Below are 57671 nucleotides of genomic sequence, written 5' to 3'. Positions count from 1 at the left end.
TGCGCCCAGGAAGTGCGTGCTGTGCGGTATTCCCGACGAATATGGCCACACACCATTGATGATATAGCCGCCCTCGACCGGCAGGCACGTACCCCCCGGGGCAGCCCGGTGCGGTGACGCGAAATGTCCGGACGACCCGAAGATTTCGATCTGTGCAGCTTCCGACCAGTGCGAGGCTATGACGGGCGCATGAGATGCGGCCAACGTCAAGCACCACCCTGCGGACGGATGACCGCGCGATATCTCCACCATGACGCGAAAAAATGTTTCGTAATCGAACTCGTAGCCACCAAACATTTTGGGCTGCAAGATCCGATAGAAACCAGCATCGATGAACTTTTGCTGGATTGCGTCCGAGTAATGTCCTCGCTCATCGGTTTCGTCCTGCGATTCCCGCAGCAGCGTTCTCATCGAGGCCGCGCGGTCCACCAAATCCTGCGGAGTGAGGTGAGGTTCCGGTACCGGCAGGCTCTTGGGCATGGCCTGAACGTTCATTTCAATCTCCTGATATTTCCGTTGAGCGCGGTTTCGGCTAGCCGGCGATAGGGATTCATGCGGGCGAACTCACAATCATTCTTTTGTGGCGCTCGAGCACCCGCGGCGCGGTTTCGTCCAGCATCAGGCAAAGCAAGCCTGCACAGATACAAAGCGAAGCGGCGATCCACATCGAGCTGGACGGACCGAACACGTCGGAAGCGATCCCGGCGAGGGCCGGGCCCGCGAAGCCGCCCGCGACCTCGCCTACCCCCATGATGAAGCCAAGCGCAGTGGCAACATGGGTCCGAGGGATCGTCTCGGAAGGCACGGTGGCCATGAACAATGAGAAGCTGCCAACGGCGAGATGGCCGACGCCCATCAACAACACCAATATTGGCAACGGTCCGTCGAACATGACGATCGCCACCGGGGCTATCACGCCGACGAAGCCTGACAAGATGAGCAAAGGGCGGCGGCCAAAGCGATCCGACAGCGCCGGTACGATGATCGAAGACGCGACCGTTGCGATACCGGTCGCGGCCACGGCAACGCTCATCACGCTGGGCGACAGACCGCGAACCTGCACCAGGTAGATCGGAAGGAACGTGATCTGGATCAGGAGCCAAGACACCATCAGGCAGCTCACGATCGCGCAAACCCAGATGTTGCGATGTTTCAGCATCGTCGAAAGCGGGATCGTGTTGCGCGCAGATTTAGCCGATATCGGAGCGGCACCCGACGAAGGTTCACGGATGAATGCGACGATCAGCGCCGCCACAACGAAGCCAGGCACCGCCGCAATGTAGAAAGCACTTCTCCAGCCGTAGATCTGCCCAATCGCGACGAGCACCAGAGGGGCGGCAAAATTACTTAGAAGCGCGCTGAAGAAATTCTGCAGAACGCCCATGTTGAAGCCGCGACGGTGCTCCGACGATTCCGCAGCCATGATCGATTGCGCGATCGGAAGTACGGGTCCTTCCGCAAATCCCATAACGAGGCGCGCGGCAAGCAACGTCAGAAACGAATTGGCGAGACCGGATCCTACCGAGCAGATCGAGAAGATCACTATCGCGCAGACCAGGAGCGTTTTACGATTTTGAAAATAGTCCGAGAGAGTGCCGACCGCATAGCCGGCGATTGCCCAGGTCAGCGCCAGGCCACCCGCGAGGGCACCCAGCTGGGTGTTGTTCAGATGGAGCTCAGGCACCAGAAATGGAGAGAGAAAATTCAGCGCCAGGCGGTCGAAAAATACGAAGCCAAACGCCGCTCCCATCAAGACGACAACGAGATTCTCATAACTAAAGATGCGATTCTTGCTCATGAGCCCTCCCTAGTGTTTCCCGTTCTGGTTGTTTGCGGCCGCGTTCTATGCGCATTGCGCCGGCGCGGCTTCTGATATTTGAGGCGCGAGCCCATTGCGCCGGCTCTCATATAGCCGCCGCATTCTCGCGAACTCGACGACCTGCTCGGCCACGAATGCGAGCTGTTGCGCTATGATCGGATCACTGCACGCACCATCAGCGGAAAATGGCCTCTGCGCGGCGTTAATCACCGCTGAAAACGGAGTCGGCCAACCGCGCAGCGCGTGAACAATCGTCCGCAGAGTCCCCAGCGTCGCTCCCATGGCCTGGGTTCCGCCCGCGCATACGATGGCGCCGACCGCGCGTCCGGCAAGATAGCTGCGCGCGTCGGCGCGGAGATCCTCGGTGTAGTCTATTGCGTTCTTGACCAGGCCGGAGATCGAGCCATGATAGCTTGGGGTGGCTATGATGACGCCGTCTGCGGCGCGCAGCGCTTCGACCAGCGACGTCGCACGTTCCGTACGTTCAATGGCGTCGTAGTGAGGGAGATTCAACGATTGCCCGGCGAAGATCTGCGTTTTCGCACCGAGCCGCGCGGCTTCCGTCAAAGCCAGGCGGAGCGCCCTCTCCGAGGTTGATCCGTCGCGCAACGTGCCGCCGATCCCGACGACGAGCGGAGACCAGTCCTTCATCGCAGCGGCCCACTTTCCTGCGCAGCACGATCACCCGAGGTGGAAGGTTCCTCGAGCGAATGCTGGCCAATTCGGATATGCGAGCACCCTCGCCCGGCATCGAACAATGCCATGCGCGTCTCTCCCCATCATCGGCGCCGTGATTGCGTCTGGCGCCTCTTAGTGGGGTGAAAGTAGGACATGCCTGATAGCCAAGCCTGCACAAACCGGACCGGTTTGCAGGAAACTGACACAAACTGCCTGCTTCGTTTACGGGAAACGAGCCAGCGTTCAGATCGGAAAGGCAGATCGTGGCGTTCTTAATTCATTGCCCGTCGATAAGCGCCCGGCGACAAGCCCGTCATCCGACGGAACGTGTTCGTGAAATGTTGCTGGTGCGCAAACCCGCATTGCCGCGCCACATCCGCAAGGCCAATGTTTGTGTCCGTCAGGAGTCGTTTCGCATGATGAATTCGCACCCCCACAACGTAGCGGTGAGGAGACACGCCCAGCGAAGACTTGAACACCCGTATGAAATACTCGGGACTTACGCCGCAGATCGCAGCCAAATCGTCCAGCTTGATGCAATCGGCGATATTAGCTTCGACAAAATCACGAATCGAGCGGACGCTACGTGTACTCAGCTGGCGTTCCACAGCACCCGGCGCTTTCCGCTCCCGTGCATTGAGCACGACAAGGCGATTGGCTAATGCATGCGCAATCGAATCTGCCAGGAGGGAACACGAGGTATCGCCCTCACGCACCATTTCTTCCACCACTGCCAGGAGATTGCTGGTTAGGGGCTCCGGCTCACCCAACAAAGGCAAGAGGCCAAAATCGGAGTTCCGCACTTTACCTTCAGAGCCGGAAAACAGTTCAGGACGGAGGTACACATGGATCGAATTCAACGGCGTATTTAGCGTCACCTCACAGTCGCGGCGCGGCGGCAGGAAAAAGATCCCCTTCTCCTGCAAGTGCCTGGATACGACACGTCCATCGATCCGATAGGTCACATCGACTGGTCCACTAGCTGCAGTCACCAGCAGGGCGTTGGCATTGGCTTCGAAGCGGCCCCTGAACGGCTCTTCCCGCTGAACCGATGCGAACATAGTCGACCAGCCGAGCCCCGCACTGGATGCCTCGCGTTTCACGGCGAACTGTCGCAGCACGGAATGGACCTCGCCTCCGTCAAAAGGCCGCACGGTATGCTCATTTTGCGCTGCGGCTGGCGATGGTGGATCGCAGCGTTTCTGCATTGGCCCTGACTGCTTGTTCAGTTGACGCTGCGACGGTATCGACCGGGCGTTTGACCCGTCAGCCTGCGGAAGGCACGCGTCAAGTGTTCCTGATGGGAGAAGCCACAGCGCAGTGCTATCTCAGCGAGGCCTTCCTGGTCTTGCTCGATCAATCGCTTGGCCCGTTCGACACGTGCCGCGATCACATATTGGTATGGTGACTTGCCGGTCGTTGCCGCAAAAGCCCGAACGAACGACTTTGTGCCGATGCCGCACGCGCTGGCCATCGCAGCAAGAGTGATCTCACCCTCGAGATTTGCCTCTATGAAATCCTTGACGCGCCGGAGTTCGTTGTCCGGCAGCCCAGCGGTCTGAACCTGCCACGGTTCGCTACTCCTGCTGATCGCGGAGACCCTGCTCGCAAGCGCCCGCGCGATCGGATCGATGAAGATATCTGAATTCGAGACATTCTCGCAAAGCGCCTGCTCAACCGCCTGCGCCAGATGCTGTATAACCACATCCCGTTCCAGCAGCAGCGGTGTAACAGCGTGGACAGGAATCAAGTTTGCGCGGATATAAATATGGAGAGTATCCAGCGTCCCGTGCAATCCCACCTCGCACGCATGACCTGCCGGCAAAAAGAAGATGCTTCCTTTTGGAATGCAACGTGAAGCGACGTGCCCGCCGGATGCAAAGGTCGTCTGCACGGGGCCGCTGCGGTGCAACACAATGAGGTCGTCGGCAATCGCTTCGAACCGCCCCTCGAAGGGATTCTCCCTTTGGATCGACGCGTAAATCGAAGACCATCCGTGCCCCTCACTCGTTGCACGGATGTCCGCACCAAACCGCTGCAGAACACCGTGGGTATCGGAGCCTCTAAACTCGCGCTTGGCTTCCATCTCGTGCTCGGCGTGTAGTCAGCTGACGGGCCCGCTGCAGCGCAATATGAGCGGCGTGATGATGAACGATAGTTCACTATAACCACGATGCTGTAAGCACGCCAGCGCCTTCGTTCGTCTGACCGAGCTTCGCAGAGGTAAGGGGCTGGAGCTGATCATCGGCAGGTCGTCGATAGGGATGATGCGCTGACTTAGCGCATGGGATCTTTGGTCACGCCGATATCGAAGGTCACGACGAGATCGTTCCGTGGATCGAAGAGGAAGATCTTTCCAAAGACGGGCTAGATCAGTTTCATTCGGGCCAAACAGGATCGAGCACGAGTAAATCAGACAGGCTGGCGCAGAAACGCCGAGCTTCAACGTACAGCTTGAACCACCTGGAACGGATCGCACAGGACAGGCGGCAGCTCCTTAGATCTCAAATATTGTTCTACACGCACCTTAGTTTGGCGTCGGAAACAAACGCCTCCATCATGCGGGACGACTGTAAGTTGGCGCACATGGCGAATGCACTGTCGCAAGTTCGTGATAGACGCGTGCGTGCGCCATCGCAGTTTTCGAGACGGCGGAAGTGAAGATTTCGCCAAAGGGGATTTTCTGACCCGTCATTCCTTGCACTGACGCTGCTAGCCAGGACCGCATCGAACCTGAGGGCCGCTCTGATCTTGCTCGATGCCAAACAGATTGTAGAGGCTCGCGCTATTGCACGGTTGCCAAGCGGCATGTGGAGCTTTCCCATCTTTCGAGAATGGCAGTGGATGGCACCGAGCCAAACAGCGGAAGGCCCACGGACGGAGCCGCCTAGTCGCTTGGTAAAAGGAGATTGGGAACAAATGGTAGCGGGGGTCCGCTACACGGCTAGACCCACTATTTCGGAAGCCCTGTTTTCTTACTGGAGAGCAGCCTAACTGGGAAGGTCGGATCTCGATAGTCCGACCCAAACCGCCGTTCGTGCGCGATCCCTCGCCCGCCAAGGATCGTCGGGAGGCGCAACACCCGGTCCTTGCCGAATGGTTCCCAAAACGCGAAAGACAATTCCCTTGGGTCGCCTAAGCAGACATGCCAAGAATCGCTGGTTGCGGGGGAACGCAAAGCCCGATTTTCGCGATTGGCCGAAGGAACCATTCCGCTCTTAGCAGCCTAGAGGGGTCCACGCGGTCGTGTCGTGTCGTCTGCGCGAACTTCTCTTTGCCAAGGTTGCGGCCAAAACGTTCGACTTCCTTCACCCCGAAATGGCGCGATAACAGGCGTCTAGCGTGAACTGGCTGTCTGCAGACGTCTTCCCTGCCAGCAAATTATCACCTCCATGCCTGCTCAGAATGAAGACGCGGGCACAGAGCCAAACGCGCGGCTCCGCCGGAACCGAAAGGGGCCGCCTCACAGCGACCCCTTGCCGGTTACAATCTTGTTCGGGATGAAATGCCAGCCCCGGCGTTGTCCACTTAAAGGTATCATTATGCCGAGTGGAATTCCGGATAACTACTGTTCGGAGTGCTGACCTAATTCTCGAGTGCCATGAAGAAAACTCGTTCAACGCTACACTCAGTGAATACCCGCAAGCTCGATCCCCCTGCCGACCAAGGGCATTGTCGTCCCGGCCCGGCCCCGATGGCTCCAAGAAGTGAAGCAGGACCGCTATCGTCCGCCCGAGCGGCTGATCACGCGTGGCGGCCACATTAACTCAACCGCTATCCCTGGATCGTCGAGGCGGCAGGGTCTGCATGAGGGACCATCATGCTTGACGCCGCATCACCGGTTTCAACGCCGTTCACTCGCCCAGGCACAGGAGGAAGTGCAGTTTTGCGCTTTCGACGTTCCCGTCGAACTCGTGACGACCTTCTCATGCTTCCGTCAATGCGGAAGAGAACTTGGAGCGCTTAATGGCGCGTCGTCCTGAGGGCACTTTCTTAATCCCCTCGAACGTGGCGAGCCTGGGCCTGATAGATTTCGAGTTGCCTGCGACATGGAAGAATTGGCATCGAAATGCCGCGACCGGCCCTACGATGCTGGAAGTTGTCGTTACCGGATCAAAGTGAAGAACCGCACGCATCTGGAATGGAGCGAGCGTTTGACGCATTCGCATGATCACCCTAAGTCGGCAATCACACTGCGTTGACATCAGCGAATGCGCCATCGCAGTTTTCGAGACGGCGGAAGTGAAGATTACGCCAAAGGGATTTTATGACCCGTCATTCCTTGCACTGACGGTGCTAGCTATCCAACCTGGTCGTCGTTTCTGGTGCGCCGCATGGCGCCCGCAATGCGAACCTGCGCGACCGTAGGGGATCGTCAAGAGGCTCTGTCGGTCAAGCTCGCGCGTGCCGCCGATCTGTTGCGGATCCGTGTCGACGTCGAAATCGAACGACAACATCGTGACCTGTTGCAGGCTATCAACGAGCGCGCGAGCCAGCAAACTTCGGCTGCAATGCACGGTCGAAGGATTGTCGGTCGGGGCGACAGGATATTATGTGGTCAGCTTGTTTAGAGGTCATTCAGTTCTCGTGGTCGTATTGGTTGCAGGAAAACAGCAAATCAACCTGCCAGCCAAATTCGTACCGCTGTGTCGGTTCGAAATAAGCGACCGGAGGAAGGTGATTTCTTTCGCGGCAGCGATCCCTCAGAAGGGCGCGATCAAAGCTACTATCTCATGTACCGGTATTCGACCACGCGCGGCAACATCCTGAAATCGTTCAGCGTCATTCAAAAGCCGAGAGGCCAGGGGCACACTTATACTTTCAATCACTTTGTTTGGCCGCGCGAAGAAGCCAAGATAAAGAGCTTTCGCGAATGCGAGGGTTTTGTGCTTAAATTCGACAAGGCTTTTTACTTCATCGGCTACAATTACGAAGTGAACGAGATTAAGCGGCTCTATCTGGGTGAATATCTCAAAAAGAGATCATCCTCCAAGCTCAATCCGAATGGTCTTGGCCTGATCACCATCGAATACGATAGCCGGATCGAAAAGCGCGGATAGCTCAACTCTGTCGGACCTTTTCAGCGCGGCTGTCGGGTCCGTGGGTTCGAATGGCGAATTGCCCTACCTTCCTCTCAGCGATGGCGATGATGGGCGCTAAGGACGGTGAGCGCGGCAGCTATCCCGAGATGGTCGACGCGCTCGCGCAGCATAGCGCGCAGGGAAAGACAGACGCCCATGCTCTCTATCGGCGCGCCGTCTTCAACGTGCTGATCTCGAATGTCGAGGACCACCTGCGCAACCACACTTCCTATGGCTCGGAAAGGCCGGCTGGTCGCTGTCTCCGACCTATGACCTCAATCCAGTGCCAAGCGATGAGCGTTTGAGCATGACGATTTTCGGCGAGCGGTGGCGCTGTAACCAGAACGTTTATTCACAGCTTTGATCCACCAACGGCGAGCCCTGTCGCCCGTTTGGCCCCGTAGGGGTTTTTCATCTGCGCAGGCCTCGCCAAGAGGAGGACATCGTTTGGTCAGGTCGCCCACAGCAAGTTAGCCTCACCCGTGCGCGGCGCTTCTTGGCAGTAAGACTTCACCGTCCCGGACGGGGCGCCACGCCTTCTTGAGGACGTCGGGGAACATGATCGCCGGCAGACCCATCGCGTTTGGATCGATTATCCTTTGGGTAGTCGAAGAAAACATCGCTTACCTGCTCGAGCGTGGCGCGTCCGGGCTTGCCGTAGCCTACTACCGATTGAGCACAAAGTCGAATTCGACATCATTATTCGTCGAGTCCTTGCCAAACTTTCGTCCGGAATTGATCACGGCCGCAGCATGAGCGGCGGAGCCATACAGGCCGGCGACGTAGCTGAAGATTGCGCTCCGGTCGTTGCGGCACTATCGAATTGATTCTTGCTGAAATGGTCGGATAGATGTCTGATCGCGGCAGCGTAACCTTGGGGAGCGAGAGTGATGGCGAACGCCCTCGACATTTATAAGGCTTATCCGACGCGATCACAGCTCGATCTGAGAGCGGCACAGTACGTGCGCATGTCGACACAACGGCAGCAATACTCGATTCAGAATCAGGCTGCAGTGATTGCATCATACGCGCACGCCCATGGCCTGACAATTGTACGGACCTATCGCGATGAGGGAGAGAGCGGTCTTCACATCAAGAACAGGGCCGGCCTTATCCAGCTCATCAAGGATGTTCAAACAGGGGAAGTCGATTTTGGTCATATTCTGGTTTATGACGTGAGCCGCTGGGGCCGCTTTCAGAACGTTGACGAAAGCGCGTACTACGAATTCGTCTGCAAACAGGAAGGCATCAATATCGCGTATTGTGCGGAGCAATTTGATAATGATGGCAGCGTGCTCTCCAGCATCATCAAGAATATCAAGCGCGTAATGGCAGCGGAGTACAGTCGTGAGCTTTCGACCAAGGTCCACGCGGCGCAATGCCGGTTCGCTCGACTTGGCTTCAAGCTCGGAGGTCTCCCTGGCTATGCTCTTCTGCGAGAGCTTGTCGATCAGAGCCATCAGTCTCGGGGCGTGCTGAAGAAGGGGGATCAGAAGTACCTCGCGACTGATCACGTCCGACTGCGGCCTGGCATCCCCGAGGAAGTAGCCGTGGTGAGGTGGATCTTCGAGCGATTTCTGCAAGTAAAGTCCGAAGTGATTATCGCGCGGGAGCTAAACCAGAAGGAGATACTCACGAGCACAGAAGGTCGGTGGACGCGTGCAGCTGTTAACACGGTGCTTAGAAACGAGAACTACATTGGGAACCTGACGTTTAACCGTCGATCGCGCAAGCTACGGCGGAAGGCTATCTGCAATCCTCCCGAGCTTTGGATTACCAGCGAGGGATGTATCGAACCGATCATTGAACGCGACACGTTCCTCAAAGTGAAGAAGATCATTGAGGAACGGCGTGTCGACCTCACTGAAGAGGAGATGCTTGCCCGACTACGCAAAACGCTGGTCAAGGAAGGACGTCTGAGCTCTGCTATCATCGCTAGCGCGGTAGGCCTTCCCTGCGCCTCCACCTATCAGACTCACTTCGGCAGTATGATGAACGTGTATCGGCTAATCGGCTACACTCCGAAGCGAAACTATGAATTCCTTGAGTCGCGCCCGCTGTGGGCCGAGCAAAAGGCCAAGCTCGGCTCGCAAATTGCCACGGTCATCCAAAAGGCCGGCGGCCGAACCGTCTCTCGGGAGGAGATGGGTTACTTGCGCGTGAATGGATCGGTCAACATCTCAATTCGAGTCGCCCTCTGGTGCGGAAGGCAAGACCGCGCGCCGTACTGGTCCATCAAGCGTGAGGCACGCTTGCCTCCCGGGTGGATTGCCGCGGCCAGGATGGCTGAGCATAACAAATCGGTGCTTGATTACGTACTGCTGCGGACTGGCCAGAAGGTAAAACGAACTATGACGTTTTCTGAAAGGGCTCGCATTCGCCGTGGAATTGCTCGGTTCGAAACGGCTAATGCTTTAGCACGAGGCATCGTCAAGCAAGTAGTTGATTCGGACCGTTCCTCCCGAGTGCCTTCCGGTAATCTATCGAGACCAAAGCAGCCCGCGGCGAAGAACCCTCATGCGCGGCGCTGATCGAACGTAAGTAAAAGACTTCCGCGAAGCAATGCTCTACAGTCTGATCAGCCTCGCCACACCACCAGCAGCACGTTCGCTTTGTCCGCGGAACTGCGATCGCGCCCGTACCGAAACTTCAGCTCCGCCATATTCGAGCGAGTAAGCAATTTGGAGAACACTCCTCTCCGCACTGCGCGCGCACAACTGTCTGCGCGGACACGCAACACCCGATTATTGCGATTGGTTGAACAGGAAATTCCCAAGCTGATGGCACGAACGACCCTAAGCTAGGAGCGCTCCTCCCGAGTATTATCTAAGCTTTTGATTCTTCTCGCTGTCCCGCGCCATCAGAGCCTCGTGTGCACCGGTCGCGCGCGGCCAGATTGCCCCTCAACCAAGTTTACCAGCCGCTCGCTGAGATCGACGTTACATAGTCGGCCGATATCCTCGCCGACATCGGACAGACGATCCAGTCCGGCTCGGTGAGTCGCAAGATGCCGCGCGGAACCATGATCGCGTTAACACCGGAGAGATTCGGCGCCCCCCCCGATCTCTTTGCGCTCAAGGACGGCCGATGACGGATCCTACCGAGCAAGCCATACCTCCTAAAATAGACAACAGGTATACTATAGTAATAGTTTGTGTTTGAATTAGCGAATACAAACAAGGAAATTGCTGGGTGAAGAATTCTAAAGTTCAGCGCGTGCCGGTAACGGCCGCGCCGCTTCGCCAACAGGTCGCAAGCAATCTGCGAACCGCAATCATCGACGGCCGTTTCCAACCCGATGAGCGGTTGAAGGAAGGCGAGCTGTGCGCGTGGACGGGTGTCAGCAGGACGGCGGTGCGCGAGGCTTTGCGGCAGCTTGAAGCCGAGGGCATCGTCGACAACATCCCCAATCAGGGCCCCGTAGTGGCGCGGGTATCGCCCGACGAGGCGCGGCAGCACTATGAGGTCAGGGCCATGCTGGAAGGCCTGACCGCGAGGACGGCCGCCGAGAAGATTTCGGAAACGGAACTCAAAGAATTGCTCCGCCTCAAGCGGGAGCTCGACCGAGCCTTCAAGTCGAGCAGCATCGCCAAGGTGCTCGAGTGCAAGAACCAGCTCGACGAATTCCTGATGAGTGTTTCAGCCAACAACGTCGTCAGAGGCTTCGTGAGCGTCATTCGCGCACGCCTGAGTTATCTGCGCCCCATCGTTCTGTCGCAGCCCGAGCGCCTCAAGGAGAATGCCGTCGAGGTCCATGCAATCATCGACGCGATCATTGCGCGGAAGCCGCAGGCGGCGTGGAACGCCGCCGTCAATCACGTCAACATGGGCACCGAGGCGACGCTCAAGGTGCTAGAGCAGCTCGAAAGCGGCTGCGGCGCATCAGGCCGCCCTGGACGCCGAAGCCGCGCTTCGCGCAAGGCGTCCGCGAGGACGGCCGCGCCGCGACGCGGCGCCGAACAATCCGGTCGGGCGCGTGACTGTGTAAGGACCGTGTCGCCGGCTGTGGTGCCCGCTCGCTATCCGCGTTCTGCCCTGAGGCCGTTTTCCCGCACAACCTGCCCCCAGATCTGGGCCTGCTCCGCGTAGAATTTTCGCATGTAGTCCGGGTCGCTCGCAGCGATCGTCAGCCCCATCGCGTTGATCCGCTCCGTGACGCTGGCTTCCTTCAGAACCGCACCCATCTCAGCGTTGAAGCGTGCGATCATCGGCTTCGGCGTCTTCCCGGGCGCGTAGAGGCCCCACCAGGGCGTCGCAACGAGATCGGGGATTCCGCTTTCGACGAGCGTCGGTACATCGGAAAGCGTCGGATGGCGCGTCGCGCCGGTCTGGGCAAGAGGACGCAGTAGCTTGGCGTCGATCTGGCTATTGAGCACGGTCGTCGCCGCGATGATCAGGTCGATATGTCCCGCGACCGCATCGTTCACAGCGGGCGCGGCTCCCTTGTAGGCCACGTGGCTCCACTGCGCACCGGAGCGCTTGGCGAGCAGCAGCATGGTGAGATGGCCAAGACTGGCCGTGCCGGCGGAAGCGAATGCGAAGCCGCCCTGCTTGGCTTTCGACGCCGCCATCAGCTCGACCAACGTCTGATATGGGCGCGACGGCTGACAGGCGATGATGTTCGGCGCCGTCCCGACGAGCATGACCGGATCGAGGTCGGTTTCGGAATTATAGGACAGGCTCGGCTGCGTCACCGGATTAGTAGCATGCGTATCGAACACGAACAGCCAGGTGCGGCCATCCGGCGACGACTTTGCCACCGCCGCCGCACCGATGCTGCCTGCCGCACCCGGGCGATTTTCGATGATGATTGTCGTTCCCGGCCGCTGCTGCAGACCCGGCTGGACCAGACGGGCGATCGCGTCCAGCGTCCCACCGGCGGGAAACGGGATGATAAATTTCATCTGACCCGCCGGCCATTCCTCAGCCTTGGCGACGGCGGACGTGGTGACAAAGGGCGCGGCGAATGCGCCCGCGATCACGGCGCGTCGAGTGAGCCTTCCCATGAGCTTCTCTCCAGGTGATGATCGAGAACAGAGGCTTTCGGACAAAACCGTTCGTGCACGGAAGGTCGAAGGCTACGACGGCGCACGAGCGCGCCGTCGCTCTATCCTTGTTATCGTTGCGCAAACGTCGCAATGGGCCCTGCGACCGGCTTCCCGCGATGCCAGATCGCCGAGATCTTGTGGACGTTGGCGATGTCAGCCGAGGGATTGGCGTCGAGCACGATGAGATCGGCAAGCTTACCCACCTGCAAGACACCGCGGTCGTCCAGCTTGAGCAACTTGGCCGCACCGCTCGTCGCAATCGTCAGCGCTTGCAGCGGTGTGAGGCCGGCCTCGACCATGAGATCGAGCTCACGATGTTCGGCAACGCCAGGAAAACGCAGGCCGACGCCGGAGTCGGATCCGAACCCGATCCCGATGCCCGCCTTGTAAAGCGTCATCAAATTCTTCTGGTTCATCGCCAGCGCCTTGCGCGCGCGCTCCGAACCGGGAGCATCATGAACCTTCTGTTGCCATGCCGGATCTTCCAATTGCGTCTTCACCGCAGGATCCAGCGCCCGGTTCACGAACGGATCGGCCGAGACCTTCGGCTTGTCCGCGAAGATGAAGTTCGAATCGTCCAGCGCCAGAGTCGGAACATACCAGGCGGCGTTCTTCTTCATGAGCTCGATCGTCGACGGATCGACCTCCTTGTCGCGGATGCCGTGCGCCAGGATGTCCGCGCCGGCCTTCAGCGCTGCCTGTGCATCTTCGAGGTCGTTGATGTGGAAGGCGACGCGAAGCTTGTACTTGGGGGCCTCGTCCACTGCGGCGGTGTAGACCTCCGGCTTCACCTTGACCGGCAACAGCTTGCCGAAATCGTCGAGCCAAATCTTGATCAGATCGGTCTTGCGTCCGGCCATCTCCCTCACCGCTTCGCGCGCGGCGTCCGGCGTATCCGGACGATAGATCTGGCTCGGGCCGACCGGGACGATCGCCGCCGGCGGCGCTCCCATTGCGACCCCGATGCCGCGGTCCGCGCCGAAGATATCAGCACCAGGCGCCTTGCCGGCATGCAGGTCCGCTCGCAAATCGTAGAATTCGGGTGCGTTCAGGCCCAGCGACGTGATCGTGGTGATGCCAAAGGCCTCCCATTGCCGAAGCTGGGACAGGATGTAGTCGCGATTATAATTGTCCGGACTTGCCTTGAGGCCCCTGACGATGCCGACATGAGAATGATCCGAAATCATGCGCCTCGACGGTCGGCAAAAACCAACCAGGACTTCTAAGCCGCAGTCCGGCATAGAAGGTATTGAAACCCTGCTCGGCTATCCCCTAGATTGTGCTACAGAGCGGCAGGACGTTCGGGTGGCACAAAATCCGAAAGTAGTACTGGAAGAAATCGAGAAGGTGCTTAACAGGGCGCCTGATGCCAAAGCTTTGCGCGAGATCCGCAAAACCCTCGATGAGCCCGCTTTTTTTGCCGTTTTGAGTGAATATCTGAGGGGGGTGAACGACCCCGACACCAAGGCGGAGATACTAAGCGCCCTCATCACGATTTCCCGGCACTGTAGCGACAAAAGCGCTGAGAGAAAAAACCAGCTTACCAACATCAGGTATGGTATTGGTAGTGGAACTGCATTAGCCGCGTCCGGATTAATCGGCTTGGCTGCTGGAGCACCAATTCTCCTGATTGCGGTCTTTGCAGGTGTCTGGATTGCTGGAATGTCGGTATCGAAAACCGGCGCCTAAGCGAGGAAGAACAAATCTACGCGGACATCGCCGGGCGAACTACGAAGATTCGGGAGAAGTTCGATGCTACGTGACTTTCAGTATTACTTCTGGGACGGGTCAGTTAAGAGCGTCCTATCGCTCTTTGCGGCTTTCCTCAGTGTAGCAGCGGCAGCGTATTCAACTCTTCTCCTCAGAAGGATGACACTCCGTAGTCACGGGCTTGAGAATGAGTTCGAGGCCCAGGTCGGCGCATGGATGCACGACGCTCGAATTAACTACGCAAAAGAGCAGTCCGGCAATTCCGATAAGAAGTCTCGTAAGTCGCCGACTCGCCCTTCCCCGACGACCTAATGGCGGTTGCTCGCCCACATCGTGTTTGCGGTGACAGTGCAGTCCAGTGCACTCAATTGAGCGCACCTCTCCCGATCAGCCGAATTTGGTGCCATCCATTGCTGATCTATTTGAGCGGAATGGAACCGGCCGCGGCCCTCGTTGCGGCCTGAGCCGGTCCGCGATCGTTCCGCCAAACTAAATATAGCCCGCACGAGGCGGGCAACCGCCCCGACCGTTGCCGAGCACCTGTTCTTGGAACTGCTCGATCGCGCATGGCGCATCGCAAACCTCTCCGTCGGCAGCCAGGTCCCCCTTCGCAAAGCCGAAAGGCGGGACCATATCGGAGCCAGAAGAGGCCTTGTCACCCCCGGGCGACATCATCCCGGAATGGTGGGCGAGATCATCTCGGAACGGTGGGCGAGATCATTCTGGAATCGTGGGCGACATCGAGCGGAATCAGCACCTTTACCCTCATTTCAACTTGGTGGCTGTTCGTGAGACGGCCTAGCCTTGGCCAAAGCCCAATAGTCATCTGCGAGGGTCCGAAGTCGCTTACCACCTTCCGTGCCACCCACGGCTTGGTTTACGGCCACACAGACGCCAAGAACGGCGTGACAAGCAAACTTCAATGTTTCGTCCAACTCTCCCGGCTCCTCGGAAGGGAAGGCGGACAGCGTGAAATCTCCCTCGCTATCCCAGGTTACGTAACGGCTCAAGCATGGGCCGATAGATGGACGGACTCGCTTGAGAGCACCTGATATAGAACATAGACATCCTGCATGGACCCGTCTTCTGCAATTTTCTTTTGGTTTAGTACGGGGGCCTTCGGATATTTCTTGTCTATCTCCGTAGCAAATTGCATGAGCCTCTTCGCAAACTCCGGCGCTTCATCTTGCTTGCTTGCCAAATCAATCATACCCTTCGCCTGCCTCTTCCGGTTGGCTGCGTCATCCAGCTCCACCGCTTTCATGAACTCGTCCGCCCTCTGCGCCAACATGGCCTCTTCAGTGAGTAGTTTTGCCAGCTTCTGATAGCGCTCGATGCTCTGGAAATTCTCCGGCAGGCGGAGCTGGCTCTTCAAAGCGGCCAATTCACTTGCCAGGAGATGCGCCAGTTCGTTGGCAAAGATGACCGGAAGCGGAATCTGAAGCTGGACGATTTTTTCGAGATAGGCCCGGCCACGATCCTCGGCCTCTGAGCCATTGGCGCCGCCTGTATGACACGTTTGGAATCGTAAGCCAGCACGTAGGAAATACCCGGAAAATCAGCGACGGACCGGACCAGCTGAGCGACGGTCCGGATCTCGTCATCTTCAACGCGGTCAAGTTCATCGATCAGAACGACGATCGGAACATCAACCGCCGCCAGCTCTTTCATGAGCCGGGATTTGAGCCCGGTGAGACTTTCATCGCTCTTGACGGCCTCCTTGATAAGACCGCTCCCGCCTTTGATGATAAGGCCCAGCAGGGGAATCCAGGTTGCCGCGGCAGGGGCGATAAGCTCACCATATTTTGCGATCGTCGCACCAATTTTCTTGAGCGCTCACTGGCTTTTGGATCGGCGTTGATGGTGCGGATCAGCTCGCTGATGAATTCGGATATCAGGTCATTCCGTCCCGACACGAGCCACGGATTGAAGCTGACCACCAGCGCCTGCGGGTAGCTTTCCTTGATATGTTGGCGCAAAAGATTGAGGACGGATGATTTGCCGCTCCCCACGCCCCGGTGATGCCGATCGCGATGCCGCGAGATTTGCTGCTGCCCTTGTCGATGAGTGCGTTCGCGAGGCGGCGGGCGAAATTCATCCTGCCGAGAGCATCCTCACTTGCTCGCTCAATAGGGCGTTCGGGCTGGCCTGGCGAGTCGTCAGAAGGGTCTTTCACGGCCATCGCGCAATGCGTCCAAGTCAAGAATGGCTTTACGTAGGCCTGCAGGATAGGTCACGAACAGCCGCAAGGCGAGATTGGAAAGAACGCTTGCTCAGGTCACTAGCTTTTCCAATGCACCGAGCTCAAAGACCATCGCCCCGGCGGCTTCCACCAATTGAATGCGGCCTATTCCAGAAAAATTCGCGGTTGCCGGTGGCGGCTTCGGCATACTGATCAATAGCTACGATGATCGCCTGCACGTGGTGATAGCACCAGCCCTCGTGCACGCCGATGCGCCGCACTTCGGCCAGGGCCTTGAGAAACGGCGGCTGATCTGTGCTGTCCGTAAAGGGCTGAAGCTTCTTCAGCTGGTCGCGCTGGGTGCAGAGATTTTCGATTTTGGCCTGCATGCGGCCGAGCAGGGCTTCGGCCGATGCCGTACCAATACCGGCGCGCTGGAGCAGAAGGATCTCCCTGCGCTGCCGCCCGACCTGCGCGCGCATGCGCTCGATTTCACCCCAGATGAAGTCAATGTCCGGCATGTCCCGGCTCTCAAATCTCGAAAGCCGGCATGAGAACAAAAAGGGAACATATAATCAAGTTAAACGTTGGAAGGCCAGACGATCTGGAGGTGGAAATGGCTGACAACACCGAGAGAAAGACCCCGAGGACTGGGTTTCCGGCGATAACCCGATGACGGGAGCGCAGGCCTCGTACCTGAAGACCCTCAGTGAGCAGGCGCATAGTCCCGCGACCGGCCGAAAGCTGACCAAGGCCGAGGCATCTGAGCTGATTGACCAGCTTCGCGAGCAGGCCGGTCTGGAGAAATAGCCGCATCAGTCCACAGGGCGTGAGCGGAACAGGTGGACAAGCCGCAGCTCCTTCATTTGCGAATCCCTGCCTTGTGATAGCCCGCCGGAACGGGAGGCGGCCGATCCGGATTCCTCCCGCATGGAGGAGTAAGCCGAATGCTGATGACGAGAGAGCGGCGGCCCGCGATCCGTACGGTCGAAGGCTGGGCCCGCAACATCTTGCTGGAAGCGGGCGCCATCCAAGAAGGCGAAGAACATGGTTGGATGAAGGATCACGCCGATCCGCACGCCCATGAACGCGCTCGGACCCTGGCTCGTGAAGAACCGGCTTTCGGGCTTTCAGCTGAAGAGGCCGTCGCCGCCATTGACGAGATGCTGCCCTCGATCGGCGATACTTGCCCGGAACGCTTGCCCGACCGCTGAATGGACGGACCTGGACGCAAGGAGATTTTGTCTGCACCCAGCAGAAGCATTTCCATTCCAGGAATACCAGCACGCCCGGGGCAGTTCGGCTGCAAAGAATCACGACGAGACCGGTGAGCTAAGTACATCGCAAATTCCGCCCAAGCCGGGTCAGGAAATTCCGGCAGAGGCTTGCCTTCAAGCCTTTCCAGGTGCGAACCTCCGCAACCCGAGGGGAGCATCATGGTCGGCGTCGATTACAGCGCGTGGATGGTTCAGGACGGCGAGCTACGGCGACGATTCATCTACACGGATTCAAAAACCAGGAAATACATCGCCACAATCTATCTCGACTGCAAGATTGAGCAAGGCGCCGGCGAACCGCTCACCTTCCTCTCTTTCATGTTCACGCCCTTCCGAGTCGTTGACGGCCTCGATCTAGGCCTGTCGCTTGCGCCTCTCGACGGCGGCCGCCCCGCGCCGGTGGGAGTGAATGTCACCTCGGTTGATGATGGCCAGGGTGCGCTGATGTCACCGCGCACGCCGCAGGGGTTGAGACTGCTGCTCTCCCACCTGCTTAACGGCAGGCAGCTAAAGTTTGGCATCTTCCAGGGCCCTGAGCAGTTCGTAGACATGCCGTTTTACAACGACCCAGAATTTGCCGAACTGCATCGATCGCAAGTCGCTGCGCTGACGACGAGGAAGGGAAGTATGTTTCTGGCGAAGATTACAGGAGTAATCCCCAAGGGCATGAACCTGCCGGCCGCACCGATCGAGACGCGAGAATTCGACAATATTACTGCCGCCAAGCAGTGGTTGCTCGGTGAAGCGCTGAGCAATCTTCCAACACCGGTCAACAATGTCGAGGTCTTCGAGAACGGCCAATCGGTCTGGCGCGAATGGCACTGGAGCCATGACGCCCTTTTTGTCTTGAAGGGACCGACGTTCTCTTCAGTGTCAGACAGGCAGGAGGGAAGAAACCACCAGCCACCTGGTCTGTCGCAACTGGTCGTGCTTCGCACTGATCCGGCGCCCTCAGCGACGAACCAGCCGGAAGCGATCCCATCCTCGAGATTTGGTACGTTCAGGCTTCGGAGCACGTTGCATCATTCTTGTGGCCCCTAAGTGGCTCATCATGATCGACGAGTTCACGGCGACAATTCGAGCACATAAAAAGGGCCGCCTTTCGGCGACCCTTTTGCCGGTCGCAATTGGGTTCGCGTTGAATGCCAGCCCCGGCGACAGCCAGGTTAAAATTTCAAAGCGAATTGCCGGGGCGATATGTAGTTGGCCACCTTCCCAAAAAGAGTTGGGCCAAGGACATCGTGCACTTTGTCTGCCGGAATCCAATCGGCTCTCTTAACTTTTGAATCCGTGAGATTCAAGGTTTCGCTCTCGATTGCGCGAAATCCGACATAGTGGACATCGACTCCTGAAACCGGGTGGCGTCTCTTGCCAATGACAAATGCGTCAGCCGCAACTACGCCCGTTTCTTCACGCAACTCCCGGCGTGCCGCATCTGGAACGGTTTCCTTCTTCTCGACCTTGCCTCCAGGAAACGCCCATTTCGGACAGTGCTGGTCATCGTTGGAGCGCTCGATAACAAGGACGTCCCGGCATGGTCCGCGATCGCGAACCACGACGGCCAACGCTACTTTTTTCCAGTCGCCCTTGTTCCGCATCGCGCTCGACCACCAGCATTCGGGCAATGTGATCAATCCCAGTTTCACTACGCGCGGTTCGCCGTTTTCGCAAGAGCACCGGCCGCTTTTCCTTCAGCCAGATGCAAAAATGCATCACCACAATCACGAGGTGCATTCGGTGGATTTTTCAAATAAAATCCGCGCATTAGGACGGCAGCGCTTGCGTCCTCAAGAACTTCTCAACCTCGGGGGAAAGGTGGGCTCCAACGGCCCGGATTGCACGGAGTATGGGCGTCCACTCGACGGCCGAGTTTTCTACGGGATCTCCATTGATGATCTGCAGATCGCCGGCTGGTTCGAGATGGTAGTAGACACAGTGGAATTTGGTCAGGGGGTGCACGCGCTCCCCAATCTTTCCTATTACAGTGCAAGCTATGCCGGCCTCTTCCTGCACTTCCTTCTCAATGACGTCGACTTCGACGTCCGTGGGTAGCTTCTTCCCCGAAGGAAACATCCAGTTTAGTCCTTCGTTGTTCTTGTTGCGCTTCACAAGGAGAACCTTGCCCTCACTGCAAACAATGCCGATGACAATACGAAACGACGCCACATTGGTTTCTTCGATGACCTCGGCCAGTCCCCGATCCCTCGTCGTCTTGTCGCGCATGCCGAGACGCAAAGCTTCTGCTTCCTGGATGGATGCCAGTTCTTCGGCCGATAGTGGTGGATCGCTCGAGCGACGCAAGCCGGCGATGGTCAGCTGGCCATGTCTCTTCGGCAAGGTTATCACCCCGATCGGATCGATTGCAAAATAGTCCATTTCCGAGGTGCGCTCACCTTCCATATGTTGCTTGAGAAGAATGGCTGCTGTTTCGGTTATCCAGATTCTGCCCGGCGGAGTGACAGGCTCGATCCGAGCAGCGGTAACAACGCTGCGTCCATAAAATCCAGGTCTACCCGTGAGGCGATCGTCGCCTTCCCTCATCTCCCCGTGATGCACCGAGATCCGTATATCAAGCTTGGGTAAATCCAGCCGCGCCCACCGCAGGTTCTTGAAGAGATCCTGCAGAGTGAGTGCCGCTTCGCATATCTCCGCGATTTGATCGGACACCAGGACGATCCCGTCGCCCCAGGTGTTGCAATGGCGAATGGACAAATCCTTTATTCGATCGGCAATGATATCCAAAACCTTTTCGGAAAAAATGCGCATCTGCGCATCATTGAGGGAACTATAGCCCTTGACGTCGGCGAACAGAATACTCGCCGCTCTCCAACCATCAGCCATCAATCTGCTCCCACTATTCCCTGTAGTTAAAAATGCGCGCCAATTCCAGAGCGCGATGCTATTCATTATACAACCAGCCTACGGACAACATTGGTCTCTTGAACCAGCTCCAATGACATTTTTAAATTGCTTGAAGGAGTTTACCGGAAGGCTCTCGTCATTGTTGATGCTCAGTTTGAATCAGAGGCAGCATACACCTCCGCCTAGCGACGGAAAGAGGCACAGCCACACCAATGTTTCAGCCTGGCCACTTGGCACGACTGAAGACGATGACGGGACATCAGCGCAGATTTTGTGCGTTATGTGTGCGCAATCGAAGAAAAATCGCGCGCCACCTTGGCTATGCAGTGCGAAACTTTAGCACAACGATCTTGGTCAGCCGCGTTGGAAAAATTCAGGACCACCTAGCGCCGCATATCGACAAAGCCGGTCCTCAAGCGTGGATCCAGCCCGGCGCAAGAGAGGAATACAAGCGGAAGGGCAGCCTTGAACGGTGGACGCACAACACGTAGGCGCGATCCTTGTCTGATCATGATTGTTATCCCAAAGGTGAAAAATGCGATGCGACGTCGGCGCACAATCATCGTTTGCGGCAGGCGCGCGAAGTCTGCGCGCGCTCTGTTACAGCGTCGCGAATGAGATGCTACGTCTCTGGACAGCGCAGGGCCTGGAGACACAAGCCGCCATCGCGGCCGTTCTCAACTAACCCGCCTCGACGCAAGAGCCACTTTTACATTATTTTTTTAATCGTACACAACTTTGGCGTACAGATGTGTCGATGGCCGCGGTGATGTTTTTCGAATTCGAGCGCCCAGCAAAGGCGTCAGCAGCGACATTTGCCTCGCAGCTTGAGAAGTCTATCCGGGATGTCAGGGTCGAGCCCGTTCGGGGCGCGGCTCCCAATCGTCGACACACCTATGTCAAGGTAACCTCCCCCACTGCACCGATGGATCGTATCTTCTTTGCCTTGAAGGACATCGACGGCGTGGAAAACCCAACGCCGGCTCCAGTGATTAAGTCCATGCGGGCCACTTTGATCCCTTAGGATACATCGACCTTCTCTCGCGCATGGGCTCCGTGCACACTGGGTAGCTTCCGCACACTGCGGTAGAGTCCGCGCCGATACTGACTGCACGCGCCTGCGGAACGGATAACGTCGCGCTTCACGGATAAAGCGCCGGATTTCTGCGTTGCACCGATCATTCCTGGAGCCAACCTTTGGGCTGTAGGAATTTGAGGTTGAAAACCAGAGCTATCCGCGAGCCGGAGACCGACTGCGCCGGCAGCATGGCCAGATATATGATTCGTGTCCGTGCCGACGCGCGTCAAGCCATGACGTCCATCGCCCGGCTGGGCCGCGAGAGCATTTCTTTCGTCGAAACTAGCGCGCTAGAGTATTTCAATCTCAGGAGATCGAGGTGATGCGCAACGCGCACCACGTGATGCATAATTCGCTACTATGCTTGATGAGGTTTTCTGACAAGAATACGCGGCAAACACTGATCGCCGAGTTTCAAAAGGCCCCTCGATACCGATGTGGCGGATGTCGCACCGTCAGATCCCACTTCCCTCACGCCCTACGACCAGCGACATGCGGCCATCTATCTCGTTCTGCTGGATGCCGATACCTATGGGGTGGACTGGCGAGAAGCGACACAGATCTTGCTGCACATCGATGCCGAGCAAGAGCCGGCACGCGCGTGGCAGGCATATCAGAGCCATCTCGCTCGGGCGCGATGGGTGAGCGAGTTTGGCTACAGGCTTCTCGCGAAGCATGGCTGGGCCAACTTACAGTGATGGGGATCGATGAGCGTGCGCGAATGCGCATATCGGGAAAGCGGGTCAGCGATCGCATCAGCGAAGACACGGATGATGAGATTGCCGCAGTAACAGTTGCACATATGCGGCTACGTACGATCCGGCGGAGAAGATTCTCGAGTCGGCGGGCGACGACAGGCGGAACGCCTTTGTCATCGCGGTCGGGACGCTCGCGCAGGTCCTTTATTTACTCACCACCACATCAGAATGGCGAACCAGATGCTACGGAATTATTTTGAAGCTGTCAGATGCGGCGGTCTATTTTGGGCTCATCCGGGATTTTGTCTCGGTATTAGGTTATCAACAGACTGCAAACGAACTCTCTGAACACGCAAACACTCCTTGGATAGAATTGCCAGCGAGCAGCGAAGCTCGTCGATCGTGCCACCCGCCTTTTTTGCGACTGAGCGAGAGAAATCGCCCTGCCAGAAGGTTCGTCATCATAAGGTTGTAACACTATTTCGATATTCGCTCCGGTCATTCTGGCGCATCCGCCATCTACGCCCCTCTTTATTTTGCCGGGCTGCGATTGGGCGGATTTCACAGTTATATTTGGAGGACCGAATGGCGCGCACTACTAAAACTCGCAAGCACAGGGCAGCCGTGGAGGCTGAGCCGATCGATAACACCGGCGTTACGCAGTTTGAGAAGCCTGTCTTTGCCCAACCGCATCCGACGCCGGCCCCCGCGAAATTCGAGATCAAGCACCCATCGGATAATCCCGCTTACAAGAAAATCGATGAGTTAAACCGGGAGCACAAGATCGCTCCGCTTCCGTTTCCTGCGCCGCGCGGCCTGCCCGAACCGAAGCTCACGCTGGCCGCCGTGCTGGACACTGACGCAGGCACATTGAACAAGAAGATCGTACCCTCGGCCAGCTCGTGTTTCATGCGGCAGGCGATACCGGCAGCACGCGCGGGCCTGAATCGCAGAACCTCGTTTGGGACAAGATGGTCAACGACTTCACCGACGAAGAGAAGGAACAGCCGCTGTTCTTGTTCCATCTGGGGGATGTCATCTATAGCTTCGGCGAAGCACAATATTACTACGATCAGTTCTACGAACCGTACCGCGACTACCCCGCACCGATTCTCGCGCTCGCCGGGAATCACGACGGCATGGTAGCGCCGCGCACAAGCGCAACGAGTCTGGCGGCTTTCCTTGAAAACTTCTGCGCCGAAACGTTCGAGGTAACCTCCGAGGCGGGTGGCCTTGTCCGCACGGCGCAGATCCAGCCCGGAGTGTTTTTCACCTTCGAGGCGCCTTTGATCCGCATTCTTGCGCTCTACAGCAACACCCTCGAAGATCCCGGCGTTATCGCGAGCCCGACAATCGGCACTTCGCAACTCACCTACCTTGAGACCGCGCTCAATCGTGTCAAGTCCGACAAGTTTGATGGCGCCCTCATCCTCGCACACCATCATCCTGCCTACACGGCCGGAGGCAAGCATGGCTGGAGCCAGGAGATGCTTTCCCAGATCGACGACATTTGCAGCAAGACCGGCGTTGTCATGCAGGATCTCCGTGAATGGCTCGTTCGAGTGTCGCGGAAAGATCGCGCGAGACGGCTCTCGTGGCAATTTCAGATATTGTCCGAGAGTTGGAACGAAGCTTTCTCCGCTGCTTCACGGCGAGGAAAATTTGACTGTGCTTGTTGCGCTCTTCGGCGGCGGCGAGGAAAGGTAGCGAATGATATTCTCGGTAACGTTGTCTTGGCCGGTCCCAGACCGGGATCACCATGCCTAATGCCGCAACGCCGCTCTGTCTTGGCACCAATCACAACGTCCATATGACCATTGCCACGAATGATTGCATTGGAATTGGAATGCCGTCGCCAAGTTCTCAGCTCGAAATCTATCGATCGGGCAACGGGCTTGCCCATATCGAAGTCTTGCCAGGAACCCAGGCGCTGCAGCAGGCCAGCATAAATTTTGTGACCAATGGCGGGGAAACGTGCTGGGCAGTTCGACGGACAATAGGCGTCGGGCCACTTTCGGAAGAGGCGATGCTTATGCCGGAGCTGCCAACCAGCGGGACGATTATGGCATCGCGTCGGCTCGCTGTGGCAAAAGCATGCCCTGGATAAATTGCTTGCCTTGCAGGGTATTGAACTTGAGCCGAAGTCGAATGGTAAGCGCGAAATGGGCGTTATACGCGCTGGTGGCCGTCCGCGGTCTTCAAATCGGCATGCTTGCCGAGAAAGTCCGCGACCTCGGCCTCGACCGCCTGGGCCAACAGAGCACGCGCCCCATTGCGCAAGATTTCGGTGAGTTGATCGTCGATGTTTCCTGGCTGAATCAGCTTGATGATGTTAGCTTTGGACACGGCATATCGCTCCTTCGGTGGAGAAGTGGAGGCGTCGAGCACCCCCATGATATGCCGCCTCTCCGATTCCCGCCGTCACCAACTTTCAGCGATAGCTCCCTGCTCGTCTTGAATTTTTGGCGGAGACCTATCACCGGCGGACGTGATCAGACCCGCAGGTTTTCAGCGCTGCTCTTGCCACGCTTGGGGTCGACTTTGACTTCGTAAGAAATCTTTTGGCCTTCTGCCAAACCAGAGAGCCTAGCGCGTTCTACGGCGCTAATGTGGACAAAGATCTCGTTTCCGCCGTCATCTGGAGCGATAAATCCGTACCCGTTTTGGACATTGAACCACTTCACAGTACCTGTTGCCATACGATCACTTCCTTTGCCGCCGCACCCAGTCCACACGCTGGTGGGTAAGGGTGCCAGAAACAGAGCAACCGGCGTGCCGGACCGAAAATGCTGATCCTACAGGGATGGCGAGCATCGGGTCGACCACAATGGACGCAAAGCTGACAACCGCGTGCGACTGCCAACATTCTCAGGCTAGCTCAATCAGTTGGGGCTACTCGAAGGCAGCTCGTGGCGGGTCGGTAGGTTCTGGAACGGCATGATGCGAGCGCCGTGTGCTGCAGTTGAAAGTGCTCGACCCTATCAGCTCGCATATAACCGGCTGTCTTAGACTGGTCGCAGCAAGTTGATGCCGGTGTCGTCGTATTCATCTGTGCCAGTGCCAGGTCGATCACACAACGTCCGCAACTCGACGCCGAGCCTTTGGACCCGCACCGGCGAGGCACACCTTTCTATCTCTATTGAAGCATTCACTGCGCAAATTCTCTGGTGGCACACTCATTGCTAGTTAGGTCCCAGATCCCTGCCGGGGAGAACGCGCATTAGTACCCGTAGCAAACCCTGCAATCGCCGTTGTGGGGATCGCGAGCTATCGCTCAAGCACTGTGGAGCGTACTTGATGCTCAGCTTCCTCGATTCGTTTGGCATCGAGCCGCAGATGGCGCACGAAGCGCGGCTGCTTGGCCGCGCAGACGCGGTCCGCCAAGCCCGCGACATGATCGCTCGCGTCACCTGCGAATGTTGACCGCCGCCGACAAGACCCAGTCGATCCAGTTGGCTACGGGCCGGCTCGATATCGCCGTGGACAAGGCGGCCTGGCCGCTGGACAGCCTTTGCGCGTTTGCGGCGCGCGAAAATCCGCGGCGGGGGTTCCTGGTCGTATCCCGCGTCTTAGGGCGCTATTTGCCCGCCACGCCGCAGATGATGCGGCAGAGCGCCCGTGATCTCGCGGCGCGGCTTCCTGACGATCTGCCGGGGCCGGTGCTCGTCGTCGGCCTGGCCGAGACCGCCGTGTGCCTTGCCCAAACGGTGCACGAGGAATTTCGCCTCGCAACGGGCCGGGTCGACATTCACTTCCTGCATTCGACGCGACAGCAACTGGATCATCCGTTGCTGTGCCGCTTCGAAGAACCGCACAGCCATGCCTCCGCGCATCTGATCTACAGGCCGGCGCTTCCGGAGCCGCGATCACTGGTATTGGTCGACGACGAGATCTCGACAGGAACGACCCTTTGCAACCTCGCCCAGGCGCTCTCCACTGCCTGGCCGCGGATCGAAGCGATGGCGGTAGCGACGCTGACCGACTGGTCGGCCGGCAAGGCGTGGCAAGCACGCATGCCCCGTCCCACGCGCATCGCGGCGCTGCTGCGCGGACGCATGGAGTGGACGCAGGAGACGACGACGGTGCTCAACAGCACGTTCGATACCGCTGCCGCTTCACTCGGGCGCATGGCGACGCATCGCAATTTCGGTCGGCTGGGACTCGACCGGCCCGTCGTGCCCGAACCCGATACCGCTGTGCCCGAGATCCTCGGCCCACTGCGGATCATCGGAACCGGCGAGTTCACCTATCCCCCCTTCCTGCTGGCGGAACGCCTCGCAGAGGAAGGGCATGATGTCGTCGTGCAGGCGACCGGCCGAAGCCCCGCACTCCCCGGTGCCGCGATGGTGACCAAGCTCCGCTGTGCCGACAATTATGGAACGGGCGTGCCCAATTACCTCTACAATGCCGACCGGGCCGATGGACGCGCGAACTGGATCGCGCATGAGACCGGCGCGGCGACAATCGACCCCGGGCTGATTGCCGCTCTTCGTGCCGAACTGATCGGCTGGACGGCATGACGCGTGTAATCGCCCTGGTCGATCTGGACGACACACTGTTCCAGACGCTGCGCAAATGCCCGCCCGATTTGCCGGCCGACCGGTTGACGCCGCTGGGCTTCGCGCGCGACGGATCGCCGCTGAGCTATGCGACCCCGCGGCAGATGCAGTTCCTGGAATGGCTGGCCGATACGACGCATCTCGTCCCCGTCACCGCCCGCAGCCTGGACGCATTGCGGCGGGCGCGCATTCCATTCCGCGCAGCGGTGTGCGCGCATGGCGGCGTCGTGCTGGATGACAGCGGTCAGGTCGACATGGACTGGGCTGCGACGATCGCCGACCGCGCCGCGCCCTTCGCGTCGCAGCTTGCTGGCCTGGCGGAGGCGATCAGGCGCAGGGCGCGCGACCGCGGCATCGCGGTCAACGCCCGTGTGCTGGTCGAGGACGCGCTGCCGCTCTACACCGTGGCCAAGCATGAAGATGCGGATGCCGCGGCACTTTTTGCGGTGGTCGACGCTGCCGTGCCGTCCTTGCCCAAGGGCTGGACGGACCACCGCAACGGCAACAACGTGGCGCTGACGCCACCCTATCTCGGCAAGGCCCATGCGGTGGCATATATCCTACCGGGCCTCCGCGCACGCTTCCCTGATGCGCCGGTGATCGGCATCGGCGACAGCCGCACCGATGCGCCCTTCATGGGCCTTTGCGATTTCGCCATGATGCCCACCCGTTCGCAGCTGGCCGGCGGCATGTTCCATGCGGACTGAGGTCGCGCCCCCGTTCTCGGGCAGCTACGACCCGGCCGACGTCACCTTCCTGCTCAAGCCAGTGGTAATGGCCCCGACTTCCGTCGCCGAAAAGGAAGCGGCGATCCAGTCCGGCCGCCACCACTATTCGGAGATGATCGCGCCGGAGAGGGTGCCGGACGACAGCTATCTATCCCTCTATCACGCCGCGCTTGCGCGGAACAGTGCCCGCCTGGCGCAGGATGTCGCCACCCTGGCTGCGCAGCTCGCCGCGCGCAGGCCGGGGCGCGAGCTGGTAATCGTCTCGCTGGCGCGTGCGGGGACGCCGATCGGCGTCCTGCTCGCGCGGACCTTGCGGGCGCACGGACATCGCGCAGCCCATTATTCAATCAGCATTATCCGCGATCGGGGTGTCGACCGCGTCGCGCTCGCGCATATCGCCGGCCGGCACGATCCGCGCGACGCGGTGTTTGTCGATGGCTGGACCGGCAAGGGTGCGATTGCCGGCGAACTTCGCGCGGCCCTGGCCAATGCGCCATTCGGCTTCACACCGGACTTAGCCGTGATTGCTGACCCTGCAGGACAGGCAGACATCGCCGCGACGGCGGATGATTATCTGATCGCCTCGGGCTTGCTGAACGGCATCATTTCGGGCCTGGTCAGTCGCTCGATCCTCAACGCCGCGTTGGTGGGACCGGGCGATTTCCACGCCTGTGTCACCTACCCGCAATATGCCGGTGCTGATCTCTCACGTGCCTTCGTGGACACGATCGCGCCGTTGGCCGCTGCGGCGATACCGCAACCGGTAGACGGGCACGACGCCCGCCGAGCGGCGCTGAAACAGGAATGCGAGGCGATGATGCGGCAGTTGTTGGCGGAAAGCGGAACGCGTGACCGCAACCGGATCAAGCCCGGCATAGCCGAAGCGACGCGCGCCCTGCTGCGGCGGGTGCCGGAACGGCTGCTGGTTCGCGATTTCGAGGACGCCGATGTGGGGCACTTGCTCCATCTCGCCGCCGCGTATGCCATTCCGGTCGATACGCTGGGCGGGGAATCGCAGTATCGCGCGGTCGCAATTATCCGTAGCCTGGGCGACGACGCATGAGCCGGGTTTCCGCCCTCCCTTGGCGCCTCCTTGTGTATGCCCTGCACCCGCGAGGATCTGGCCGATGCGTTGCTCGGCGCCAAGCGCGTACATGGTCTCCGGTCCGCCGTGCTGTGTCTTGAGGATGCCGTGCTCGAACGGGACCTGCCGGTCGCACTCACCCGGCTTTCGGCATTCCTTCGTTCCGAGCTATCGCCAAATTTTGGTGACGGCCAGGCCCGTCAGGCGGCGGCGGTTGTGGGCTGACGGTCAGTCGGTTTGGCGATGATCTCGATCCCATCGTTGAATGTCACAGCGATAACGAGTTTTGGCAACTGGTTGTGGCCATCGAGACGACGCCAGCTTTTCTGCGCGGCCTCAAGCAGCTTGAAGACCATCGCGAGCGCCGTCCTGTTGGACAGGCAACCCTTCGATCGGATCGTGCGGTGGCGCACGGTAGCGAAGGTGCTTTCAATGGGATTGGTGCGGCAGGCGAACGAATGCGTCGGCCCTGCGATCTTTGTCTGGTTTTTCACAGCCGTGTACAAAAGCTGTAAGATCCAAGACATCGCGCGCCGTGGACGCATGGCGAACTGTTTTAAAGCTAACAAGGCGGTTTAATGCGCGAGGAACGCTGGCATGGTCATTGCTCTCGCAGCAGGCAACAACGGCGCTGGCTACTCCGCGTCTGGCGCGAGAGGAATGGTCCAATATGAGCTTGGTAAGGTCATTGGAAAGGGCGGAAGTTGACGCCTTCTATACGCTCAATGAGGGGCGTCTTGCATCCGTCACGCGCGAATTTACTGAGCATTTCTCGGGACGCGTGCTGTATGCGGTGAAGGCGAATCCGTTGCCAAAAATTCTTCACACGGTCTCTCGCGCCGGAGTGGCCGGGTTCGACGTGGCGTCGCTGGCTGAAGCCCACCTTGTCCATTCCACTATTCCCGGGGCCCGTTCATGGTTCATGAATCCCGTGAAATCTCGTCGCGATATCGAACGGACGTTCCGCGATCTGGGAGTTCGCGACTATGTCTTCGATTGCGAAGCCGAGCTGCGGAAGCTCCTTGAAGTCTTGCCGTTGCATGATCCGGAAATACGAATCTACGTCCGGTTCAAGTGTAGCGCGACGTGCGCCATCATAGACTTAAACGGCAAGTTTGGTGCCTCGCCCGCCGAAGCGAGCCGTCTGCTGGATCTCGTCAACGCGCAATCGCGCTGGACCACGGGGTTGTCCTTTCACCCAGGTTCCCAAACGATCGTTGTCGATCCCTATCTGCATGGCATTCGGGCGGCCGTCGACATTATAGAAGCTGTTTCTCCGGCCCCCACAGCGCTCGATATCGGTGGCGGCTTTCCCGGCCATTATCTGAACTTCCCCTATCACTCTCCCTTGCGCATGCTCTCCGAGATCACGAAACTGGTGCGCCGAACGGATGCACTAAAGCGTGTTGAACTGTTGTGTGAGCCCGGACGAGCATTGGTTCACGATAGCATCTCTTTGTTTTGCCGCGTGATCTTAAGAAAAGGCGAGGCGCTCTACTGCGGCGCGGGCATCTACAGCGGGCTCTCACCTGCCCGACAATGTTTTCTGCTCCCCGCCCGCGCTTGGCGTGGGGGACAGCCGATCCAGACTGAGGAGTGGCAGGACTTCATCATCTTTGGCCCAACTTGCGACAGCATGGACAGGCTTGGATTCTCGTATTCACTGCCACGCGATTTGAGCGAAGGCGATTGGATTGAATTCCAGAATGTGGGCGCCTATACGGATATGGCGCGATTCAACGGGTTTTCGGTTGATAAGATCGTGGCTATTGGACAGGATGAACTTACCATGTTGCCCGCCGCCATTCAGTAGTTGTTCATGAACATACTAGGGACGAGGCGCGCCTTGGCATCGATCGCGAGCGTCTTGATGATGCCGGTATAGGTGCCATCGTTGGTGCGGGTGAACGAACCGATCTGGGACATGGTGGATCTCCTGTGCTGTGTTCAAGCCCGCGACCATCGCGGCCTTGATGGCGATCTCTGAGCGCCGCAACGACTGACCCGCAGCCTCTTGGCCCCCGGCGTCAGCGGAGGATGGCGGGCTGAGCGATCTTGCTGCCTCGCGAGGAATGCCGCCGCTTCGCGGCAGGGGGAAGAAGATCGCGAACAAGCCATTGCGGGTAAAGGTCGGCGAGCGCAGCGAGCGTATTGTGGCGCGTGATCCGCCAGAAAAAGGCGGGTATGGACGCAGGCCAAACGGCACGTCCGGAAAACCGCCCGGCTCCAGGCGGACACCCATGACACGAATGCGCCGGCACAACCACTGACTGAGGTTCAGAACAGCAACCACCTCGGCCATAGTCCAGCCTCCACATGCAGGAGGCGACATGCCAACAGGTGTTTATGTCCGTAAGAACGTAAGCGCTAAGCGGGAACCCTTGCATCGGGACTGGGATAGCTGTGCGAAGAAGCCTCCGGTTGGGACGGAGGCTTCGGATGGGATTGGACAGCAAAAAGGACGTCTATTTGGACGGCTCATCGGCGGGGTCGGTGAGCCGGCTGGAGATCCTCGAAGGGCCGTCAGGACGTCGTGTGCGGTCGGAAGCTGAGAGAGCTCGGATCGCCGCCGAGAGTCTGTTGCCCGGCGCCCAGGTATCCGAGGTTGCGCGCAAGCACGGAGTGACGCGGTGGCAGGTCTACGATTGGCGACGGCGGCTTCGACAGCGAGGTATGTTGCCGCCGTGCGAGGCGTCTCCACCAACGTTTGCGCCGCTGGTTGTGGAAGATGCGTTGGAGGAGCGTCAGGCTCCGGCGGTCAAGCTTGAGATTGCGATCGGCGATGTCGTGCTGCGGACGGACACAGCCATAGATGCTGACCAGCTATCCCGGGTGATCCGGGCAGTGCGAGCGTCACGATGATCGCGGCCGGTGCTGATCTGAAGATTTACGTTGCCACGCGGCCGATCGACTTCCGCTGTGGCCACGACGGGCTTGCGGCGAAGGTACAGGAGATGCTTCGTCTCGATCCGTTCAGCGGCGCAGCCTTCGTGTTCCGATCCAAACGAGCGGACCGGATCAAGATTTTGGTCTGGGATCGAACGGGTCTGGTGTTGGTGCACAAACGCCTCGAAGGTTGCAAGTTCGTTTGGCCAACGATCGCCGACGGCGTGATGCGCATGTCGCCGGCGATGTTCGCTGCCTTGTTCGAAGGGCTGGATTGGAGATTGGTCCGCCCGGAAGAAGCACGGCGCCCGCAGGTGGCGGGATAACTGCGGCAGAATGACTCGGCAGCTATTTTGATCGTGGCACGTGCGGTGGCGATGTGCTCGAAATAGCGCATGAGCATCGCGACACTGCGCGACGAAAACGAACGCCTGAAGGCGCTTCTGGCGCAAACGCAGGCGGCCTTGAGCGAGCATCAAGGGGCACTGGCGGCATCGGAGGAAGCGCGGCGTCGGCTGGAGGTCATTCTCGGCGAATTGCGACGCGACAAGTTCGGCTCGAAATCCGAGAAGCTACGACCAGATCAGTACCATTTGCCGCTCGAAGACGTGGAGATCGCGCAAGGCATTCTGGACGCGGCGCAAGAAAGAGCCGAGAAGGTCATCCAGGGTCGATCGCGCAGCGATCCGGATCGAGGCTCCCATCGCAATCGCGGCTGTCTGCCTGCCCATTTGCCGCGAGTGGAACGGATCATCGAGCCTGCGAGCACGCTCTGTCCGTGCGGTTGCGGCGCCATGACGAAGATCGGCGAGGACGTCAGCAAGCGCCTTGACGTGATCCCGGCGCAATGGCGCGTGCTGGTCACGCGCCGGCCGAAATACATCTGTCGTCGCTGTTCGGGGCCTGTCGCGCAGGCGCACGCACCGGAACACGTCGTGCCCGGCGGGCTGCCGACCGAAGCGGCTATCGCTCATGTGATCGTCTCCAAGTTTGGCGACCACACGCCGTTTTATCGTCAGGCCGAGATCTATGCGCGTCAAGGCATCCGGCTTGATCGGGCGACTCTGGGCAACTGGTCCGGCCGCGCCTGCTTCCATCTTCAGCCCATCGCGGACCACATGCGCCGCCACCTGGCCATGGCGGATCGCCTGTTCATGGACGAGACCACGGCACCGGTGCTTGATCCGGGGCGAGGTCAAACGAAGAAAGGCTACTTCTGGGCGATCGCGTCAGACGACCGTGGCCACAGCGGTCCAAGTCCACCGATCGTGTTGTTCCGATATGCCCCCGGTCGCAGCGGCGCCTTCGCGGAGCAGTTCCTGGACGGCTTTGGCGGAAGCTTCCTGCAATGCGATGCCTACGACGGGTATGACCGGCTGACCGAAGTCGTTCGACCGCAAGGGCCTTGGACGCTCGTGCATTGCTGGAGCCATTTGCGCCGGCGCTTTGTGAAATTGGCCCGCAACAGCAAGTCGCCGATCGCCGAGGCCGCCATTCGGCACATCGCCCAGCTTTACGCCATCGAAGCCATGGCGCGCGGTGCATCGCCGGACATCCGGCTGGCCGCGCGCAAGGAGCACTCGCTGCCGATGGTTGCCGCGTTGAAGTCCTGGTTCGAGAAACAGCTGTCGATGATCTCCAGCGGTTCGACACTCGCCGAGGATATCCGCTATGCGCTCAATCATTGGCAGGGGCTGACCCGCTTCCTCGAAGACGGCCGTCTCGAGCTCGACACCAACCCGGTCGAGAACGCCATCCGGCCGATCTGCTTGACCAGGAAAAACGCGCTCTTCGCCGGACATGAAATCGGGGCGGAAAACTGGGCTTTGCTCGCCTCGATCGTCGCCACCTGCAAACTCAACGACGTAAACCCTGCTGCCTACATCGCCGAAACACTCGAGGCGATCATCGACGGCCATCCCCATAGCAGGATCGAAGACCTCCTGCCATGGCGATTCCGCAAAGCGTCAAGCCCGCATCAATAGGGTGACCGCTAAGCGCTTACGTAAGAACGCGGTCTGGGACCGATTGAAGGCGGGAATGGCCGCAGACCACGCGGCCGACTTTGCTCAATGGCTCCGTGGGTGCCGATATACGCCACTTACCATCGTCGAGAGGATGCGGCTGCTTGCAAGTTGGACGCACTGGGCGCGCGGGGAAGGTTACACGCTTCCTGCGATCCGTGAGGCGCACGCCTCCTCGGTCGCCTTGATCGAAGCGGGACATCGGCCGCGCTTCCGCGGCGACCTCAACAAGGACGCGGTCGATTCGAGGATTCGAGTGCGCCAAGCTGTTCATCGCCTACCTCGAGGATCAAGGTGTGATGACGCGATTGCCAACCAAATCGGCGGAGTCTCAGCCTGTCTCGTTTGCTGTCGGCGCTACTCCCCCCTTTCCTGGTGCCTAGTCGTGATGGTGATGGATTGGCCTATCATCTTCTTCAGCCAGACTCGCCGGCTCTATCACGAAGTCGAGCGCTATCGTACCGGCCTTCTCGAATTCCAGCGTTCCTTTGACCATCTCTCCCTCTTTAAGTGCGCCGTGTAGTCCCTCAAACAGGATCCGCGCCCCATTGGGCTGAAGACGAACAAAACCACCGGGCTCGATTGAGAAGCCCTGATCTTGCGCGGCAAACCTCGCTGGCCGAGCGCCTGCAACGGCTTTCTGCAAGATTCCTTTCTTGCCGGAAAGTGATGCCCCGAGCAACCGATCTGGCTTCGCGCCTCTGTTCTGGATTTCAACCACGTAGGCTGTCGTTGCGGCGTGGGTCATATCCTTGGCCGCGACCCAAGGATGTTGGATCAGGAGTGCTCCGCTCTCCAACTCATGACTGGCGGCGGCACTGTTGACCAAAGCCAGGATGGCAACAACACGGATCAACGGAAGCAACGCCGTTGCACTTGCCATCAACGTCGCAGGTTTCCAACGCATCATGGGCCTCCTCTGTTCGCGTTTGCGCTTGCCCCCCATGTTCGGAGAAGGCGATCAGGAACCTGTGTCGCAATTGTCCTTTTTGGATCTTTCCGGTCGCTGCATGGGACATTTCCGGAACGGAGTTGAGGGTCCTCTTTCGTCACCATCTTACGACTTTGTTCTTCTGACGTTCGAAATGAGAAGTCTTCCTATGCAACGGGCGCGGTCCGGGCCAACTAAACAGCCGACGGGCTGGTTATCGATGCCGTAGCTGCTCTCTGCGAATTGGGCATTCTCCGCCTGCTTGCGGACCGACAGATCACATGAGCAGAGGTGATCGCTGTTATCCGGCCATTGTCACTCGCCTCAAAGCCTCGGTCGTCAGACAATATGACCGTTTAGGGATCGCCGATGGACGCTTGCGGATGGAGTAGCCACGAGACGTCTGTAAGCACGGTCGGGGAAACAGCACGCCAGCGCACGAATCATCAGCGCAAGTCCATCTGCGATTCTGATTTGTAGGCAGATTGGGCTCCTGAAGACCGCCGAGATTGGTCGCCCTGCAATCCGCCGTAGACGCCAGCCGGCCCCTTCGGATGTGGCGCACATCAGCTGATGGTTCGAATGCCTTGCTGCCACCCAAATGCCAACAGGACCACAGAGTGCGCGGAGGTTGATTGTCGGGTCCTTTGTCATGGCCTGTCATGCCCTGAGATCTTGCCGGCCCCAGACCGCTCCCGTCACAAGTGAACGACGGGGTGTCCCGAGTGAGTGTCATGCTTACCGCGAGCTTCAGTCACCGGAGCAAAAAACGAGCCAGACGGCATGCGAAATGAAAATCTACTTGCACACTAATGATTATGAACGCCTCTCTTGTTTATCTCTGGTTCGGCTCGGAGTTGCGTCATGGCTTCGACCAATTGGGAGGGCGAGGCCAACCCATCCGTCTCATCCGAACGCCAGCGCGCGCGCACGAACCCGAATCTATCGATGAGAAACTCGATGATCGATGGCGGCAAATCGTCGTCATGGAAGCCAGGGTTAGTCATCGTGCGCCGATAGAGATTCCAAGCAGCGGCAATACTATGATCCAGGTCGAACACGACACAGACATTTCTCAGAACGCCGGCAGACGCGATCTTTTCGGAAGGAGACGGCAGCACCGCGACGATCACTCCACCTGCTCGCGCAATGTCGCGCTCATGTTGCATCAACTGATCCAGGTGCTGCATTCGAGCGCCATCCCGGAAGATCGACACAAGCTTTGCGGACCCATCGCTCTCCCCTTTCGAGTTCTCTGTCTGAGCGACGCCGCTGCACGTCGGAAAGTCGATCGCGTGCAGCCACGGCTGCCCCGCCGCGATTTCGGGGCCCAGAACTCTTGCTTCATAGCCAAGTGATAGAGCCATCACATACTCGACTACCCGCCAACGGTCCATGTCCGAGAGACGGTCGGCAAATCCCGGCATCGCCGAGGATGGGAAGCCATAGCTCACCCACCAGTACATGTCTCCCATCGTATGATCGGTCGTGTGCGGCGCGGTGAGATCGGCAGGCGGCGGCTTCAAATCATTTGCCAGCGGGCCATCGCCTCTGCCCCTTTGGCCGTGGCATGCTACGCAATTTGCGCGGAATACATCGTATCCCTGGCCGATCGCTTCCGCGTCATACGGCACTGGAACCGTCGCGTAGGTCGATGGATAGGCCGGGACTGACAACGCAGGCAGCGCGAAAGCACCTCCGACGCCAACTCCAGCGGCAGCAACAATCGTCGCCCATCGCCACATTCCCGCGCGGCCGAGCACAAAGGCGGCCATACTCCCCACAGACAGCGCAACGCAGCCGCCAATGGCCAGAAGGCGACTTCCCGGAATCGTCCGCCACGCAACCGCTGGATCCAGACGAAACGAAAGCGGCCAGATTATCTCGACATGTCTCGATGGAATCGCCTGAGACAGGCACCCTGCAAGTAGTATGACCAGACATGCGAAGGCTAGCTCGGTTTTCAAGACCATCGCGAGCGGCGGAACTGATTTCTCGGACTTTAGCAACGGCAAGAGCTTCAGCCGGACAAACGCCGCACAGATCAGGGCCATGCCGACACAGGCGAGCTTCCCCATTAGGAGCCAGCCATACTCAGTCGCCACCAAACCCGGCCAAGTCCCAACGTTTTCAATCGCTAGAGTTACGCCGGTCGCGACCACGAGCAACATCAGTGGCAGCGCAATGTTCGAAAAGCCACTGAGCCGCCTCGACGGGCCTTCAGGCCTCGCCGCTGACTGGTGAGCCATTGCGACAACGAGGGCTGACAGTCCTCCGAACCAGAGCGCTGCTGCAACAACGTGAGCTATATTGATCACGAGGTCTGCAATAGTCCCGCCAGCCGCCGAGTGACTCGAGAACAATCCCATCAGCAACGACAATACACTGACAATCGCGGCAAGACCTGGCTTGTGCAGAAGTCGCAAGCTCGCGGCACCAACGAGCACACATCCAAGCGCTGCAAGCTGAGCTCTCCCGAACCGGGTGCCAAGAATGATGAAAAGCACGTCGCTGAAGTTGATAGCCGAGGGCGGCTTACCAAGAAGCGCAACGGTCCGAACCGTTAAGAACAGGACACCAAGGGCGAATCCCGCGAATGCTGCGGTGGAAGCGATCGTCGTGAAAAGCGACCGGGTGCGGCTTTCAAGTCCATCGCGCCACAGAGCCAGACCCGAGCAAACCCCGCCGAAAGCTGCCGTGGAGGCAAAAGCAGTCCCTCGCGCAAGTGAGAGGACCGTTTCCATCAAGGTCCCCAGTAGACGAACTTAAACTTGCCTTCCGTGCGATGCCCATCAATGGAGACAACGTTCCAACTGACGGTATAGAGCCCGGCAGAAAGATCGGGCAGCGAAATAGTCACGGTTCGTCCATTGTCGGCTAGCAAGGGCTGCGAAAGCCCTGACACGGCCTTATCATCGCGAAAGAGGGTGACATTGATGAGCAGCGGCTCGAGCGCTTCGGTGAAGGAGAGGACGATTGCCTTGATCGGCGCCGAAATTCGACTGCCATCTTGCGGCGTCGAGCGCATGAGATGCGCATGAGCGAGGACTGCACTCGGCGTTCCGATCAGCGCAGCCATCAGCACAATCACGAACCTTTTCATTGAACTACGCGCCTTCACTTCTCGCTCGCCGCAGGTAGATTTTGTGCTATCGCGTTTCGTCGCAAGGCCCATAGAAACATTCCGATGGCGGCTGATACGAGGACCAGACACCAGGCCAAAAGGCGTATCAGACTCCAGCCTCGTCCCACGTCGAACGGAAATTTCGCCACGTTTCGCTCGCCATTCTCGATCGCCACCATCCCGATATATCTGCCGGCTTGGTCGAAATTGACGTCGATCTTGATCGTTCCGTTCGGATACTTCTTCGGTGGAATGTAGAGGATGCTGGATGGCGTCTTCATCGTGTCCCCCGTTCGGGCGCCATCATCTCGAGCCAGATTCACGCTGACCGGGATGTCTCGAAGGGACTGGTCGACGAAATCGAGAACAATGATTGTTCGCCCGACCTCCGGTATGTCCTCACAAAATTCGGCTCTCGAGCTCTGTGGCTGATAGCCGGTAAAATGCATGAAATAGCTGTCCACTTTCAGCTTGCATTGGTCAGCCTCCATGGACACCGCTCCGTGCGCATGACCTTCGCGGACGGCGGCAGGAATAATGTGAGCGACCAGTGCCATCACCCGCGCGGTCCGGAACGCCCCTCTTCGGCTCGCAGCCGTTCGCGTCTGGCGTCTTCGCAACATTCACACACCCAAACCCTACTTGAGTTCGGTGAATACGGGCACGATTGGTCCGCCCATCTCTGCTATGACGCGTTCCCCATTGGGGGCATAGAGGAGCAATAACCCGCCGAACTTGGAGTCCACGTCGGTGAGGAAGCTGACAAGTCGCTCCAATTCCCACACGGCGTCCGTTGCCTCAACGCGCACCTCTCTCGTTTCACCGGGATTGATCGGCGTATCACTGCTGAGCTTAAGGCCCGTGCGTGCGATGAGGTCTCTTGAGTAGGACGGATCGACATTGGCCATTGCCACTGGGAGGCTCTGATTGAGGAAACGAATGTTTGCCGTCGTAAGCTCGCCAATCGAGAGAGGTTCTGACCCTTTGTTGGTTATCTGGGTCGCCAACCTCATCGAACGGCCTGGCACGTCATAGGTCGCCGATATGACCTTGATTTCTGCGTAAGCAGGGCTTGCCGGAAGCGGGGCGACCCTGTTCAAGCCGCTCTGGAGGGGCACATTGTATGGATATTCCGCGCTCGCCCGGACATAGCCACCGAAGACCATGACAAGAACAATCGCCGACACAATGATCCCAGCGCCAGTGTCTCTCAACGAAATCAACAAATCCTCCCGCCCCTTCTGCAGGACAAGCCATCGAGGTAGAATCAGCGGTCGAGCCAGCCAGAACGACAACCAAGCCGCAGCTACAGCCAGCCAAGCCAAATGCCATCCGACCGCATGAGCCAGCCCGAACGTCTGCAAGTCCTCGATCTGCAGACCGGTCATCGTCTTGATCGGAAATGCGAACGAATGCGCCTCACCCGAGATGTTTACCCATTGCCCCGGTCCGACCAACGGACCAGAGCCCTTGATCGAGATCGAGGGATGAATGTGGCTACTGCCCGGTGTGCGCCCCTCAAGAACCATTCGAAACTCATAGTCTCGGCCAAGTTCCAGCCGCGCGAAAGACTGCCTCGCTGGCCACCCGTTGAGGTATGTTTCGATCCTGGCAATGGTCGGCCCCGGCGATATGCTTGATACGAAAACGATGTCCGGCGGGGTCACTGCATCCGGCCAGTCCTGCATCAACCTGAATTTTCCCGTCAGTTCGAAACGTTCGTTCACCTTCACCTCAGTTTTGGAGAAATGAACATCGTAGAACTGCACTGTTCTGGTCCTCAGGTATGGCTCCTGAGCGCGTTCGCCATGAGCCGCCGCATGAGACACGCCGGCGATGAATGCGACGCAAACGGCAGCGAATTTGATAAGCTTCAGCAGCATGCCTACAGTCCCCGTGCTCATGTCCTTAGGACGCGACGCTGCTTTTTATACCCATGAAGGATTTGACGACATCGCTGTTCTTGAGGAACGTTGCCTGGGACGCAAAAAGTCCAAGCCGCCACCAAAGCTGGTGCATGAATATGCAGATGAAGCCCGCGAATGCCGCCGATACCCAACTCACCGAGCTACCGAAAGTGCGGAGGGTGCCGCGCTCAATGATACGCAGATACTCTGGCATGTTCGAACGCGGAAATGTATAACCGATCATGTCGGCCAACGATGCGACCATTCCCTGGTGCTCGACAGGGAGATAGAACGGAGCCAATGCGGAATAGTTCGATGGCCAAAATACGAAACCGAACGCAAAGCCGCCGATGATGGATGTGAACAGGCTATTGCGAAGGACGATTAAGGTCATATCCATCAACAATGCCCCCGCGAGCGCCTGTGACGGCACGCCTTCCGTGAAGGGAAAACCTGTCCATATCCACCAATTCGCGTAACGACCGATCCAGGTGGCAATGAGCAACGCCGTTGCGCCAACCGTCGCACCGATCGGCAAACGAAAGTTGACCCAGAAGATCGCCTGCAGGGCAGCAGGAAACATGATCATGGAGACAGGCATGACCAGGGGCCAATACTGCCGGTCTTTCCAGTCGACATACATGTCCCAATCGCCGACCGTGAGCATAACATGCAGATGGATTGCTCCCCCAAAGATAGTCACCACAGCCGCCACGACGAGGACGTCGAACAGGCGAGAGTATCTGGCTGCACCGGGCGTTAAACCAGAGACAGAAATGACCGTCTCACCCTTCTTATCCTTGAAGCGGGTATTGTCTCTCGGACTCGCCGCTGCATCGATGTCGGCCGTTGAGGTCACTCTTCCCTCGCCGCTGGAGTTCACTTACTCTTCCCGGAGATAGGTCGCCGTCCAGAAACGCTCGTTGGCTTGTATCGTTGTCGCTGCGCTTCCGGACCGCACTTTTCCCACGCGTCGCGAAACGGGTTCGCGTCCGTCGGGCTTCCCGCAGCATCCTGCTTGAACACGAGTGGTATTAGTTCTCTGAACCGTTCGACGATCTGCATCAAAACGCCCGCCAACGCGAGTGCACACCATCCAAGAACGACGAAACCCCAATGCAGCGGATGCGAGAAGATTTCCTCAGTCAGCCAGTAAGCATGTCCCCATTCGTTGAAACCGAGATTCGGCAATATGAGGAAAGGCCCCACTACAGCAATCGCATGCATAAGCGAGACCCCCCTGCAGAAGGCCGGGATCCGGGTCATCGCGTAGACAAAGCTGCCGACCCCAAAGAAGAGATAGATCGGGATGGTCGCATAGAACAGAATGATGTGACTGGGGGTGAGCGGCGTGTCCCTCAGGGTCGTCTGATGCCAGACGCCATCTCCATCGGCGAAGAAGCTGCCCGTCCAGAAGATGCAGAAGCTGTACACGACGAGCCACATGGTCAGATAGAAGTACCTGCGCAACTCGGTCTCGGGCGTGACGGTCTCAATGCTCCTATCACGCGTCAGGAAGAGATACGACCAGCAGAGCACGCCCGCGCCGTATAGAACCGGCAACTCGATTCTGAAGAGCGTCATCCAGTATCGGTCAAATTCCGGCGAGTTCGCATCGAGCCCCATGGAGAAACCAAAAGCCTGCTGATACAGACGCGCGCTGATGTACAGAATCGTCAGCGCGACCATCGCAAACGCGAACAATCCACAATCAATATCAAAGGTCTTGATGACCGTGACATTCGCCATGCGAGGTAACGCATCGCCAGACATTTTTGCTTCTCGACTTTATCCTAACAAATATCGACACAGAGGCACTGACTGATCGGCTGGGGAATCCAAGACGCGTAGCCGCTCAGCAGGGACCTGAATTTCGGCCTGCACGGCAGACCCGCTCTCCGATGAGCACGCATTGGTGCGGAATGCCCGGCCTGATAATGGAGTTGCCAAGCCGTCGGCAGCCGGCCAAGGATGAGTGCATATCCCGCTCGGTCATTCAGTGCGTCTTCACGCGTAAACATCCTACCCCTGCAGATAGCCTGAGGACGTTCGGTCAGATGGAGATCGCCTTGAGCAGGCGGTTCTGCATCCTCCTAATCTGCACGAGGTGACCACAACTTCGTCGTTCAGTTTCGGTTCTGTCTACTTCGTTCATCATCGCCTTACTCAACCACCGACGAGGCGTCTTGAGCAGCTACCAGATCAGGTAGTGTCAGACCAAGTCGGAGCCTTGCAAGCCTGACGGCCATTGACGCCCTTCGCTCCAACGGGAGTTTCATGCCTCGCACGCACGTGGACGGTCGCCATCGCCGATGATGAGAATGATCGAAATGTGATCGGAATGTGAAATGTTCAGTTGGGCCAGTGCGGCCTGGAGTTCAAGCCAACTCTTCGTGTGAAGCTCGCACCAAGCCGTCCATCCTGAGCATATCGTGTCCATTTAGTGCCGCGTAGTGGTCCGCCGCATTGGAGGCAGCGGGTGGGCTTCTCATCGCAAATCGCCGCACTGACCATGGTGGCAACCTAAGAGATCCCCTTTTGTGCCCACGTGAAAAGCCAGCCGACGGAGTCGGGCTATCGCTGTACGCCAAGCGGCTGGACCGTGGCCGCTTCTTCTGGCTAGCGACGTTGGATTGCGCGACGGCGATCAGGGTGAGGACCATAATTGAGCCGAGGCTGAACTGCTTCAACTGGATGGAAAACAGGAGCACGGTGATCGCGGTCAGGCACGGGATCAGGCGGTGATTGCGGTTGGTTTCGTTCGTTGGCCCACAGGTCGCGCCGTCTCCGAATGGCTCGAAATCGAGTGAGATTGACGGCCTGCAGGCGATTCCCTGCTGAACGCATCCAGCAAGGGCTATTACATCTGCCTCGTGCGGCAGCTCTCGGGCGCGCAGAGCAACGAGGCTGCCGCGGCGATCATGTCGGCATGCCGCGCGTCCAATCCGCTTTGATCCAACCGCTCAAGCCGCATTCAGCGCCTGCGCGAGGTCTGCGATCAGATCCGACGGGTTCTCGATGCCGATCGACAGCCGGATCGTGGAATCGAGCACGCCGATCTTTTGGCGGATGTCGGCGGGTACGCCGGAATGGGTCATGGTCGCGGGCAGGCTCGCAAGCGACTCGGTGCCGCCAAGGCTCACGGCCAGCTTGAGGATCTGCAGCGCGTTGAGGAATCTCACCGCCGCGTCCTTGCCGCCGACAATGTCGAACGAGAAGGTCGATCCTGCGCCCAGGCATTGCTGCGCGAACACACGGCCCGAGGGCGAGCCCTGCTCGTGATGACCGAGATAGTGCACCCTGGCGACCTTGGGATGGTCGCGCAGATAGCTCGCCGCCAGGCGCGCATTCGCATCGGCCTTTTCCATGCGCAGGCTCAGCGTCTCGAGCGAGCGGTTGATCATCCAGCACGAATGTGGATCGAGCTGGGTGCCGATGGCGCCGCGCAGCGCCTTGATGCCCTTCATGATCGCCTTCGATCCGAGAGCGGCGCCCCGCGATCAGATCGGAGTGGCCGCCGACATATTTGGTCAGCGAATATAGCGACAGGTCCGCGCCGTGCTCGATCGGGCGCTGAAACACCGGGCCGAGCAGCGTGTTGTCGCAGGCGATGATCGGCGTGTGTCCCTGGGCCTTGCCGATGGACTCGGCGATGCGGCGGATCATCGCGATGTCGACGAGTCCGTTGGTCGGGTTCGCCGGGGTCTCGATCAGGATCACCGAAACCTGCCCCCTACCCATCTCCTCCTACGAGGCCTGGCTGACGGAGGCTTCATCGATGCCGTCGGCAAAGCCGACGGCGCCGATCGACAGGCGCGCCAGCGTGTTCGTCAGCAGCGTTTCCGTGCCGCCATAGAGCGGCTGGGAGTGCAGGATGACATCGCCGGGGCGGACGAAGACGAAGATCGTGGTCGCGATGGCCGCCATGCCCGAGGAGAACAGCGCGCAGCTTTCGGTGCGCTCGTCGACCGCGAGCCTGTCCTCGACGATCTCGCTGTTTTATGGTTGAAGTGTGAATTGACCAGGCCCGCGCCCATGCCTTCCGGCGGCTCGCGCCGGCCGGCGACGTAGTCGAAGAAGTCCTGCCCGTCCTCGACGGTCTTGAACACGAAGGTCGAGGTCAGGAACACCGGCGGCTTGATGGCGCCTTTGACAATTGCGGAACATAGCCATAGGTCAGCATCAGGGTTTCCGGATGCAGCGTATGGTTGCCGATATGGGTCTTCGACGGGAACGGTTTTACCATGGCTGCTTCACTGTTCTGATGCTGCCGCGCGTTGCGGGCCGAATTGGTGGTAAACGGCGGTGGTCACAAAATTGACCCCGGCCTTTTTGGAATCCTTCTTTTGCGGCGGTTTTCGCGCAGTTGTGGCATCGGGGAGGCGCAACACCCGATCGCTGCGAAATGGAACTCGGGACGCGAGCGGCGCCTTTTCCGGAGTGCCATCGCCGGTTACGCAAGAGTTGGTGGTTGCCGGGGCTCGCAACACGCGATTCTTGCGTTTGGTCGAGAGTACGATTCCGCGACGGGCTGCGTAGCGGATCCCAGGTCAGGCTACAGAAACAACGTTAATGCGTGCCGAGCCAGGATATCCCGCAGAGTCTGGAGCACATCAGACAGTGCGACAACATCTCTAGGCGCGCCAAGGCAAATGCGGCTTGCGCCGGGGTCGCCCTTCCCAACCGCGGCCGCAATGCGTGGGATCACAAGTATGCCGCGACCGCGGGCGGCGGCAAATTGATCTGCGGACCACTCCTGAGGCAATGGCAACCATCCGTAGAAGGCCGGAAACTGGAGTTTTGCGGCTTTCGGAAAGATATGCAGGATCACGCGGTAGCGCTCAAGCGCCTGCAGGCGCCGCTCGCGCAGAAGCGTTTCAAGCTTACCGCTGTCGATCAGCCGCACCACCACCTCACTCGGTATCGGAGCCACAAAACAGGCGGAGGCGTGCAGAAGGAGCTCAGTTTGAGCAGTGTAGGCTGCCGGGACCGTCAATGTGCCCAGCCGAAAGGCTGGCGCAAGACATTTGGAGTAGGACGTGACGTAGAAGGAGCGGGTTGGTGCCAACGACGCGATTGACACAGGACGCTAGGTGAAGAAAGAACCGTAAACGTCATACTCTATTACGATCGAGCTGCTCATCGGCTTCGGCGATGCGCTTCCGGCGAGCAAGACTCATGGTGCGAGCCGCGGGACTGTGTAAGGTCGGCATGCACGGATATGCAAGTGTCGCTTGCTGTATGCGCAGCTTTGTGATTCTAGGGTGAGGGACTCTCCTCAACTGCTACCCGTGGTCAACGCCGTCCTACGTGGGTTTCCGACCCAGCATCTCACCGCGAAAGCTGTAGAGCCAAATCGTGCCCAGGGCATAAAGGGCGGCGATCGCCGCGAAAGCGAACGTGTTTTGAAGCCCTGATGTGCTGAGCAGAGCGCCAGCAAATGTGCCGAGCGCTTCTCCAACACCCATAGCGACAGCGTTAATGCCTAACAAGGCGAGGTGATCCCTTCCTGGGGTATTCCGTACGAGCAATACAGACAACGATGGCAGGGCGACAATCTCCACAACTGTCAACAATGCGACGGCGAGGTAAAGCGTAAACAAGTTCAGAAGGGCTGATAACAGCACGAAGCACGCCGTGATCAGGACGGCCGATAAGATCAACATGTCGACGTCGTCTGCATGCGCGCGATCGAGCGTCTTCATCAACGGGATCGATGCCCCAACTACCAAGGCTGCATTGAGGGCGGCAATCGTCCAAACAATCTGCGGGCCTGCCAGCAAGCGGCCGAGTACGATCGGTGCAAATGAGAAGATCTGGGCCAAAGCGAACCAAGTAAAGGCAGTTGCAACGAATACCAGACGGAGGTCGGACCGCGTTATGCTGTGCAGCAGTGGCTTCCACCAGCTGCCAGGGCGATCCGGAACGTGCAGACCCTTGCCCAACGAGGCATGGCAGAGCAGTCCAGCCAATAACATCACCACGCCGGTGAAGAGAAAAGGAGCGTTTGGTGCGATTTGCACGTACATCAGGCTCGAGAGCAACGGTCCGAGCGTGGCGGCGATATTCGTTCCTACGGCGAACTTCGCCAGCGTCAAACGGACTGATCGATCTTCCACCAAGTGGACCGTAATGAGCCGCAGCAGGAGGCTGCAGGCGCCGTAAGAAGTGCCGACCAAAACTAGTCCGAGCGCGGTTCCGACAGGCGCGGCGCTCTCCGCCACCATTATATGGCCCGCGCCCATCACGAGATAGGCTATCGTCAAACCGTAACGGGTGGGCGTGCGATCAAGCAGCGGAGCGAACACGGCACGTGAGGCTCGCCCGGAAGCAGACAGCAGCAGCAAGAGAGTACCGACCTGAGCCGCCGAGAGGGATCGATCGAGAAGATAGAGCCCAAGCGCGGAGAGCGGCGCAAAGTAGCCGTAGTTGTTGAGGAAATTCAGAGCAAATACATTGCAGAATTTTCGCTGTGCGGGTTTCAGTTTCGGCATGGTGGCGCACAGGCTTTTTAGTGAACGGCGATGGTGACCGTCATAATCATGCGCGCGAGCCGGTCATCGACTTCGCCAGCGCTTGCCCCGGTGGCAAGCACATGACCAACACGATCGAACGAGTGGCAGACAGGTTTCACGGTATCGCCGACCTTGATCGTCAACTCGGCACCGACATAGCCCGGCATTTCGGCCAACCGGTCATATCCCGTTATTTGCCGCACCTTGCCAAGGGGCGGAAGGAAATATCGGATGCCGGCCGCGCCGTATCTTTCCGATGAAAGCATCACCAGGCCGGCCTCCGGGCACAGCATCTGGGCGAAGACGCTGCCGTAATACGCGATGCCGGTCACGTACTGGGTCAGGTGCGTAATGTAATCGCCTCCGGGCCGCGAATGAATTTCGCCCATGACGATCTCACCGGTATCGCAAACCCAGAATTCCGCATGGAACATGCCGAAAGTCAGCCCGACGGCGTGAACGGCGCCCTGCACAAGGCTGATCGCGCGCTCACTCAGGGAAGGTGCGAGATCTGCCGGCGCGACATGGCCGCACTCGACGAAATTGCGATCACCGATCAGGAATTTTCGGGTCAGACTCAAGACCATCGGCAAGCGACGGACACACACCCCTTCCGCGCTGAACTCTCGCCCCTGGACAAACGATTCGAGCAGGAATGGTCGCTCGGCCGACGGCCTAACCTGCGCCAGCGCAACGGCAACAGACGTCGCACTGTCCAGCAGAAAGACGTTCTCACTGCCGTAACCGGTCATCGGCTTGAGAATAAGCCTGCGATACCGGCGCGAGAGCTCGGCGAACGCTTGATCGACCGCCTCGCCTGATCGGCACACCACCATTTCCGGCTGCGCAAACCCGGCTGCCCGCAACGTTTCGCGGCAAACCGACTTATTGGTGGTGCACTCATGCGCACGTTCACCCGGGCCCCTGAATCCAAAGCGGCGAACAAGTCCGGCGATCGCCGGCTGTGCTTTCTCTTTGAAGCTGAATACTCCTGCAAGGAGCTCACGCCGGGGATAGGTACTCACCCAGTCGAGGCAGGCGCTCACATCCTCGAAATCGAGCGGATGGGCCTCATCGGCGAAATCCGATAGCTGACCGGCCGGCTCAAGACGCTCGGGCCTGTCCGTCAACACCACCCGCAGGCCTTGCGCGCGCGCCTGATCATAAACGTGGCGAGACTGAATCGAGCTTACTCCACCCAAGACCAGCAATTCTTTCTGCATTGTCACCGGATCTATCCATTGTTATCGCCACACCTTGATGCGCTAGCCATCTGAGCATGCCTGGCGTCATCCGGGGCGTGATGATGTTTTCAGGGTAATGCAATCCGCTAACGGCGTTTCCGGCGCTGATCAGGCAGTTGACTAGGAAGATCACTGGCAAGCAGGTAGCAAGAGCCATCGAGCGTATATCGGGGCGGTCGGTGAAATTAAGCCGCAAGCTGTGCATGTGACGTCGTCCGTGCCGAAGCCCGGCAAGATCGATTGCTAGAAGCGTCACTGTCTGTTCGCCTTCGGCCAGACCAAGAGTCCGCTGAGCGGCGCGTTCGAAAAGCTGCTTTGAGGTGAGCCCGGTATCTTTATCTACGGTATCCTCGGCCAGGACGCCGAGATGGTGAAGCAACGCGACCACTTCGGCATGTCCCGTCCAGCGCAACGTGCGTTGGTCGGCATTGGCTCCCGGCCGGGACAATTTCGGATACTGCGAGAGCCTCGGCTGCATCCCGTCATGCCAGTGCTCAAGAACTCCGATGTCGGGCCAAGCGAGCTGCTGAACATCGGAAAAGCGCGGAACGACGCAGAGGGCGCCATCGCGGATGCAATAGGCGTCGCGCTTCGCGAGCGGGAGGTGGGAAGTTCCGAAGAGCCTTTTGTAGCCGAGAGGATTGGCCGGACGTGGCACGACAATCCCACCGCAGCACATACGAAGGGACTGCACCTCCTGAGTGGATTCCAGCAAATAGCAGGCCAGGATCTCCGTCAGCCCCGGCTCCAGCCCGCAGGGCAGAACCACCGCAAGAGTCGGAGCTTGGATCAGCGCCTGCTGCACGCGTGGCATGTCCTTGGTAGCGGGCCGACTGATGCTCACAAGCAAGCCACGTGCAGCGCGGCCCGCCAGGCTCTCGATCACGCCGAGCGTTACCGGCCAAGAGGCGGCACAGATTACGACGGGTGCGAGTCCTGCGTGCTGCGGCTGGTCGGTGCACAAGATCTCGCATCTCCATGCGTCTCGCGCAGCTGTGAGCGCGCTCATATCGCGATCGATGAGACGGACCGTCCACCGCGGAAACGCTTCGCGCAGCAGCACCGCCATTCCCCTGCCCATCGTACCAGCGCCTATGACGTCAGCCTGCATGTTTCACTCGCGGGCGAAGACCGGGGTGATCGTCTTCGATACCCAATCGAGATGCTTTGTGAGCAGTGTTTGGCTCGGCGCGGTGCTGATCACCGCGATCAGACGTTGAAGACGGAAATCGTTTGGCGGAAGCACAATGTGTGTACCGACCGATGTTTCGACGATCGCTTGCTCAACCCAAGGGTGATCGAGAACGGCCTCAAGGCCATGGTAGCCGAGCAGCCGCCCCTCCTGTTGGGCCAAGACGTAATGGATCCCTGCCACGCGCTGCGGCGCGGGCGGGGGGAGAGGCACCGTGCCCACTGCAATGCGAGCAAGGTTTTCGTAAAAGTCATATTGCAACGCAAGCGGGACAAGATGCGACGCGATGTAATCCCCGCCCGGCCGGGCAGCGACCTCAATGACCGTGAACTGCGGGCCGTCGTACTTGCCTTCGAGGTGGAAGGATGCATTGTCAAGACGCAGCGCCAGCACGCAGTCTTTGGTCTTTTCTTCGATCATGCCGCGCATCTCACCGTCGAGGTCGGCAGGGAAGATATGCCGCACCTCTAGGCAATAAGGATCCGAGGTGAGCTTGTGCGTGATCCCGACAACGGTGACTTCACCGTGGGAGACGTATCCTTCCACACTCACCTCCTGCCCGACGATATAACGTTCGGCCAGGAACGTGAGCGTTTGCCGGCGCAAGGTCGGGTCGTACGTCGGATTGCCGATCTTCTTGCTAGTGGAATGAAAGACATCCAGGTCGGCAGGTTCGCGAATGAGATAAATTCCGGTGCTGCCCGAGGCATTCAACGGCTTGACGATGACCGGGAGCCCCGCCACACCGATGAACTCCTCCAGATCGCTATCATTGTGCAAAAGGCGGTGCGTGACGCCGGAAACCGACTGGGTCCGCTCGCGCAGTATCGATTTGTCCCGCACCCCCGACACGGATGCCCGCGGCAACCCGGGCAGCCGCAATTTCGCGGCAACGATGGCGCAGGCTTCGACAGCAGTTTCCGTAAAGCAGACCACACCGGCGATTTGGATAGAGTTTCTGAACTCCTCGACCGCGCTCTCGAGCGAGTCAAGGCTCGCCGGATTGCATTGACGCCACTCGTCGACGTAGCTGGCAAGTTCCGGGGGCAGCGGCTGACCAAGCACGGCAACGCGGTAACCGAGCCGATGCGCCGCTTCGAATGCACGAATGCTTTCTCGTATGAGTCGGCGATAATTGATATAGAGTAGAAACTCCGTCATGCAGCCCAGCCTCCAATGTCAAAGGATCGCCCGGCGGGAACCCACTGCAAGGCGCGGTTCAGACATGGCGTTTCTCGGCTCCCGAGGCGCGCTAGGACTGCGGTGCACAGCTCAGGCATCACAGGCCAGCCAAGCGTCGCCCACAGCCGCAGGCCCACAAGACTGAGAGCGCAAGCGGCGCGCTCGATGCCCGGATGATAGCGAGAGTGCAGCGATTCTACTGCAAACCTGTCAAGATCGCGAAGCAAGCGATCGATTAACTCTGCGATCTGCCGCGGCTCGAAACCTTCGACCGAGAATAGCCGCCGGCCCTCATGCCGGCGCTCGCAAAGCTGCTGATAAAATGCGCGATGCAGGCGCTCCCAAGTGCCGGGCTCCGGCACTGTCCCGCGGTGATGCGTTTCGACCGCGTTGCTGATAATCTGAATGACGGATGCGAGTCGTCTGCGGCGCCGTTCGATCCAATCGAACGCTTCACCAAGGCTAAAGCTCGTTGCGGCAACCGCAGGACGCGTATGGCAAACATATAAGCGCAGCCAGTCGGCGGGAATTCCCTGGCGAATGAGATCATCAGCATATATGACATGGCCCCGAGAGGTGGAGAGCTTGTAGCCGTCAAGTTGGTAGAATTCGTTGGCAAAAAACCCAACGATGTGAAATCTGCTGGCATCAAAAAGGTGCAGCAAAATCGGAAAGATGATGCAGCGCAGATACGCGTTGTCGGAGCCAAAGAACAGCGCAAGCTCTACTTCGCCCGAGCCGAGTTCCGTACTGGAGGCGAGCATATCCTGTGCCGTCAAGAAGCGGGGGACAAGCTCAACAGCCGAATAGAGCTTCAGGTCCTCTTGCCCGCGGAACGGGAGAGCGACTCCCTCCGATGAAGAGATTCCGAGTGGAATGTTCGGTAGCTTGTGCTGCAGCACCTTGGCGACGAAATCCGGCATTTTGCCGACGTAGGCCCCCGACATCAGGAGCCGCTCGAGCACGACCCGATGCGGCTCTAGTGGCACGAACATGCGCTTTAGCGGGCGCCATGCTGCTGCGCGGTCGCAGTGATTGCACACCGGATCCACCAGTTCTTCATCAGGCACAAACAGCCCGCAGTTCTCGCATTCCGAGCTTATTTTTTCGCCGCAGTGCGGACACAAGCCTCGCACGTTTGCTTCAAACAGGTATCCGTGCCCATGCTCACAATAAGGAACGCGGGTGGTTTTCTCGATCAGATGGCCGCCGGCGTCCAGGGCGGTCAGGAACTCGCGAGCGATCTCTTCGAATCGCGGAAGCTCATCCAGCGTCGCGAACACATCGAAATCTATTTTCAGCAGACGGTAATTGGCGAGGAAATCATCCGAGTACGTTCGCGACGTTTCACGATAGCTTCGCCCTTCGCGCGCAGCGGTTATCCCCACATGCGTCTGAAAGCCCAATGAGCCACAAAGCTGGTAACAATCGAACCCGAGTGTCCGTTGGGCCCGGGTAAATATGTCCGCAGCGACGACCGGTCCGGCCAGATGGCCGAGATGCATGCGTCCATTGGGTGTCGTAAAGCTTGGCAGAACCACGCGCGGACGGCGCTCGCATTTCGGTGCCTTGACCCGTTCGTCAATGGTCTGCCGGTCCTCCCACCACACATTTCCCATCACAAGGGTTTGTGCTCCTGTGTTCTCTATAAGATGTGCAGCGAACGGCGGCATCAGTATCATGTCTCCGGGGGTGAGCTGCTCCGTGGAAAGCGTTCCGTCACCATAAGTAACCTCGCCGACGCCGGAGAACACGAACAGCATCTCGTGATCGGCATGGCAGTCAAAGGTTGTGGACTCGCCTCTCTCGAGAGAGAACTTCGATGCGTTGAAGTGGCGGGTAGCCACGTTGTCGCGCAGCTTTTTCATCGCTCCTCCCGCAATTCGGCCACACGCGAAAGCATTGAGCGGTTCGAGTTCAGCGGATAGAACTCCTTTCCTATGATGCTGTTGATGATGGTTGCGTTGCGGTACGCGACGAGAGACAGATTCGGGTTTTGTAAACCGTGCTGGATGCGTGTTCTGTTCTGGAGATAGATCTTGCCTGGTAGGGCAATCCGACTCTCCAGTGAACAATCTGCTCTGATCTTGGGTAAACCATTCTCAGTGCAGGCGAGCTGCATGATCCGGTCAAGAAATGGCGCAGTGTTTGACACAAAACCGGTGGCAAGGATCACACGATCGACCGCCACCCTGCGCGTTACTGCTGTCTCGGTACACTTGAGGACAGCTTCGAAAGCCGCATCGTTCTGCCGCAGGCTGTCAAGGCAAGCACTGACAACCAGCTTGACGCCGGCGTTCTTGTTCTCGACGAAGCGGTGTTCATATATTTTGGAGAATAGCTGATTTGCGAGATCCCGCGACAATCCATCGCTGCTCAGCCTTTTAGCCTGCACCCATTCTCGTCGACGCGAGAGGGCCTGAGTTTGGAAGTGGCGCAAATAGGCGGGCGTGTAGAGCTCGTTCGTGAATGCGCAATCATCCATTGGTTCAAGGTTGTCGTAGAGGGTAACCCAAAGTACCTGCTTCAGGGGTGGGCCGGAGAGCAACTGTTCCATCACCTCGCTGCCGCTTTGCCCGGCACCCACGAGCAAGACCCGTTCTCCCACGGCTAGCGGCGGTCTATTTAGATACTCTGCTACGTGATAGACACGTTCGCCTAACAACGGCCGCGCGCAATCCGGGACGTCAGGACAGATTCCGAGCCCAAGCACGACGTGTTGAGCGCGACATTCCGTCTGGCTTGTCAAGACGCGGAAATGTGTGGTTTCGGAGCACACGTCCAGTACTTTTTGTCCAAATCTGAGATACGGAAGCTGATCTGCAACCCAGGCGTAATACTGACCAAACTCATTGCGAGAGACCCCGCCGGACCGTCGATTGACGAACGCATCGAGTCGTCCGGTCTGAAGCAGAAAATTGAGAAATGAGAACGGACTGGTTGGATCTATGAGCGACACACAATCTTTGAGATGTGAAACTTGTAACCTGGCGCTGGAAAAGGCCATGCCGGCGTGCCAGGAAAAACCGGGCTTATCTTCAAAAAACACACACCGCAGGCCCGTCGACTTTACGAGAGCGGCAAGGCTGAGATTGAAGGGACCAATTCCGATACCAACCACGTCATACATGCAACCCGCCGAACTGTTTTTTTTGCGGCGAACGGAACGTACGTCCGGTGCCTTAAGCAAATGAGTCAAGCCTGCACTGAGATCGCTCGTGCCTCGGCGCTAGTGTCAGCCGTTTCTTCGCGTTCATCCGAAGGGGACCGACTCCCGCTGTACCTAGCAAGTCGCGAACCTTCAGTTTGCCGAGAACACCGCCTTCCGAACGCGGTGACATCTCCTGAGCGCTGCGGTTTCAGTCGGCAGCCATTTCCACCGTGCAGATACCTCGTCGTCGGGTTAGGCTCGACTCAAACGTATTCGTTCCAGTTCCCCACGTCGAAGAAAGCGAGTTTGACAGCGTCTCCTGAACCCGCCGCGCCGAGCACGCCCGATCTCGCCGAGAAGCTTGTTTCGTTGACGAAGCGGCATTTTTTGGCTCGTTCATGGCGCCCAAACGATTCCGTTCCGGACGATCATCACCTCGCCTCGATACGCCTGCTGTTTCAGTCCGTCACCTCTGAGGTTTGATAGTTGCTCGGTGCTTGGACGGATTAGCTTTGCTCTTCGAAGGCAGGTGTCAAGTTCTTTTGGGTCGCGAAGGAGATCGAAGAACGTTGAAATATAAGGAATTGTGGATCAACGCTGGTCCGATCCAATAACGAAATTGTCCGCGTAAGCATCGCGTAAGCAGTAGGGAGCATAGTTTCAAAAGGAGCTGGATAGGCTAGCGCGATGATCGCCGCACCAATCTGGTGATCGGCTTTCGCCAGACGAATTTGAGAAGGCGACCCCGACGCCGTTGACCATCGCTCGTCGACCGACGTAGACGACAAGTGAAATGCACCCGCAGCTCAGCTGGATAGAGCGCCCTCCGAAGGTGGGGGCCACACGTTCGAATCGTGTCGGGTGCGCCATCACTCTCAATGGCGAGTCAGGCAAACGAATCTGGGCTTTGCGCATTGGCGCGACAAATGATGCACGAATTGGCAGCAGCCGTGCCAGGCGCATCATCGGGCAGCCAGCATGGCGATGGTTCAGCTTAGCCCGCCACGAAGGCTTACGGGCAACGATCCCACTCGCGCCTTTTAGATCACACTTGATCACGCCACATCATACTGAATAACCGAGATTTTTTGGCTTGTCGTAGAGTCGCGCGCTATCGCATATTGGGGTCGGTATTAAGGGGGATCGAAGCCCTTTTTGACCCCGGTCGCAGACCCCTGCAACCCGTCTGCAGATCCCACTCGAAAGTCCACGGGAGAGCCCAGTGTCGAGCCTTACAGATGGCGAAATACCCCGCGCTCTTAAGCAGGTCGAAGAGGCCGGAAAGCAGCTGAGCCTTGTGGATGGCGAGGGCCACGGAACGGGCCGGCTCATCCTTGTGATGAAGCCGATGCCAACCCGCGTCACCAGCGGATCGGATGGCGCAGCAGTGGCGTGACCAGAAGCGCCTCAGGGCTCCTATCCCTCGATGAGCCTGAGCCAGGCGCGCGTGCATTTAAGCGCGACTACGCCGACATGATCCAGAAGGGCCGAAGCATCAAAATTGCGGGCGACACGCGGGCCGGTACCATTGCCGATCTATTCGAAGCCTACGTCGCTTCGCTCAAGGCTGAAGGAAAGCCTTCCTGGAGGAGGTCGAAAAAGGCTTGAACAAGATCGCCGATATTCTCGGCCGCAGCCGCGCTGCCCGCGACATCGAGCCTGACGAAATCAAAGAGGTCATCCGCCCGATCTATGAGCGCGGCAAACGCTCCATGGCCGATCACGTTCGCGGCTACATCCGATCGGCTTACAGCTGGGGCTTGAAGTCCGAACACGACTACCGCACCACGTCACCCCGCCGCTTTCGTCTCGCCCACAATCCGGCTGCAGGCATTCCGACCGAACCCAAAAACGTCGGCACACGCTGGCTGGACGAAGAGGAATTCCGCACATCGTGAGCGCAAAGTTCGAACGCGCTCAGAAGCTCTACGTGCTCGCATGGCTTGATTTCGACTTGATAAAAGCCGGCGAATTGGTCGGATTAACAGCGCTAGAGCTCGCGCTGAACGACAGGTATGGCGGCAAAGAATTACTGAGGCGTCGACAATTCGTCGCCGAAAAGGCCGAGCAAGAAACGCGTCCCATCAGGAAGGGCGAAAAGTGGTGGGTCGAGAACGCGACTTTTGCCGACTTGCTCAAGTATATCGTCGAGCATTATGGTCTAACGGATAGTCAGGTGCCGATGAACCAACGTTGCGGATCACCATCGAGCGTAATCGGGCTTCTGACGGGAACAACGAGGCCGAGCCTCGCCGAGATCCGTAATGACCTGGCGCATGGGATTCCGTTTCGCGAATTGCCCTGGGCTGGCTTGCTCGAATTGATACGAGATCTCATCAACTACGCCTATCGATAGCTACCCGTTTTCCGCGCGGCAAAGATCGCCTAGCCTTTCGGCATGTACGCAAAGCGATTCTCATCTTTGTTGGCCGATCAGATCGGCCAGACTGGCCTCCCATCGCGCGCGGCAGATGATATGTCGCAGCGCTTTGAGAGCTTGCGAGGCTACCCGCACACGCTCGCGCCGACTCGCTACACTTTCAATATTATGTGCACAGTTATCCATAGATGCTCCGCGCGGCAGGACGAAAAGGATATGCCGCGCTGCGCGGTCAGTTTGGCCTGCATTCTTTGGACGATAAGCTTTCGTGAGAAGCTTATCCCGCCAGAGCTTAGATGCGGAGGCTGCCGCGGCTATCGGGATTTCTTCGACGCTGCCGCGAGTGCATGAAGGGCTTCTGAGTATTGTAGCCTCTTTTTGCGGTTCCCAGCCGCCTTGAACTTACGATATACCGGGACTGCATCATCGGACTTATCGAGCGCACACAACCGCCACATGAGCGAATCAATGCTGTCCTCTGGTTCGGAAAGCGGATGCCTAAGCAGCGCCTCTCCAGATAGCGAACTCTCTTCCATGCGAGCTTCGCGTTGTAGCGAAGCTTGAGTTCGGCAGGAGCGTGAGCATTCACGTATTCATCCCAATCACCGTCGTGGAACGGGGCTGAGCCACAAGCAATCTGCTTCCAGCGCCTCGTTCTAAAATAAGACACTAGCTCTTGGTGACGGCGCCTATTGGCTCTGACTTGCTCCTCTATAGGAGTGTCGCGCCGCCAAAAAAGGCGGTCATCATTAACTGCATATCGAGAACGTAGCACTTTGGGGTTGAAGGTCGATGAATAAGCCAAACAATTGTAGTCAGGACCGCCGCGCATGATGATCCGATCAAACTCGAACTCCTCATCGATGTTGGTGTCCTTGCATTGCAGTAACGCAGTCTTTCGATCAACAAGTCTCAAGAACTCTGCAGGTCTGTATTCAAATCTGGCGTGATCCTTAAGAAAGCGCAGCAGGTACCAATTCTGAGGTGCCTGCCGTCGGGAATAGATGGTGGGGGTTGGGCCAATAATGGTGACCTCAAAATCATCTCGCACTCCTTTGAAGTCGAGATCAAATGTGTTCGTTGAAAGCAAATCGACAAGCCATTCGATCTCTAAGTCGCCAGCTCGTCCAAGAAGTGCTCCACCTCACCCTCCAGCTTTTGCATTTCGGCCGGATCCCAGGAAAAGTGGCTCTCTAGGTATTTTTCTAAAGCATTCATAATCCGGTTTCGATTACCACTTTTTCGGAATAATTTGTCACGTGGTCGAATGCGGCTGGAGCCGCTCTCGTACCATGTCACCGGACCGCCAAAGTCCCTTATACTCCGGCGCATACCGCCATCTTCAATGAACCTGAAGAAAAGTCCTTGCACATGATCAACGAATGATCGTGAGGTCATTGGCGATTTGAGAGGCGTATAATGGAACGTATCGCTCTGGTCAAAGTCCTTAATCAGATAGTGTGCCAGTTCAAGGACACCGCTGTCCCCGTTGCCTACGATCAAGACTTTCTCTCCACCCGTTGTCGTTGGCACGAGAACGGGACGGTAGGAATCCGGATTTCCAGAGTACCAATATGACGTATCGATTGACTCGGAGAACTTTCGTTCCGCACCGAAGCCCGTGGCAAGGATGACTAAGTCGCACGGCAAGTCCTCATCTTCATAGTCTGTATGTACGAGAAGGCGACGTCGTGATCTGCGTGCTGTTGATGCGTTGTGCGGTTCCTCGGAAGTGACGTTGAGCACTTTGCTGTTTAGGTGAAGCGCAATGGTTGTCTTGCTGCGATAGTGATCAAATTTACGGATTAGTTCGTTGGCGACGAGCGGTGCGTAGTTGGCCGACCAGTTCAAGAACGGGAATGATGTTGTCTTGGTCGGAACGTCCTTCAAGTTATAAATATCTGGGTCGTGAATCTCCCTTGTGTTCAAATCCGGATGGATATAGCGAAAGGAAGCTCGCTGGAATCGTTTCAGCAAAACGTCGTCCTGCTCGAACACATGGATCAAGCAAGTGTGCTTCATTGCCAATGCGACAGCGCACGTCATACCTGAGAAGCCCGCACCTACTATCGCTACTTGACTGCTGTTTCGCACTATTCTCAATCTTGATAATGCGTGGCAAAGAGTGAAAGACCGCAGCTGCTGATCAACAATGGATATATTGCGTTTCGCAAAGAACGATGCGGAAAAGATTTGATCATCCTCCTTTGCTCTAGCTAGATCAGCAATTGCCTCATATTGGCGTTCGGAACGAGATGATTTGCGCTTCGTCATCCGTCTATCCTCACCTTGAGACGGCCCGGAACTAGTCCGGGATGCGATCATCTCGAA

At 58.3% G+C, this 57671-nt stretch carries 49 protein-coding genes, 1 tRNA gene and 7 pseudogenes (1 of these 57 cut by a window edge); 24 read left to right on the top strand and 33 right to left on the bottom strand.

The genetic code is table 11. The features are described from left to right. The 5 genes from ACNJX9_RS09960 to ACNJX9_RS09940 form a co-directional block, all read right to left on the bottom strand. Positions 1 to 495: the start of an acyl-CoA dehydrogenase family protein gene (locus ACNJX9_RS09960; RefSeq protein WP_439408625.1), read on the bottom strand. 756 nt of this gene lie to the left of the window's left edge; only the first 495 of its 1251 coding nucleotides appear in the window; its start codon is at positions 493 to 495; its stop codon lies off the left edge, out of view. A gap of 55 nt (positions 496 to 550) precedes the next feature. Beyond that, positions 551 to 1798 (bottom strand): MFS transporter, encoded by a 1248-nt coding sequence (locus ACNJX9_RS09955; RefSeq protein WP_057742742.1) that lies wholly within the window; start codon positions 1796 to 1798, stop codon positions 551 to 553. Between the two features lie 45 nt (positions 1799 to 1843). Continuing rightward, positions 1844 to 2470 (bottom strand): NADPH-dependent FMN reductase, encoded by a 627-nt coding sequence (locus tag ACNJX9_RS09950; protein WP_439408624.1) that lies wholly within the window; start codon positions 2468 to 2470, stop codon positions 1844 to 1846. Positions 2471 to 2769: 299 nt separating this feature from the next. Next, the gene (locus ACNJX9_RS09945) at positions 2770 to 3705 is read right to left on the bottom strand and encodes a helix-turn-helix domain-containing protein (RefSeq protein ID WP_439408623.1); all 936 of its coding nucleotides are present in this window, start codon (positions 3703 to 3705) and stop codon (positions 2770 to 2772) included. Positions 3706 to 3722: 17 nt separating this feature from the next. Next, on the bottom strand, positions 3723 to 4583 hold the full coding sequence (locus tag ACNJX9_RS09940) for a helix-turn-helix domain-containing protein (protein WP_439408622.1): 861 nt from the start codon (positions 4581 to 4583) through the stop codon (positions 3723 to 3725). A gap of 2215 nt (positions 4584 to 6798) precedes the next feature. On the opposite strand from ACNJX9_RS09940, the pseudogene ACNJX9_RS09935 reads away from it, so the two are divergent. The 5 genes and pseudogenes from ACNJX9_RS09935 to ACNJX9_RS09915 form a co-directional block, all read left to right on the top strand. Next, positions 6799 to 7066: pseudogene (locus ACNJX9_RS09935) on the top strand (DUF3422 family protein); the annotation flags it as partial. A gap of 77 nt (positions 7067 to 7143) precedes the next feature. After that, the gene (locus tag ACNJX9_RS09930) at positions 7144 to 7557 is read left to right on the top strand and encodes a hypothetical protein (protein WP_439410269.1); all 414 of its coding nucleotides are present in this window, start codon (positions 7144 to 7146) and stop codon (positions 7555 to 7557) included. 68 nt (positions 7558 to 7625) lie between these two features. Further along, a pseudogene (locus ACNJX9_RS09925) lies at positions 7626 to 7873 on the top strand (HipA domain-containing protein); the annotation flags it as partial. Positions 7874 to 8468: 595 nt separating this feature from the next. Continuing rightward, positions 8469 to 10109 carry a recombinase family protein gene (locus tag ACNJX9_RS09920; RefSeq protein ID WP_439408621.1) on the top strand — a complete coding sequence of 547 codons (1641 nt, stop codon included), beginning with the start codon at positions 8469 to 8471 and terminating at the stop codon, positions 10107 to 10109. A 685-nt stretch (positions 10110 to 10794) separates the two neighbouring features. Next, a complete protein-coding gene (locus tag ACNJX9_RS09915) occupies positions 10795 to 11667 on the top strand; it encodes a GntR family transcriptional regulator (protein ID WP_439408620.1) in 873 nt (290 codons plus the stop codon). Here ACNJX9_RS09915 and ACNJX9_RS09910 read toward each other — a convergent pair. Next, positions 11598 to 12584, bottom strand: coding sequence for a Bug family tripartite tricarboxylate transporter substrate binding protein (locus tag ACNJX9_RS09910; protein ID WP_439408619.1), 987 nt, complete (start codon positions 12582 to 12584; stop codon positions 11598 to 11600). The genes ACNJX9_RS09915 and ACNJX9_RS09910 overlap by 70 nt on opposite strands. Positions 12585 to 12694: 110 nt before the next feature. Next, a complete protein-coding gene (locus ACNJX9_RS09905) occupies positions 12695 to 13813 on the bottom strand; it encodes an amidohydrolase family protein (protein WP_439408618.1) in 1119 nt (372 codons plus the stop codon). Here ACNJX9_RS09905 and ACNJX9_RS09900 point away from each other — a divergent pair. Then, positions 13812 to 14315, top strand: coding sequence for a hypothetical protein (locus ACNJX9_RS09900; protein ID WP_439408617.1), 504 nt, complete (start codon positions 13812 to 13814; stop codon positions 14313 to 14315). The two genes, ACNJX9_RS09905 and ACNJX9_RS09900, sit on opposite strands and share 2 nt — an antisense overlap. A gap of 1027 nt (positions 14316 to 15342) precedes the next feature. On the opposite strand, the gene ACNJX9_RS09895 is transcribed toward ACNJX9_RS09900, so the two are convergent. From ACNJX9_RS09895 to ACNJX9_RS09880, 4 genes are all read right to left on the bottom strand, one after another. Next, positions 15343 to 15720: a hypothetical protein gene (locus ACNJX9_RS09895; RefSeq protein WP_439408616.1), complete on the bottom strand. Its 378-nt coding sequence runs from the start codon at positions 15718 to 15720 to the stop codon at positions 15343 to 15345. Continuing rightward, complete coding sequence (locus ACNJX9_RS09890; protein WP_439410039.1) at positions 15708 to 16061, bottom strand: P-loop NTPase fold protein; 354 nt, start codon at positions 16059 to 16061, stop codon at positions 15708 to 15710. Before ACNJX9_RS09890 ends, ACNJX9_RS09895 begins: the two co-directional genes overlap by 13 nt. Continuing rightward, the gene (locus ACNJX9_RS09885) at positions 16004 to 16348 is read right to left on the bottom strand and encodes a P-loop NTPase fold protein (protein WP_439408615.1); all 345 of its coding nucleotides are present in this window, start codon (positions 16346 to 16348) and stop codon (positions 16004 to 16006) included. Before ACNJX9_RS09885 ends, ACNJX9_RS09890 begins: the two co-directional genes overlap by 58 nt. Before the next feature lie 292 nt (positions 16349 to 16640). After that, positions 16641 to 16907 carry a hypothetical protein gene (locus tag ACNJX9_RS09880; protein ID WP_439410038.1) on the bottom strand — a complete coding sequence of 89 codons (267 nt, stop codon included), beginning with the start codon at positions 16905 to 16907 and terminating at the stop codon, positions 16641 to 16643. Positions 16908 to 17190: 283 nt separating this feature from the next. On the opposite strand from ACNJX9_RS09880, the gene ACNJX9_RS09875 reads away from it, so the two are divergent. From ACNJX9_RS09875 to ACNJX9_RS09865, 3 genes are all read left to right on the top strand, one after another. Next, positions 17191 to 17328, top strand: a complete 138-nt coding sequence (locus ACNJX9_RS09875) for a DUF3072 domain-containing protein (protein ID WP_439408614.1) — start codon at positions 17191 to 17193, stop codon at positions 17326 to 17328. Positions 17329 to 17465: 137 nt separating this feature from the next. After that, positions 17466 to 17732 (top strand): hypothetical protein, encoded by a 267-nt coding sequence (locus ACNJX9_RS09870; RefSeq protein ID WP_439408613.1) that lies wholly within the window; start codon positions 17466 to 17468, stop codon positions 17730 to 17732. 222 nt (positions 17733 to 17954) lie between these two features. Further along, positions 17955 to 18836 (top strand): hypothetical protein, encoded by an 882-nt coding sequence (locus ACNJX9_RS09865; RefSeq protein ID WP_439408612.1) that lies wholly within the window; start codon positions 17955 to 17957, stop codon positions 18834 to 18836. Positions 18837 to 18961: 125 nt separating this feature from the next. Here the strand turns inward: ACNJX9_RS09865 and ACNJX9_RS09860 are convergent, their stop codons facing one another. Together ACNJX9_RS09860 and ACNJX9_RS09855 are read right to left on the bottom strand one after the other, a co-directional pair. After that, entirely contained in the window at positions 18962 to 19429 is a 468-nt protein-coding gene (locus tag ACNJX9_RS09860) for an NUDIX hydrolase (RefSeq protein ID WP_439408611.1), read from the bottom strand. A 130-nt stretch (positions 19430 to 19559) separates the two neighbouring features. Continuing rightward, complete coding sequence (locus ACNJX9_RS09855; RefSeq protein ID WP_439408610.1) at positions 19560 to 20636, bottom strand: NUDIX domain-containing protein; 1077 nt, start codon at positions 20634 to 20636, stop codon at positions 19560 to 19562. Between the two features lie 778 nt (positions 20637 to 21414). On the opposite strand from ACNJX9_RS09855, the gene ACNJX9_RS09850 reads away from it, so the two are divergent. From ACNJX9_RS09850 to ACNJX9_RS09840, 3 genes are all read left to right on the top strand, one after another. Then, positions 21415 to 21681 (top strand): hypothetical protein, encoded by a 267-nt coding sequence (locus ACNJX9_RS09850; RefSeq protein WP_439408609.1) that lies wholly within the window; start codon positions 21415 to 21417, stop codon positions 21679 to 21681. A gap of 491 nt (positions 21682 to 22172) precedes the next feature. Next, positions 22173 to 22433, top strand: a complete 261-nt coding sequence (locus ACNJX9_RS09845; RefSeq protein WP_439408608.1) for a DUF2285 domain-containing protein — start codon at positions 22173 to 22175, stop codon at positions 22431 to 22433. Between the two features lie 902 nt (positions 22434 to 23335). Then, positions 23336 to 24247 (top strand): metallophosphoesterase family protein, encoded by a 912-nt coding sequence (locus ACNJX9_RS09840; protein WP_439408607.1) that lies wholly within the window; start codon positions 23336 to 23338, stop codon positions 24245 to 24247. 358 nt (positions 24248 to 24605) lie between these two features. Here the strand turns inward: ACNJX9_RS09840 and ACNJX9_RS09835 are convergent. Both ACNJX9_RS09835 and ACNJX9_RS09830 read right to left on the bottom strand, forming a co-directional pair. Next, positions 24606 to 24779: pseudogene (locus tag ACNJX9_RS09835) on the bottom strand (IS256 family transposase); the annotation flags it as partial. 146 nt (positions 24780 to 24925) lie between these two features. Beyond that, on the bottom strand, positions 24926 to 25132 hold the full coding sequence (locus tag ACNJX9_RS09830; RefSeq protein ID WP_439408606.1) for a cold-shock protein: 207 nt from the start codon (positions 25130 to 25132) through the stop codon (positions 24926 to 24928). A gap of 598 nt (positions 25133 to 25730) precedes the next feature. On the opposite strand from ACNJX9_RS09830, the gene ACNJX9_RS09825 reads away from it, so the two are divergent. The 5 genes and pseudogenes from ACNJX9_RS09825 to ACNJX9_RS09805 form a co-directional block, all read left to right on the top strand. Continuing rightward, positions 25731 to 25856: a hypothetical protein gene (locus tag ACNJX9_RS09825; RefSeq protein WP_283809572.1), complete on the top strand. Its 126-nt coding sequence runs from the start codon at positions 25731 to 25733 to the stop codon at positions 25854 to 25856. Next, positions 25850 to 26953: a phosphoribosyltransferase domain-containing protein gene (locus tag ACNJX9_RS09820; protein WP_439408605.1), complete on the top strand. Its 1104-nt coding sequence runs from the start codon at positions 25850 to 25852 to the stop codon at positions 26951 to 26953. The genes ACNJX9_RS09825 and ACNJX9_RS09820 overlap by 7 nt, the downstream gene beginning before the upstream one ends. Continuing rightward, positions 26950 to 27699 carry a hypothetical protein gene (locus ACNJX9_RS09815; RefSeq protein WP_057742681.1) on the top strand — a complete coding sequence of 250 codons (750 nt, stop codon included), beginning with the start codon at positions 26950 to 26952 and terminating at the stop codon, positions 27697 to 27699. The genes ACNJX9_RS09820 and ACNJX9_RS09815 overlap by 4 nt, the downstream gene beginning before the upstream one ends. Next, the gene (locus tag ACNJX9_RS09810; protein ID WP_439408604.1) at positions 27689 to 28783 is read left to right on the top strand and encodes a cysteine protease StiP domain-containing protein; all 1095 of its coding nucleotides are present in this window, start codon (positions 27689 to 27691) and stop codon (positions 28781 to 28783) included. Before ACNJX9_RS09815 ends, ACNJX9_RS09810 begins: the two co-directional genes overlap by 11 nt. A gap of 27 nt (positions 28784 to 28810) precedes the next feature. Further along, a pseudogene (locus ACNJX9_RS09805) lies at positions 28811 to 29029 on the top strand (HpcH/HpaI aldolase/citrate lyase family protein); the annotation flags it as partial. On the opposite strand, the pseudogene ACNJX9_RS09800 reads toward ACNJX9_RS09805, so the two are convergent. After that, positions 29005 to 29247, bottom strand: a pseudogene (locus tag ACNJX9_RS09800) (IS256 family transposase); the annotation flags it as partial. The pseudogenes ACNJX9_RS09805 and ACNJX9_RS09800 sit on opposite strands and share 25 nt — an antisense overlap. A 161-nt stretch (positions 29248 to 29408) precedes the next feature. On the opposite strand from ACNJX9_RS09800, the gene ACNJX9_RS09795 reads away from it, so the two are divergent. Then, complete coding sequence (locus ACNJX9_RS09795) at positions 29409 to 30617, top strand: hypothetical protein (RefSeq protein WP_439408603.1); 1209 nt, start codon at positions 29409 to 29411, stop codon at positions 30615 to 30617. On the opposite strand, the gene ACNJX9_RS09790 is transcribed toward ACNJX9_RS09795, so the two are convergent. Next, positions 30611 to 30730: a DUF736 family protein gene (locus tag ACNJX9_RS09790; RefSeq protein WP_439408602.1), complete on the bottom strand. Its 120-nt coding sequence runs from the start codon at positions 30728 to 30730 to the stop codon at positions 30611 to 30613. The two genes, ACNJX9_RS09795 and ACNJX9_RS09790, sit on opposite strands and share 7 nt — an antisense overlap. A 513-nt stretch (positions 30731 to 31243) precedes the next feature. Between ACNJX9_RS09790 and tnpA the strand changes: the two genes are divergently transcribed. The 3 genes from tnpA (at position 31244) to tnpC (ending at position 33675) form a co-directional block, all read left to right on the top strand. Further along, positions 31244 to 31666, top strand: coding sequence for an IS66-like element accessory protein TnpA (gene tnpA, locus ACNJX9_RS09785; RefSeq protein WP_439408601.1), 423 nt, complete (start codon positions 31244 to 31246; stop codon positions 31664 to 31666). Continuing rightward, complete coding sequence (gene tnpB, locus ACNJX9_RS09780; protein ID WP_080134255.1) at positions 31663 to 32016, top strand: IS66 family insertion sequence element accessory protein TnpB; 354 nt, start codon at positions 31663 to 31665, stop codon at positions 32014 to 32016. The genes tnpA and tnpB overlap by 4 nt, the downstream gene beginning before the upstream one ends. Before the next feature lie 69 nt (positions 32017 to 32085). Beyond that, complete coding sequence (tnpC, locus tag ACNJX9_RS09775; RefSeq protein WP_439408600.1) at positions 32086 to 33675, top strand: IS66 family transposase; 1590 nt, start codon at positions 32086 to 32088, stop codon at positions 33673 to 33675. A 418-nt stretch (positions 33676 to 34093) separates the two neighbouring features. On the opposite strand, the gene ACNJX9_RS09770 is transcribed toward tnpC, so the two are convergent. From ACNJX9_RS09770 to ACNJX9_RS09700, 15 genes and pseudogenes are all read right to left on the bottom strand, one after another. Beyond that, positions 34094 to 34624 (bottom strand): copper chaperone PCu(A)C, encoded by a 531-nt coding sequence (locus ACNJX9_RS09770; protein WP_439408599.1) that lies wholly within the window; start codon positions 34622 to 34624, stop codon positions 34094 to 34096. An 830-nt stretch (positions 34625 to 35454) separates the two neighbouring features. Next, entirely contained in the window at positions 35455 to 37389 is a 1935-nt protein-coding gene (locus ACNJX9_RS09765) for a CopD family protein (RefSeq protein ID WP_439408598.1), read from the bottom strand. After that, the gene (locus tag ACNJX9_RS09760; protein ID WP_439408597.1) at positions 37389 to 37748 is read right to left on the bottom strand and encodes a copper resistance CopC family protein; all 360 of its coding nucleotides are present in this window, start codon (positions 37746 to 37748) and stop codon (positions 37389 to 37391) included. The genes ACNJX9_RS09765 and ACNJX9_RS09760 overlap by 1 nt, the downstream gene beginning before the upstream one ends. A gap of 14 nt (positions 37749 to 37762) precedes the next feature. After that, entirely contained in the window at positions 37763 to 38326 is a 564-nt protein-coding gene (locus tag ACNJX9_RS09755; RefSeq protein WP_439408596.1) for a hypothetical protein, read from the bottom strand. 81 nt (positions 38327 to 38407) lie between these two features. Beyond that, positions 38408 to 39652: a bacterial ammonia monooxygenase, subunit AmoB gene (gene amoB, locus ACNJX9_RS09750; protein ID WP_439408595.1), complete on the bottom strand. Its 1245-nt coding sequence runs from the start codon at positions 39650 to 39652 to the stop codon at positions 38408 to 38410. Between the two features lie 25 nt (positions 39653 to 39677). Next, positions 39678 to 40559, bottom strand: a complete 882-nt coding sequence (locus ACNJX9_RS09745) for a methane monooxygenase/ammonia monooxygenase subunit A (RefSeq protein ID WP_439408594.1) — start codon at positions 40557 to 40559, stop codon at positions 39678 to 39680. After that, the gene (amoC, locus tag ACNJX9_RS09740; RefSeq protein WP_439408593.1) at positions 40556 to 41449 is read right to left on the bottom strand and encodes a bacterial ammonia monooxygenase, subunit AmoC; all 894 of its coding nucleotides are present in this window, start codon (positions 41447 to 41449) and stop codon (positions 40556 to 40558) included. The genes ACNJX9_RS09745 and amoC overlap by 4 nt, the downstream gene beginning before the upstream one ends. A gap of 1190 nt (positions 41450 to 42639) precedes the next feature. Further along, positions 42640 to 43922 (bottom strand): annotated as a pseudogene (locus ACNJX9_RS09735) (cystathionine gamma-synthase family protein). A gap of 309 nt (positions 43923 to 44231) precedes the next feature. After that, positions 44232 to 44582, bottom strand: a complete 351-nt coding sequence (locus ACNJX9_RS09730) for a hypothetical protein (protein ID WP_439408592.1) — start codon at positions 44580 to 44582, stop codon at positions 44232 to 44234. 400 nt (positions 44583 to 44982) lie between these two features. Then, positions 44983 to 46170 (bottom strand): MFS transporter, encoded by a 1188-nt coding sequence (locus ACNJX9_RS09725; RefSeq protein ID WP_439408591.1) that lies wholly within the window; start codon positions 46168 to 46170, stop codon positions 44983 to 44985. Between the two features lie 17 nt (positions 46171 to 46187). Then, a complete protein-coding gene (locus ACNJX9_RS09720; protein ID WP_439410037.1) occupies positions 46188 to 47414 on the bottom strand; it encodes an ATP-grasp domain-containing protein in 1227 nt (408 codons plus the stop codon). After that, entirely contained in the window at positions 47353 to 48546 is a 1194-nt protein-coding gene (locus tag ACNJX9_RS09715) for a saccharopine dehydrogenase C-terminal domain-containing protein (RefSeq protein ID WP_439408590.1), read from the bottom strand. Before ACNJX9_RS09715 ends, ACNJX9_RS09720 begins: the two co-directional genes overlap by 62 nt. A gap of 3 nt (positions 48547 to 48549) precedes the next feature. After that, positions 48550 to 49788, bottom strand: a complete 1239-nt coding sequence (locus tag ACNJX9_RS09710; RefSeq protein ID WP_439408589.1) for an ATP-grasp domain-containing protein — start codon at positions 49786 to 49788, stop codon at positions 48550 to 48552. After that, a complete protein-coding gene (locus tag ACNJX9_RS09705) occupies positions 49785 to 51677 on the bottom strand; it encodes a class I tRNA ligase family protein (protein WP_439408588.1) in 1893 nt (630 codons plus the stop codon). Before ACNJX9_RS09705 ends, ACNJX9_RS09710 begins: the two co-directional genes overlap by 4 nt. Continuing rightward, complete coding sequence (locus ACNJX9_RS09700) at positions 51674 to 52939, bottom strand: lysine N(6)-hydroxylase/L-ornithine N(5)-oxygenase family protein (RefSeq protein ID WP_439408587.1); 1266 nt, start codon at positions 52937 to 52939, stop codon at positions 51674 to 51676. Before ACNJX9_RS09700 ends, ACNJX9_RS09705 begins: the two co-directional genes overlap by 4 nt. Positions 52940 to 53755: 816 nt before the next feature. Between ACNJX9_RS09700 and ACNJX9_RS09695 the strand changes: the two genes are divergently transcribed. From ACNJX9_RS09695 to ACNJX9_RS09685, 3 genes and pseudogenes are all read left to right on the top strand, one after another. Continuing rightward, positions 53756 to 53829, top strand: a tRNA-Arg gene (locus ACNJX9_RS09695). Positions 53830 to 54182: 353 nt separating this feature from the next. Next, positions 54183 to 54846, top strand: a pseudogene (locus ACNJX9_RS09690) (site-specific integrase); the annotation flags it as partial. Positions 54847 to 54854: 8 nt separating this feature from the next. Continuing rightward, the gene (locus tag ACNJX9_RS09685) at positions 54855 to 55316 is read left to right on the top strand and encodes a hypothetical protein (protein WP_439408586.1); all 462 of its coding nucleotides are present in this window, start codon (positions 54855 to 54857) and stop codon (positions 55314 to 55316) included. A 1134-nt stretch (positions 55317 to 56450) separates the two neighbouring features. Here the strand turns inward: ACNJX9_RS09685 and ACNJX9_RS09680 are convergent. Continuing rightward, complete coding sequence (locus ACNJX9_RS09680; protein ID WP_439408585.1) at positions 56451 to 57614, bottom strand: FAD-dependent oxidoreductase; 1164 nt, start codon at positions 57612 to 57614, stop codon at positions 56451 to 56453. Positions 57615 to 57671: the final 57 nt, after the last annotated feature.

This window comes from Bradyrhizobium sp. BLXBL-03 (assembly GCF_051853015.1).
Lineage (GTDB): Bacteria > Pseudomonadota > Alphaproteobacteria > Rhizobiales > Xanthobacteraceae > Bradyrhizobium > Bradyrhizobium manausense.
This window is presented reverse-complemented; position numbering and strand designations above follow the sequence as displayed.

Excerpts from the sequence above, each read along its gene's own strand:
- ACNJX9_RS09955 (WP_057742742.1), bottom strand. The coding sequence starts at position 1,798 with ATGAGCAAGAATCGCATCTTTAGTTATGAGAATCTCGTTGTCGTCTTG.
- ACNJX9_RS09950 (WP_439408624.1), bottom strand. The coding sequence starts at position 2,470 with ATGAAGGACTGGTCTCCGCTCGTCGTCGGGATCGGCGGCACGTTGCGC.
- ACNJX9_RS09945 (WP_439408623.1), bottom strand. The coding sequence starts at position 3,705 with ATGCAGAAACGCTGCGATCCACCATCGCCAGCCGCAGCGCAAAATGAG.
- ACNJX9_RS09940 (WP_439408622.1), bottom strand. The coding sequence starts at position 4,583 with ATGGAAGCCAAGCGCGAGTTTAGAGGCTCCGATACCCACGGTGTTCTG.
- ACNJX9_RS09920 (WP_439408621.1), top strand. The coding sequence starts at position 8,469 with ATGGCGAACGCCCTCGACATTTATAAGGCTTATCCGACGCGATCACAG.
- ACNJX9_RS09910 (WP_439408619.1), bottom strand. The coding sequence starts at position 12,584 with ATGGGAAGGCTCACTCGACGCGCCGTGATCGCGGGCGCATTCGCCGCG.
- ACNJX9_RS09900 (WP_439408617.1), top strand. The coding sequence starts at position 13,812 with ATGCGCCTCGACGGTCGGCAAAAACCAACCAGGACTTCTAAGCCGCAG.
- ACNJX9_RS09905 (WP_439408618.1), bottom strand. The coding sequence starts at position 13,813 with ATGATTTCGGATCATTCTCATGTCGGCATCGTCAGGGGCCTCAAGGCA.
- ACNJX9_RS09880 (WP_439410038.1), bottom strand. The coding sequence starts at position 16,907 with ATGCAGGCCAAAATCGAAAATCTCTGCACCCAGCGCGACCAGCTGAAG.
- ACNJX9_RS09875 (WP_439408614.1), top strand. The coding sequence starts at position 17,191 with ATGACGGGAGCGCAGGCCTCGTACCTGAAGACCCTCAGTGAGCAGGCG.
- ACNJX9_RS09870 (WP_439408613.1), top strand. The coding sequence starts at position 17,466 with ATGCTGATGACGAGAGAGCGGCGGCCCGCGATCCGTACGGTCGAAGGC.
- ACNJX9_RS09865 (WP_439408612.1), top strand. The coding sequence starts at position 17,955 with ATGGTCGGCGTCGATTACAGCGCGTGGATGGTTCAGGACGGCGAGCTA.
- ACNJX9_RS09855 (WP_439408610.1), bottom strand. The coding sequence starts at position 20,636 with ATGGCTGATGGTTGGAGAGCGGCGAGTATTCTGTTCGCCGACGTCAAG.
- ACNJX9_RS09850 (WP_439408609.1), top strand. The coding sequence starts at position 21,415 with ATGGCCGCGGTGATGTTTTTCGAATTCGAGCGCCCAGCAAAGGCGTCA.
- ACNJX9_RS09830 (WP_439408606.1), bottom strand. The coding sequence starts at position 25,132 with ATGGCAACAGGTACTGTGAAGTGGTTCAATGTCCAAAACGGGTACGGA.
- ACNJX9_RS09825 (WP_283809572.1), top strand. The coding sequence starts at position 25,731 with ATGCTCAGCTTCCTCGATTCGTTTGGCATCGAGCCGCAGATGGCGCAC.
- ACNJX9_RS09820 (WP_439408605.1), top strand. The coding sequence starts at position 25,850 with ATGTTGACCGCCGCCGACAAGACCCAGTCGATCCAGTTGGCTACGGGC.
- ACNJX9_RS09815 (WP_057742681.1), top strand. The coding sequence starts at position 26,950 with ATGACGCGTGTAATCGCCCTGGTCGATCTGGACGACACACTGTTCCAG.
- ACNJX9_RS09810 (WP_439408604.1), top strand. The coding sequence starts at position 27,689 with ATGCGGACTGAGGTCGCGCCCCCGTTCTCGGGCAGCTACGACCCGGCC.
- ACNJX9_RS09790 (WP_439408602.1), bottom strand. The coding sequence starts at position 30,730 with ATGTCCCAGATCGGTTCGTTCACCCGCACCAACGATGGCACCTATACC.
- tnpA (WP_439408601.1), top strand. The coding sequence starts at position 31,244 with ATGGGATTGGACAGCAAAAAGGACGTCTATTTGGACGGCTCATCGGCG.
- tnpB (WP_080134255.1), top strand. The coding sequence starts at position 31,663 with ATGATCGCGGCCGGTGCTGATCTGAAGATTTACGTTGCCACGCGGCCG.
- tnpC (WP_439408600.1), top strand. The coding sequence starts at position 32,086 with ATGAGCATCGCGACACTGCGCGACGAAAACGAACGCCTGAAGGCGCTT.
- ACNJX9_RS09770 (WP_439408599.1), bottom strand. The coding sequence starts at position 34,624 with ATGATGCGTTGGAAACCTGCGACGTTGATGGCAAGTGCAACGGCGTTG.
- ACNJX9_RS09765 (WP_439408598.1), bottom strand. The coding sequence starts at position 37,389 with ATGGAAACGGTCCTCTCACTTGCGCGAGGGACTGCTTTTGCCTCCACG.
- ACNJX9_RS09760 (WP_439408597.1), bottom strand. The coding sequence starts at position 37,748 with ATGAAAAGGTTCGTGATTGTGCTGATGGCTGCGCTGATCGGAACGCCG.
- ACNJX9_RS09755 (WP_439408596.1), bottom strand. The coding sequence starts at position 38,326 with ATGGCACTGGTCGCTCACATTATTCCTGCCGCCGTCCGCGAAGGTCAT.
- amoB (WP_439408595.1), bottom strand. The coding sequence starts at position 39,652 with ATGCTGCTGAAGCTTATCAAATTCGCTGCCGTTTGCGTCGCATTCATC.
- amoC (WP_439408593.1), bottom strand. The coding sequence starts at position 41,449 with ATGTCTGGCGATGCGTTACCTCGCATGGCGAATGTCACGGTCATCAAG.
- ACNJX9_RS09725 (WP_439408591.1), bottom strand. The coding sequence starts at position 46,170 with ATGCCGAAACTGAAACCCGCACAGCGAAAATTCTGCAATGTATTTGCT.
- ACNJX9_RS09720 (WP_439410037.1), bottom strand. The coding sequence starts at position 47,414 with ATGCAGAAAGAATTGCTGGTCTTGGGTGGAGTAAGCTCGATTCAGTCT.
- ACNJX9_RS09715 (WP_439408590.1), bottom strand. The coding sequence starts at position 48,546 with ATGCAGGCTGACGTCATAGGCGCTGGTACGATGGGCAGGGGAATGGCG.
- ACNJX9_RS09710 (WP_439408589.1), bottom strand. The coding sequence starts at position 49,788 with ATGACGGAGTTTCTACTCTATATCAATTATCGCCGACTCATACGAGAA.
- ACNJX9_RS09705 (WP_439408588.1), bottom strand. The coding sequence starts at position 51,677 with ATGAAAAAGCTGCGCGACAACGTGGCTACCCGCCACTTCAACGCATCG.
- ACNJX9_RS09700 (WP_439408587.1), bottom strand. The coding sequence starts at position 52,939 with ATGTATGACGTGGTTGGTATCGGAATTGGTCCCTTCAATCTCAGCCTT.
- ACNJX9_RS09680 (WP_439408585.1), bottom strand. The coding sequence starts at position 57,614 with ATGACGAAGCGCAAATCATCTCGTTCCGAACGCCAATATGAGGCAATT.